The sequence below is a fragment of the Streptomyces sp. NPDC029169 genome, from assembly GCF_055563935.1.
On sequence record NZ_JBVHXA010000027.1, the window covers coordinates 1 to 44,838 of the forward strand.

The 44,838-nt window shown below is 71.7% G+C and carries 31 protein-coding genes and 1 rRNA gene; 17 read left to right on the forward strand and 15 right to left on the reverse strand.

What is annotated here, in order from left to right:
- A 5S ribosomal RNA gene (gene rrf / locus ACZ4VI_RS33465) occupies positions 1 to 66 on the forward strand; the annotation flags it as partial.
- Between the two features lie 102 nt (positions 67 to 168).
- Here rrf and ACZ4VI_RS33470 read toward each other — a convergent pair.
- Genes ACZ4VI_RS33470 through ACZ4VI_RS33490 form a run of 5 tightly spaced genes read right to left on the reverse strand, consistent with a single transcriptional unit; the run spans position 169 to position 5,597 of the window.
- Positions 169 to 1,479 carry a DUF58 domain-containing protein gene (locus ACZ4VI_RS33470; protein ID WP_468005490.1) on the reverse strand — a complete coding sequence of 437 codons (1,311 nt, stop codon included), beginning with the start codon at positions 1,477 to 1,479 and terminating at the stop codon, positions 169 to 171.
- Between the two features lie 12 nt (positions 1,480 to 1,491).
- Entirely contained in the window at positions 1,492 to 2,472 is a 981-nt protein-coding gene (locus ACZ4VI_RS33475) for an AAA family ATPase (RefSeq protein ID WP_468005492.1), read from the reverse strand.
- Positions 2,469 to 3,674 (reverse strand): DUF4350 domain-containing protein, encoded by a 1,206-nt coding sequence (locus ACZ4VI_RS33480; protein WP_468005494.1) that lies wholly within the window; start codon positions 3,672 to 3,674, stop codon positions 2,469 to 2,471. Before ACZ4VI_RS33480 ends, ACZ4VI_RS33475 begins: the two co-directional genes overlap by 4 nt.
- On the reverse strand, positions 3,671 to 4,360 hold the full coding sequence (locus ACZ4VI_RS33485; protein ID WP_468005496.1) for a DUF4129 domain-containing protein: 690 nt from the start codon (positions 4,358 to 4,360) through the stop codon (positions 3,671 to 3,673). The genes ACZ4VI_RS33480 and ACZ4VI_RS33485 overlap by 4 nt, the downstream gene beginning before the upstream one ends.
- Positions 4,361 to 4,364: 4 nt before the next feature.
- Positions 4,365 to 5,597, reverse strand: a complete 1,233-nt coding sequence (locus tag ACZ4VI_RS33490) for a DUF7847 domain-containing protein (protein ID WP_468005498.1) — start codon at positions 5,595 to 5,597, stop codon at positions 4,365 to 4,367.
- Between the two features lie 462 nt (positions 5,598 to 6,059).
- On the opposite strand from ACZ4VI_RS33490, the gene mtrA reads away from it, so the two are divergent.
- From mtrA to ACZ4VI_RS33520, 6 genes are all read left to right on the forward strand, one after another.
- Positions 6,060 to 6,737, forward strand: coding sequence for a two-component system response regulator MtrA (gene mtrA, locus ACZ4VI_RS33495; protein ID WP_028804982.1), 678 nt, complete (start codon positions 6,060 to 6,062; stop codon positions 6,735 to 6,737).
- Position 6,738: 1 nt separating this feature from the next.
- Entirely contained in the window at positions 6,739 to 8,769 is a 2,031-nt protein-coding gene (gene mtrB, locus ACZ4VI_RS33500) for an MtrAB system histidine kinase MtrB (RefSeq protein WP_468005500.1), read from the forward strand.
- 241 nt (positions 8,770 to 9,010) lie between these two features.
- The gene (locus tag ACZ4VI_RS33505; RefSeq protein WP_468005538.1) at positions 9,011 to 10,783 is read left to right on the forward strand and encodes an LpqB family beta-propeller domain-containing protein; all 1,773 of its coding nucleotides are present in this window, start codon (positions 9,011 to 9,013) and stop codon (positions 10,781 to 10,783) included.
- A 92-nt stretch (positions 10,784 to 10,875) separates the two neighbouring features.
- Positions 10,876 to 11,667, forward strand: coding sequence for a ComF family protein (locus tag ACZ4VI_RS33510; RefSeq protein ID WP_468005502.1), 792 nt, complete (start codon positions 10,876 to 10,878; stop codon positions 11,665 to 11,667).
- 294 nt (positions 11,668 to 11,961) lie between these two features.
- Positions 11,962 to 12,642 (forward strand): ribosome hibernation-promoting factor, HPF/YfiA family, encoded by a 681-nt coding sequence (gene hpf / locus ACZ4VI_RS33515; protein WP_468005504.1) that lies wholly within the window; start codon positions 11,962 to 11,964, stop codon positions 12,640 to 12,642.
- Between the two features lie 206 nt (positions 12,643 to 12,848).
- Complete coding sequence (locus tag ACZ4VI_RS33520; RefSeq protein WP_468005505.1) at positions 12,849 to 13,604, forward strand: response regulator; 756 nt, start codon at positions 12,849 to 12,851, stop codon at positions 13,602 to 13,604.
- A gap of 182 nt (positions 13,605 to 13,786) precedes the next feature.
- Here the strand turns inward: ACZ4VI_RS33520 and ACZ4VI_RS33525 are convergent, their stop codons facing one another.
- On the reverse strand, positions 13,787 to 14,950 hold the full coding sequence (locus ACZ4VI_RS33525; RefSeq protein ID WP_468005507.1) for a winged helix-turn-helix domain-containing protein: 1,164 nt from the start codon (positions 14,948 to 14,950) through the stop codon (positions 13,787 to 13,789).
- A 59-nt stretch (positions 14,951 to 15,009) separates the two neighbouring features.
- Positions 15,010 to 15,591, reverse strand: coding sequence for a GNAT family N-acetyltransferase (locus tag ACZ4VI_RS33530; RefSeq protein WP_468005509.1), 582 nt, complete (start codon positions 15,589 to 15,591; stop codon positions 15,010 to 15,012).
- 264 nt (positions 15,592 to 15,855) lie between these two features.
- Between ACZ4VI_RS33530 and secA the strand changes: the two genes are divergently transcribed.
- A complete protein-coding gene (gene secA / locus ACZ4VI_RS33535) occupies positions 15,856 to 18,654 on the forward strand; it encodes a preprotein translocase subunit SecA (RefSeq protein ID WP_468005511.1) in 2,799 nt (932 codons plus the stop codon).
- A 78-nt stretch (positions 18,655 to 18,732) separates the two neighbouring features.
- On the opposite strand, the gene ACZ4VI_RS33540 is transcribed toward secA, so the two are convergent.
- Positions 18,733 to 19,077: an Rv3235 family protein gene (locus tag ACZ4VI_RS33540; RefSeq protein ID WP_468005513.1), complete on the reverse strand. Its 345-nt coding sequence runs from the start codon at positions 19,075 to 19,077 to the stop codon at positions 18,733 to 18,735.
- A gap of 499 nt (positions 19,078 to 19,576) precedes the next feature.
- Here ACZ4VI_RS33540 and ACZ4VI_RS33545 point away from each other — a divergent pair, with 499 nt between their 5' ends.
- Together ACZ4VI_RS33545 and ACZ4VI_RS33550 are read left to right on the forward strand one after the other, a co-directional pair.
- Positions 19,577 to 20,083: a DUF6912 family protein gene (locus tag ACZ4VI_RS33545; RefSeq protein WP_468005515.1), complete on the forward strand. Its 507-nt coding sequence runs from the start codon at positions 19,577 to 19,579 to the stop codon at positions 20,081 to 20,083.
- 46 nt (positions 20,084 to 20,129) lie between these two features.
- Positions 20,130 to 20,789 (forward strand): HAD family hydrolase, encoded by a 660-nt coding sequence (locus ACZ4VI_RS33550; RefSeq protein WP_468005516.1) that lies wholly within the window; start codon positions 20,130 to 20,132, stop codon positions 20,787 to 20,789.
- Positions 20,790 to 21,071: 282 nt separating this feature from the next.
- Here the strand turns inward: ACZ4VI_RS33550 and ACZ4VI_RS33555 are convergent, their stop codons facing one another.
- Positions 21,072 to 21,626 (reverse strand): DJ-1/PfpI family protein, encoded by a 555-nt coding sequence (locus ACZ4VI_RS33555; RefSeq protein WP_468005518.1) that lies wholly within the window; start codon positions 21,624 to 21,626, stop codon positions 21,072 to 21,074.
- Positions 21,627 to 22,042: 416 nt separating this feature from the next.
- Between ACZ4VI_RS33555 and ACZ4VI_RS33560 the strand changes: the two genes are divergently transcribed.
- Positions 22,043 to 27,001, forward strand: coding sequence for an NAD-glutamate dehydrogenase (locus ACZ4VI_RS33560; RefSeq protein WP_468005520.1), 4,959 nt, complete (start codon positions 22,043 to 22,045; stop codon positions 26,999 to 27,001).
- A gap of 69 nt (positions 27,002 to 27,070) precedes the next feature.
- On the opposite strand, the gene ACZ4VI_RS33565 is transcribed toward ACZ4VI_RS33560, so the two are convergent.
- The 5 genes from ACZ4VI_RS33565 to ACZ4VI_RS33585 all read right to left on the reverse strand — a co-directional run bounded on the left by ACZ4VI_RS33565 (position 27,071) and on the right by ACZ4VI_RS33585 (position 36,389).
- Positions 27,071 to 28,462, reverse strand: a complete 1,392-nt coding sequence (locus ACZ4VI_RS33565) for a glycosyltransferase 87 family protein (RefSeq protein ID WP_468005521.1) — start codon at positions 28,460 to 28,462, stop codon at positions 27,071 to 27,073.
- A gap of 110 nt (positions 28,463 to 28,572) precedes the next feature.
- Positions 28,573 to 29,376 (reverse strand): carbohydrate ABC transporter permease, encoded by an 804-nt coding sequence (locus ACZ4VI_RS33570; protein WP_468005522.1) that lies wholly within the window; start codon positions 29,374 to 29,376, stop codon positions 28,573 to 28,575.
- A gap of 191 nt (positions 29,377 to 29,567) precedes the next feature.
- Entirely contained in the window at positions 29,568 to 30,905 is a 1,338-nt protein-coding gene (locus ACZ4VI_RS33575) for a carbohydrate ABC transporter permease (protein WP_468005524.1), read from the reverse strand.
- On the reverse strand, positions 30,880 to 32,244 hold the full coding sequence (locus ACZ4VI_RS33580) for an ABC transporter substrate-binding protein (RefSeq protein WP_468005526.1): 1,365 nt from the start codon (positions 32,242 to 32,244) through the stop codon (positions 30,880 to 30,882). The genes ACZ4VI_RS33575 and ACZ4VI_RS33580 overlap by 26 nt, the downstream gene beginning before the upstream one ends.
- Positions 32,245 to 32,411: 167 nt before the next feature.
- Positions 32,412 to 36,389 carry an FHA domain-containing protein gene (locus ACZ4VI_RS33585; protein WP_468005528.1) on the reverse strand — a complete coding sequence of 1,326 codons (3,978 nt, stop codon included), beginning with the start codon at positions 36,387 to 36,389 and terminating at the stop codon, positions 32,412 to 32,414.
- A 428-nt stretch (positions 36,390 to 36,817) separates the two neighbouring features.
- On the opposite strand from ACZ4VI_RS33585, the gene ACZ4VI_RS33590 reads away from it, so the two are divergent.
- From ACZ4VI_RS33590 to ACZ4VI_RS33605, 4 genes are all read left to right on the forward strand, one after another.
- On the forward strand, positions 36,818 to 38,455 hold the full coding sequence (locus ACZ4VI_RS33590; RefSeq protein ID WP_468005529.1) for a serine/threonine-protein kinase: 1,638 nt from the start codon (positions 36,818 to 36,820) through the stop codon (positions 38,453 to 38,455).
- A gap of 117 nt (positions 38,456 to 38,572) precedes the next feature.
- Entirely contained in the window at positions 38,573 to 39,811 is a 1,239-nt protein-coding gene (locus ACZ4VI_RS33595) for a serine/threonine-protein kinase (RefSeq protein WP_468005531.1), read from the forward strand.
- A 488-nt stretch (positions 39,812 to 40,299) separates the two neighbouring features.
- The gene (gene prfB / locus ACZ4VI_RS33600) at positions 40,300 to 41,406 is read left to right on the forward strand and encodes a peptide chain release factor 2 (RefSeq protein ID WP_468005533.1); all 1,107 of its coding nucleotides are present in this window, start codon (positions 40,300 to 40,302) and stop codon (positions 41,404 to 41,406) included.
- A gap of 415 nt (positions 41,407 to 41,821) precedes the next feature.
- The gene (locus ACZ4VI_RS33605; RefSeq protein ID WP_468005534.1) at positions 41,822 to 42,514 is read left to right on the forward strand and encodes an LPXTG cell wall anchor domain-containing protein; all 693 of its coding nucleotides are present in this window, start codon (positions 41,822 to 41,824) and stop codon (positions 42,512 to 42,514) included.
- A 118-nt stretch (positions 42,515 to 42,632) separates the two neighbouring features.
- Here the strand turns inward: ACZ4VI_RS33605 and ACZ4VI_RS33610 are convergent, their stop codons facing one another.
- Entirely contained in the window at positions 42,633 to 42,818 is a 186-nt protein-coding gene (locus ACZ4VI_RS33610; RefSeq protein ID WP_468005536.1) for a hypothetical protein, read from the reverse strand.
- 258 nt (positions 42,819 to 43,076) lie between these two features.
- On the opposite strand from ACZ4VI_RS33610, the gene ftsE reads away from it, so the two are divergent.
- Positions 43,077 to 43,766, forward strand: coding sequence for a cell division ATP-binding protein FtsE (gene ftsE, locus ACZ4VI_RS33615; RefSeq protein WP_137989051.1), 690 nt, complete (start codon positions 43,077 to 43,079; stop codon positions 43,764 to 43,766).
- 21 nt (positions 43,767 to 43,787) lie between these two features.
- Positions 43,788 to 44,705: a permease-like cell division protein FtsX gene (gene ftsX, locus ACZ4VI_RS33620; RefSeq protein ID WP_468005537.1), complete on the forward strand. Its 918-nt coding sequence runs from the start codon at positions 43,788 to 43,790 to the stop codon at positions 44,703 to 44,705.
- Positions 44,706 to 44,838: the final 133 nt, after the last annotated feature.

The following is a 44,838-nucleotide window of genomic DNA, read 5'->3' on the forward strand; positions in this document are numbered from 1 at the left end:
GCTAAGCCTTTCAGCGCCGATGGTACTGCAGGGGGGACCCTGTGGGAGAGTAGGACGCCGCCGAACAATCATTGTGGGAAAGCCCCGCACCATCTTGGTGCGGGGCTTTTCTGCGTTCAGGATCCATTTTCTAACCGTGTGGCTCCCTTGCGGGAGCCACACGCGTCTTCAGAGTCGCCCGGCCGCCTTGAGGGCCAGATAAGCGTCCGCGAGGGCGGGCGCGAGGTTCTCCGGGGTGGCGTCGACGACCGTGACGCCGTGGCGGCGGAGCTGGTCCGCGGTGCGGTGGCGCTGAGCCTGGGCCTGGGTGGCTGCAGCGGCTTCGTAGACGGCGTCGATCGTGCCGCGGCCGGCCGCCATGCGGTCGGTGTGCGGGTCGGCGACAGAGGCCACGAGCACCGTGTGGCGCTGCGTGAGCTGCGGGAGGACCGGGAGGAGGCCCTCCTCGATCGGGGCCGCGTCGAGGCTGGTGAGCAGAACGAGGAGCGAGCGGCGCGGGGCTCGGGCGAGGGCGGTGGCCGCGAGGGCGCGGGCGTCAGTCTCCACGAGTTCGGGCTCGATCGTGGCCAGGGCGTTCACCACGGCGGGCAGGACATCGCCGGCCGAGCGGCCCTGTACCTGGGCGCGGAGGCGGCGGTCGTAGGCCAGGAGGTCGACGCGGTCGCCGGCGCGGGAGGCGAGGGCCGTGAGGAGAAGAGCGGCGTCCATGGCAGCGTCGAGGCGGGGGACGTCTCCGACGCGGCCTGCAGAGGTTCGGCCGGTGTCGAGGACGATCAGGATGTGACGGTCTCGCTCGGGGCGCCAGGTGCGGACGGCGACGGTGGTCTGTCGTGCGGTGGCCCGCCAGTCGATGGAGCGGGTGTCGTCGCCCGGTACGTACTCGCGGAGGCTGTCGAACTCCGTGCCTTCGCCGCGGGTGAGGACGCTGGTGCGGCCGTCGAGCTCGCGGAGGCGGGCCAGTCGTGACGGCAGGTGCTTTCGGCTCGCGAACGGCGGGAGGACGCGGAGCGTCCACGGCACGGTGTGGTTGCCCTGCCGGGCGGCCAGGCCGAGGGGGCCGTAGGAACGGACGGTGACGCGTGCGGCCTGACGGTCGCCTCGGCGGGTGGGGAGCAGTGACGTGGTGATGCGTCGGCGTTCGCCTGCGGGGACGGTCAGCTTCTGCCGGGACGCGGTCTGTTCGGTGCCGGGGAGCCAGCTGCTGGGCGGCCAGGCGTCGCGGAGCTGGGCCCGGAGGCGGCGGCGGGAGCGGTTCGTGACCGTGAGCTGGACCTCCGCCCCGTCACCCAGTCGAACTGTTGTGTCACCACTTCGGGTGAACTGGAGCGTTCGCACTGGCGCGGCCATCGCGTAGTCGCACAGAATTGCGAGTGAGAGGGGCGCGTTCACCGCGAGCATCCCCGTCCAACTGGGGGCGAGGATGCCGACGGGGAGCGATCCGAGGGCGGCGAGCAGCGCGGTTCGTCCGGTGAGGGCCATGGGGCGCCGTTCTCAGCGGGGTACGGGGACGTGGGCGAGGATCGAGTTGATGACGGAGTCGGCGGTGACGCCCTCCATCTCGGCCTCGGGCCGCAGTTGGACGCGGTGGCGGAGAGTGGGGAGAGCCAGGGCCTTCACATCGTCCGGGGTGACATAGTCCCGGCCGGTGAGCCAGGCCCAGGCGCGGGCGGTGGAGAGCAGGGCGGTGGCGCCTCGGGGGGAGACCCCGAGGGTGAGCGAGGGGGATTCACGCGTGGCACGACAGATATCGACGACATAGCCGGCGATCTCGGGGGAGACCGAGGTCTTGGCGACGGCATCGCGGGCGGCCTCGAGTTCGGCGGGGCCGGCGACCGGGCGGACTCCGGCGGCCTGGAGGTCGCGGGGGTTGAAGCCGTTCGCATGCCGGGTCAGGACGTTGATCTCGTCCTCGCGGGAGGGCAGAGGGACCGTCAGTTTCAGCAGGAAGCGGTCGAGTTGGGCTTCGGGGAGGGGATAGGTGCCCTCGTATTCGACAGGGTTCTGGGTTGCCGCGACAAGGAACGGGTCGGGCAGTGGACGGGGGGTGCCGTCGACGGTGACCTGACGTTCCTCCATGGCCTCGAGGAGGGAGGACTGGGTCTTGGGGGGCGTGCGGTTGATCTCGTCGGCGAGCAGCAGGTTGGTGAAGACCGGACCGGGCTGGAAGGAGAACTCGGCGGTACGGGCGTCGTAGACCAGTGAGCCGGTGACGTCGCTCGGCATCAGATCGGGGGTGAACTGGACGCGCTTGGTGTCGAGTTCGAGCGTCGCGGCGAGCGCACGGACCAGCAGCGTCTTGGCGACGCCGGGGACTCCTTCGAGAAGGACGTGGCCTCGGCAGAGGAGTGCGACGACGAGTCCGGTGACGGCGGGGTCCTGGCCGACCACGGCCTTCCCGATCTCGGCGCGCAGGGCCTCCAGGGAGGCGCGGGCGTCCGAGGTCGTACGGGTCTCGGGGGTCGGGGCGCTCATGAGGTGCGTACCTCTCTTTCGAGGGCGTCGAGTTGGTCCGCCAGGCGGATGAGAGCGGCGTCGTCGGCGGGAGCCGGGCCGAAGAGAAGGTCCCTGGGGTCCGCGGCGGTCCCGGAGAGCCGGGCGGAGAGCGCGGGGAGCAGGGTCTCGGGGGAGTGGGCGTCCTGAGAGGCGACGCCGAGCAGAGGGGCGATCCGGGTGCGGGTCGCGGTGCGCAGGACGGAGGCGGCGCGGTCGCGCGCGTTGCCCTTGCGGTAGAGGCGGGCGCGGCCCTCGGTGGCTTCGGAGGCACGGATGGCGACCGGGAGGGGTTCGGTCACCAGCGGGCCGAGGCGGCGGCCCCGCCAGATGGCGGCGAGGAGGGCGGCGAGGGCGAGTTGGAGGGTCCCCCACAGCCAGCCCGAGGGGACGAGCGAGAGGAAGTCGTCGGTGGTGCTGTCCGGGGTCTCCCCCGGGGCGCCCTCGGTGACGGAACTGTCGGAGAGCGAAGGGAGGTACCAGACGAGATGAGGGCGGGAGCCGAGGAGTTGGAGGGCGAGCGAGGCGTTGCCCTGCTGGTCGAGACGCTCGTTGTAGAGGATGTCGGCGGAGCCGAGGAGGACGGTGTCGCCGCCACCGGAGGCCGGTGTGACGACCAGGGTGGGCTGTCCGTCGGCGGGGTAGCAGGTGTCCGCGCCGTCGAGGGCGGTGTAGCGCTCGCCGCCGATGTCGACGCGGCCGGCGCGGACGGCGGCGGGGAAGGAGCAGGCGGGTTCACGGTCCGTCACCGACGTGCTGGTGGCGGCGGTGACCCCGGGGGCCAGGGTGCCGAGCGAGGCGTGGCCGGCGCCGACGAGGAGGGTGCGGCCGCCGGAGGTGGCCATGGTCCGGTGCAGCGTGGACTGTTGAGAGACGGTCAGCAGATCCGGGGTGGTGACCAGGAGGGTGCTGTCGGCGCCGGTGGCGGTGGTGACCTCGTCGAGGGTCGTGACCACCTGGACGGCGACGCCCTGGGCCTTGAGGATCTCGGCGACGGCACGGCTGCCGTTGGGGTCGGCCGAGCGGGGGTCGAGGCGGCCGTGCTGGTCGGCGGAGCGCAGGGTCGCCAGGGCGACGCCGCCTATGACGATCAGGGCGAGGACGAGGAGCACCCCGCGGGCCCTGGTCCAGATCTGACGGGGCGCAAGCGAGGCCGAAGTGGGGCTGGTACGCGGACGGCTCATTCGGGAGCTCCCGCGGTGACGGTGTCGAAGGAGGGCCTGGTCCGCTCCAAGGACGTGTCCAGTTCCTCGATGCGACGGTACGCCGGCTCGTCGGCCGTACGGCCACCGTATGTGACGTCGTCGAAGGAGCGGGCCGCGGCCCGGAGTTCGTCGGTGTGCGAGGGCAGGGCGCGGGCCGCCTCGGCGGCGGCCTCGTCGGCGGTGCGGCCGGGGCGGGGGTCGAGCAGGGTGCGCTCCTCCAGGGAGCGGACGATCGCCCGCATCCGTTCCTGGACGGCCTGGTTCCAGTGGCCGGCGGCGGCGTGCCGGGCGGCCGCCGCCCGGTGCTCGTCGGCCGTGCGGGGGCCGTCCTCGAACAGGGAGTCACCGGTGGCGGGGGTGCGCCGCGGTGTGTCGAGCCGCCACCAGAGCGCGCCGACCAGGGCGAGCACGACCACGACGATCACGAGAAGTCCGAGCAGGCCGCCGGGGGTTGCTCCTGAGGCGGTGTCGAAGAGGCCGCCGACCCACTTCCAGAAGCGGTCGAGGGCGCGTTCGAGCAGGTTGGGGTCGTTCTCGTGGTACATCGGCTTGGACAGTTCCCGCTCCGCCGCCTCCCGTGCGGGGTCGCGGGGAATGTCCACCGGTACGTCGTCGGCGCCGCGTAGTGGCAGCCGCGCCGTGATCATGCCCCCCGTGTCGGTCACCCCGTCAGCCTTCGGTGGCCGGGTCGCCGGGAGCGGGGCCGTATCCGGGGACACCGGCGGCCCTGGCGAGTTCGAGGTCCAGGGCCTCGCGACGGATGCGCTGGTCGACGTAGAGGAGGACGGTCACACCGGCCGAGATCGGGTAGATGATCGCGTTGGTGATGACTCCGCCGATGCCGGTGATGATCAGGAACGACCAGCCGAACTCGGGGGTGGAGCCGGAGAGCAGGCCGCCGAAGCCGTCGCCGTCGACGGCGATCCCGATGAACGTGAACGGGATGGCGATGATCATCGCCACGAGGAGGAGCAGCAGCTGCGTCAGCAGCGTGATGCCGAAGATCCGCCACCAGGTGCCCTGGACCAGCTTGGCCGAGCGCTTCATCGACGCGAGGACGCCCTGCCGCTCCAGCATCAGGGCGGGGGAGGCCAGGCTGAAGCGGACCATCAGCCAGACGACGACCACCACGCCGCCCAGAGCGCCGAGGGCGATGAGCGCCGCGCCGGCCTCGGCACCCACGAGGATCCCGGGGAGCATGGCGACGAACATGATGGCCGCGCTCATCAGTGGCAGCAGCAAGGTCAGCCCGAGCAGCTGGAGCAGCCGGGGGCGGGCCTCCTGCCAGGCGGCACCGATCGAGACCGGGCGGCCGAGGACCGCGCGGCTGATCACCACCGTGAGCAGCGCGGCGCTCACCAGGGTGGCCATCAGGAGGATGAGGATCGCCGGGACCGAGGCGATGAGACTCGTCTGCACGGAGTCGCCGAGCTGGGCGATGGCCTCGTCCGGGGACGCGTCCGGGTTGATCTCGGGCTGCGTGGGGACGAGGTAGCGCTGGACGAGGATGTCGGCGACCTGGGCGATCACTGCGACGGTGACAGTGATCGTCAGGACGGTGCGCCAGTAGGTGCGCATCGTCGACACGGCGCCGTCGAGGATCTCGCCCATACCGAGGGGGCGCAGGGGGATCACACCGGGCTTGGCGGCCGGCGGCCTGCCCCAGTTCCCGTACTGCGGCGGGCCGCCCCAGCCCTGGCCGGGCTGGGGGCCGGACGCCTGGCCGGGGACGGGAGCCGGGGCGGTCGGCGGGGACCACTGTCCGGCGGGCGGCTGGTCCTTGGACCACTGCGGGGCGGAGCCGTTCGCGTCACCGGGCGTCGCGGGCCGGGGAACGCCGGAACCGTCCTGGCCGTCGGAGGGAGCAGATCCGGGCGAGGTCCAGCCCGGAGTGTCGTTCACGGTCGTCCACCTCGAGGAATGGTCGCGGGGCCGGCTCGGCGAGCCGGCGCGGTCTCAGTGGCCGATCCCCGGTGGGGGCGGCGGGCCGTGAGCCATCGTGCCACGAGGGACCCACCGGTGGGCGGGGGCCGGTATTACCTTTCCGGCCTTCTGCGGCGGAGGTCCGGGGGCAGATGGGGCGGATGCCTGATCAGTACGTACAAACCGCAGCGGCGGGGGTGTGGCGGCGGGTGGGTGTCCGATCCCCGCGAACTGGTGCGAGTCGCTCCATGGGCCAGGTGGGGGCGCTCGGGGTACGGTTCAAGGCGGCCGACGGGGGCCACGGGGGTGACATCCATGTCTGGCATCAACACCCACGGACAGGGGCGACCGGCGGTGGAGACGATCACGGACGTCGCCGCTGGTCAGTGAGGTATCTCACCAGCCGCCTTGAGACTGATACGGAAATGGGATGATGTCGATATGAAGGGACGCGTTCTTGTCGTCGACGACGACACCGCACTGGCCGAGATGCTCGGCATTGTGCTGCGGGGTGAAGGGTTCGAGCCGTCGTTCGTCGCGGACGGCGACAAGGCGCTCGCCGCATTCCGGGAGACCAAGCCGGACCTGGTACTGCTGGACCTGATGCTGCCCGGACGGGACGGCATCGAGGTGTGCCGGCTCATCAGGGCCGAGTCCGGGGTGCCCATCGTGATGCTGACCGCCAAGAGCGACACCGTCGACGTGGTGGTGGGTCTCGAGTCCGGGGCCGACGACTACATCGTCAAGCCGTTCAAGCCGAAGGAGCTCGTCGCCCGTATCCGGGCGCGGCTGCGGAGGTCCGAGGAGCCCGCGCCGGAGCAGCTCGCCATAGGCGATCTGGTCATCGACGTGGCCGGTCACTCGGTGAAGCGGGACGGGCAGTCCATCGCCCTGACGCCGCTCGAGTTCGACCTGCTCGTCGCGCTGGCCCGTAAGCCGTGGCAGGTGTTCACCCGTGAGGTCCTCCTCGAGCAGGTCTGGGGCTACCGGCACGCGGCCGACACCCGGCTGGTGAACGTGCACGTCCAGCGGCTGCGCTCGAAGGTCGAGAAGGATCCGGAGCGGCCGGAGATCGTGGTGACCGTCCGCGGTGTCGGCTACAAGGCGGGGCCGAGCTGACATGAGCGCAGGCAGTACTGCTCCGAAGCCCGGGGAGCCGGGGTTCCGGTCGGGGCGGGCTGCCGGACCGGGGCGGGGGGGCTCGCGATTCGGCCGTCTGCTCCAGGACGGGGCGCCGGGCGGATCAGCCCTCCGGCTGCTCGTGCGCTGGGTGCGCCGTCCGCTGCTCCCGGCCGTACGGCTGTGGCGGCGGAACATCCAGCTGCGGGTCGTCGCGGGCACGCTGCTGATGTCCCTCGGTGTGGTGCTGCTGCTCGGCCTGGTCGTCATCGGCCAGGTCCGCAACGGTCTCCTCGACGCCAAAGAGAAGGCCGCCCAGAGCCAGGCCGCCGGTGGTTTCTCCGCCGCCCAGGACAAGGCGGCGACCACGCCGTCCGGGCCGGGCGGGCAGGAGGGCGGCCGGGCCGGTTCCTCGCTCACCTGGCGCTCCACGCTGGTCGAGCAGCTCGCCAGTGGTGGCCAGAGCGCGTTCAACGTGGTCGCGCTGTCCCTGGAGGACTCGGACGGGCCCGCGAGCCGCGGCGCCCGTGCCTCCGGTGAGGTCGATCCGGACTCCAGCATTCCCACCGAGCTGCGGCACTCCGTAGCCCAGGGCGCGGGCACGTTCCAGACGTACACCCGGATCCACTACACCAACGGCAAGGAGTCCGAGCCCAGCCTTGTGGTCGGCAAGCGGCTCAACGATGCCGAGGGCACCCAGTACGAGCTGTACTACCTCTTCCCGCTGACGCAGGAGGAGGATTCGCTCACCCTGGTCAAGGGCACGCTGGCGACCGCCGGACTGTTCGTGGTCGTCCTGCTCGGCGCCATCGCCTGGCTCGTGGTGCGCCAGATCGTCACCCCCGTGCGGATGGCGGCTGGCGTCGCCGAGCGGCTGTCGGCCGGCCGTCTGCAGGAGCGGATGAAGGTCACCGGCGAGGACGACATCGCCCGGCTCGGTGAGGCCTTCAACAAGATGGCGCAGAACCTCCAGCTCAAGATCCAGCAGCTGGAGGAGCTCTCGCGGATGCAGCGGCGGTTCGTGTCGGACGTGTCGCACGAGCTGCGTACGCCGCTGACGACGGTACGGATGGCGGCCGACGTCATCCACGAGGCCCGTGTCGACTTCGACCCCGTCACCGCCCGCTCCGCCGAACTGCTCGGCGACCAGCTCGACCGATTCGAGTCGCTGCTCGCCGATCTGCTGGAGATCAGCCGCTTCGACGCGGGAGCGGCGGCCCTGGAGGCCGAGCCGATAGACCTGCGCCAGGTCGTACGACGGGTGATCGGCGGCGCCGAGCCGCTCGCCGAGCGCAAGGGCGGCCGGATCGTGGTCGTCGGCGACGAGCAGCCGGTCGTGGCCGAGGCGGACGCCCGCCGGGTCGAGCGGGTGCTGCGGAACCTGGTGGTCAACGCGGTCGAGCACGGCGAGGGCCGGGACGTGATCGTCAAGCTGGCCGCGGCCGGCGGGGCCGTCGCCGTCGCCGTGCGGGACTACGGGGTGGGCCTCAAGCCGGGCGAGGCGACCCGTGTCTTCAACCGCTTCTGGCGGGCCGACCCTGCACGCGCGCGTACCACCGGCGGGACGGGCCTGGGCCTGTCGATCGCGGTCGAGGACGCGCGGTTGCACGGCGGCTGGCTCCAGGCCTGGGGAGAGCCCGGCGGCGGCTCGCAGTTCCGGCTCACCCTGCCGCGCACCGCGGACGAGCCGCTGCGCGGATCCCCGATCCCGCTGGAGCCGGAGGACTCGCGGCGCAACCGCGAGCAGAGCCAGGCGCAGAGCCGGGCACGGATCCAGGCGCAGGGGCGCGGCGAGGGGCAGGCGCGGGAGAGCGGGCCGCGCCCGGTGTCGTTGCCGGTGCAGCCCGCGGGAGACCGTCCGGCCCTTCCCGTACCGCCGCGGCTGCCGCCCGTGCAGCGGGCCACGGTGGACCCGACGGCGCTGCCGGGCAGTGGCGCCCGGGTGGTCGCGCGGACGGCGGCCGAGGCGGACGGCAGTGAGGTGATGGCGTCGACGAACGCCGAGGGGGAGGACGGGACACGTGGGCGCTGACTTCCGAGGAGAGCGGAAGGCGGCCGACGGGCTTGGGGGGCGAGGGACTTCCCCGGTCCGACGGGAGGCACGGGAGACAGCGGAGAACGGCCGCGTCGACCAGGCCCGCGGCACGGGCGGCAGCGGGGAGCTGTCCGCCGCGCGCACGCCCGCGCGCCCGGCCGCCCGGTCGTCCGCCCGTACCGTGCGGTCGAGCGTGCTGCTGGCGTGCGGCGGGCTGCTGGTGGCCGGCTGCGCGACGATGCCCGACAGCGGGGACGTACGCCAGGTCAAGGCGTCCAACCCGGGCGACTCGCAGGTCCGTGTGTATGCCGTGCAGCCGCGGGAGAACGCGGAGCCGGACGAGATCGTCGACGGCTTCCTGGAGGCCATGACCAGTGACGATCCGGGTTTCGCGACGGCCAGGAAGTATCTGACGAAGGAGGCCGCGCGGAGCTGGAAGCCGGATCAGAGCATCACCGTGCTCACGACCGCGCCGGACCGCGAGCAGGCCGACCGGCGCGCCGATCCCGAGGGCCAGGGGCGGTCCTATCCGATCCACGGCCGGCAGATCGCGACCGTGGACGCCCGGCACGCCTACCAGCCGAGGAACCCTGCCGAGTACCGGGACTTCATCCACGTCGTGCAACAGCCCGCGGCGGACGGCAAGGGCAAGGAGTGGCGCATCGACCACCTTCCGCCCGGCCTGGTGCTCAGCGAGGCTGACTTCCAGCGCAACTACCGCTCCGTCAACACGTACTACTTCGCCTCCGGAGAGGACTGGGTCGTCGCCGACCCGGTCTACATCCGGCAGCGGCAGGACCCGGTGACCCGGATGGATCCGGTGACGCAGACCGTGAAGGCGCTGCTCGAGGGGCCGACGAACTGGCTGAAGCAGGCCGTCGATTCACGTTTCCCCTCCGGTACGCGGCTGAAGGAAGGTGTCACCACGCTCGCGACGGACGACCAGTCCACGCTGAAGGTGCCGCTCAACGCCAAGGCGGACCATGTGGGCGGGGAGGTGTGCCGGCGGATGGCGGCTCAGTTGTTGTTCACGCTCGGCGATCTGACGTCCGTACGGGTCGAGCAGGTGGAGCTGCAGCGGGGTTCCGACGGCGGACGGCTGTGTGTGCTGTCCAAGGCGCAGGCCGAGGAGTTCGCGCCGGTGCGCGACTCGGGCCGGGCGGAGAACCCGTTCTTCGTCGACGAGCACGGCACGCTGAAGACGCTGCCGATCGGCGGCAAGGAGGACGCGGAGGCGGACGCGACGCTGGGGCCCTTCGGCAAGGGCGCGACACCGCTGCGGTCGGTGGCGGTCGACCGCGACGAGAGCCGCGCGGCCGGGGTCGGCAAGGACGGCCGCGAGCTGCGCGTGTCGTCGATCCTCTCCGACCACGAGCTGCGCCCGGCGCTGCTGACGAGCACCGCGGCCCGGCCCGAGGACCGCTTGTCCGCACCGAGCTGGGACGGCCGGGGCGATCTGTGGGTCGCGGACCGCAACCCCGCGAAGCCGCGGCTGTGGATGATTCCGGACGGTGAGGGAGAGCCCGTGGAGGTACGGGCGCCCTGGCTGACGGACGGCGCGCGCGTCGAGTCGCTGCGGGTCTCGGCGGACGGCGTGCGGATGGCCCTGCTCCTGAAGGAGAAGGACGGCGGCACCACGCTGAAGATCGGGCGCGTGGAGCGTGAGGACGACGGGACGCGGCCGACGGTGTCGGTCGTGGACCTGCAGCCCGTGGCTCCGCGCATGGAGACGGTCACGGCCGTGTCCTGGGCCGGTCCGAGCAGGCTCGTCGTCGTCGGCAAGGAGGCCGGCGGGGTCCAGCAGGTGCGGTACATCCAGACGGACGGGGCGACCTCGGCGACCTCGGTGCTGCCCGGACTCAACGGGGTGACGGCGGTCGCCGCGCCGAACGACGACAAGGCCCCGGTGGTCGCCGACTCCGGCAACGACGGCATCGTGCGCCTGATGCCCGGCGCGAACTGGCAGCGGCTGGTCAAGATCGCGGGCTCCTCGCCGGTCTATCCGGGCTAGCGCCGTCCGGCTGTCCCGGCCCGGCCCCGCCCCCCGTTCACCCGTTTTCCACAGGGGTGGCCGGGTGGGTCCGGCGGGAGGACAGTGGAGCCATGCGGGGGTGGTGGCGCGAGATCGCCGGGCTGGTGCTGCCGGTCGCCTGCGGAGGCTGCGGCAGGCCTCGTTCGGAGCTGTGCCCGCGCTGCCGGGCGGAGCTGACGGACCACGGACCGCGCCGGGTGAGGCCCCTGCCCGAGCCGGCCGGACTGCCGATGGTGCATGCCGCGGCGCCGTATGCCGACGCCGTACGTTCCGTGCTCCTGGCCCACAAGGAACGCGGCGCGCTCTCCCTCGCCGGACCCCTCGGCTCCGCGCTCGCCGGCGCCGTGGAGGCGGCTGCCGGGCGCTGTGACGGCTCGGGGGCGGATTCCCTTCTCCTCGTACCGATGCCCTCCTCCCGGCGCTCGGTGCGGGCACGTGGCCACGATCCGACGAGGCGCATCGCGCTGGCCGCCGCGGGCCGGTTGCGCCGTCGGGGGCGGGCCGCACGGGTGATTCCGGTTCTGCGCCAGCGCCGTGCCGTCGCGGACCAGTCCGGGCTCGGCGCCCCCGGGCGGTTCGCCAACCTCGCCGGGGCGCTGGAGGTCGTGCCAGGCGGCAGCCGGCTCATCGAGCGCGGGCGGGTGGTGCTCGTGGACGATCTGATGACCACGGGCGCCTCGTTGGCGGAAGCGGCGCGGGCACTGAGTGCCGTACACCCGCCGTTCATTCCGGGATCGCCCGGAGGTGACAGGGAAAGCGGATTCGTACAGCAGGTGGCGGCGGTGGTGGCCTGTTCTCCGTCGTCGTTCGATATAAACCGGAACCGTCCGGGACGTTGCATCGTTGCAGGTGATGAGAGGTGAAAACACCCGTACGGAGGTATGTGGCTGCAGCGGGTGCCGACACCCGACCGAACGAGCTATGTTCGGTTGTGAGGAATGGCGAATGCTACGCCTCACCGAATGCACGGGTGCGCCGACAGGACAGGAGTTCAGGGCGAATTAACCTCAGGTTGGTGGGGTGGGGATCTTGCCGACTGGGGAGGAGGAGGTGAAAGTCGCCAAGTCCGAGGCTCCGGCATTCACCGGAGTCTGGTGCAAAGGGAGATGCTCAGCGGCCGAGGAGCCGGCCTGAGCGATCCGGGAACGGAGTTCTGCGTGGACATCGTCGTCAAGGGCCGCAAGACCGAGGTGCCCGAGCGGTTCCGCAAGCACGTGGCCGAGAAGCTGAAGCTGGAGAAGATCCAGAAGCTCGACGGCAAGGTGATCAGCCTCGACGTCGAGGTGTCCAAGGAGCACAACCCGCGGCAGGCCGACCGGTCCGACCGCGTGGAGATCACCGTCCATTCCCGAGGCCCGGTGATCCGGGCGGAAGCGGCAGCAGGCGACCCGTACGCAGCGCTCGACCTCGCCCACGGCAAGCTCGAGGCGCGACTGCGCAAGCAGCACGACAAGAGGTTCACGCGCCGTGGCAACGGCAGGCTGTCGGCGGCTGAGGTCGGTGCTGTGGTGCCGGGCGCCGCTCAGCTCAACGGAAGCGGCGAGCTGATCGGCGAGGAGGCCGCCGGAGTGCCCACCACGATGATGGGCACGATCGAAGTACAGGGCGAAGGCCCCCTGGTGGTCCGCGAGAAGACGCACACGGCCGCCCCCATGACCCTCGACCAGGCGCTCTACGAGATGGAGCTCGTCGGTCACGACTTCTATCTGTTCGTCGACTCCGACACGAAGCAGCCGAGTGTCGTCTACCGGCGACACGCGTACGACTACGGCGTCATCCACCTGGAGACCGACCCGCTCGCCGCGGGTGGCGGCGCCGGTGGTGCCCTCGGCGGCTGACCCGCAGCCGCAGCACCACGTCCCCATCGTCCGTCACGGTGCCCCTGGAGCGCCCCTTGCGCCCCCAGGGGCACCCCCGTGCGACCACGGGATCACCGCATCGTCGTCCGGGCATGAAATCATGGCGTGCACGCCAACCGGTGCTCCAAGAGCAGCGGTTGGAGGACCGAACACGAATTCAGGCCACGGCCTCAGGGGGAGGAACGATGGCGGACAGCTTCGGGCCGGTGCACAGCGGGCGGGAGTCCGATGGCGCGGCTATCCCCGAGGGATCGGATTCGGACAGCGGGGAGTCCCGCAAAGAGCCGATCCGGGTCCTTGTGGTGGACGACCATGCCCTGTTCCGCCGGGGCCTGGAGATCGTCCTCGCCCAGGAGGAGGACATCCAGGTCGTCGGAGAGGCGGGTGACGGGGCCGAGGCCGTCGACAAGGCCGCGGATCTGTTGCCCGACATCGTCCTGATGGATGTCCGGATGCCCAAACGTGGCGGTATCGAGGCCTGCACCTCCATCAAGGAGGTGGCCCCCAGCGCGAAGATCATCATGCTGACGATCAGCGACGAGGAGGCCGATCTGTACGACGCGATCAAGGCGGGCGCGACCGGATATCTCCTGAAGGAGATCTCCACGGACGAGGTCGCCACCGCGATTCGCGCGGTGGCCGACGGCCAGTCGCAGATCAGCCCCTCGATGGCGTCCAAGCTCCTCACCGAGTTCAAGTCGATGATCCAGCGGACGGACGAGCGCCGGCTGGTCCCGGCGCCCCGGCTGACCGACCGCGAGCTGGAGGTCCTCAAGCTCGTCGCGACCGGAATGAACAACCGGGACATCGCGAAGGAGCTGTTCATCTCCGAGAACACGGTGAAGAACCACGTCCGGAACATCCTGGAGAAGCTGCAGCTGCACTCCAGGATGGAGGCGGTCGTGTACGCGATGCGGGAGAAGATCCTCGAGATCAGGTGACGTCCTGCGCCCGGAGCACCCCCTGCTGGGGGTCCGGGGGTCGCCCCCCGGGGGATGCAGTCGCGATGCGAGAGAAGATCCTCGAGATCAGGTGACGTCCTGCGCCCGGAGCGCCCCCTGCTGGGGGTCCGGGGGTCGCCCCCCGGGGGATGCAGTCGCGATACGGGAGAAGATTCTCGAGATCAGGTGAGGGCGGCTGTCAAGGCTGCCGTGAGGTCCGGGCGGTTCGTGCGGTCGATGCGGACCGCGTCGCAGCCCACCCATTCGGCCGCCTCACGCAGCGCCTGGGCCATCGGGGCGACCGCCTTCGCGGAGTCCAGTGACACCTGGCGGGCCACCAGCGTGCGGCCCTCACGTGCCGGGTCGACCCGGCCCAGCAGCCTGCCGCCCGCGAGCAGCGGCATCGCGAAGTAGCCGTGCACGCGCTTCTGCTTCGGCACGTACGCCTCCAGGCGGTGCGTGAAGCCGAAGATCCGCTCCGTCCGCGGCCGCTCCCAGATCAGTGAGTCGAACGGCGACAGGAGCGTCGTACGGTGCCGGCCGCGCGGCTCGCTCGCCAGCGCCGCCGGATCCGCCCAGGCCGGCTTGGACCAGCCCGCCACCGTGACCGGGACCAGACCCGAGGCCTCCACCACCGCGTCGAACTGCTCGCTCTTCAGCCGGTGGTAGTCGGCGATGTCCGCGCGCGTGCCCACCCCCAGCGCCTCGCCGGCCTGCCGCACGAGCCGCCGAAGGCACTCGGTGTCGTCCAGTTCGTCGTGGAGCAGGGCGTCCGGGATCGCCCGCTCGGCCAGGTCGTAGACCCGCTTCCAGCCGCGCCGCTCGGTGCACACCACCTCGCCGTACATCAGCGCCCGCTCGACGGCGACCTTCGACTCGGACCAGTCCCACCACTCGCCCTTGTTCTTCGCACCGCCGAGCTCCGTCGCGGTCTGCGGGCCCTCGGCCCGCAGCTGCTTGATCACCAGGTCGTACGCGCCGTCCGGCAGCTGGTGGTTCCAGTGCGGGCGGGAGCGGTAGGCGCGGCGGCGGAAGGCGAAGAGCGGCCACTCCTCGACGGGCAGGATGCAGGCCGCGTGCGACCAGTACTCGAAGGCGTGAGTGTCGGTCCAGTACGCGTCCTCGACCTTCGTACGGCCCACGGCGCCGAGCCGGGCGTACGGGATCAGCTCGTGCGAGCGGGCCAGCACGGAGATCGTGTCGAGCTGCACCTGCCCCAGGTGCCGCAGGACGCCTCGCACGCCCGCGCGGCGGTCGGGCGCGCCCAGGAATCCCTGGGCGCGCAGGGCGATCCGGCGGGCTTCGTCCGCGGACAGTTCGACGACAGGCGGCAGGACAGTGGTCATGATCCGCACCCTAGAGGGCGGCACTGACACTCCGGCCCCGGGTTGCTCACACCGACTCCTCATGCCCCCGGCCGCGGAGCCGGCAGGTACGGCAACGGGCTCGGCAGTCCCAGGTCCGAGGGGAGCAGCGAGCCCACCCAGGTGTCCCGCAGGACGCCCTTGTTCGGCAGCCCGGCCCGCAGCACGCCCTCCATCCGGAAACCGGCCTTCTCGGCCGTCGCCCGCGAGCCCACGTTGCCGACCTCGGCCCGCCACTCCAGGCGCGTACAGGCCAGGTCCGTGAAGGCCCAGCGGGCCAGGGCCAGGACGGACTCGGTCATGTAGCCGCGGCCGCGGTGCTCCTTGGCCGTCCAGAAGCCGACCTCCCAGCCGCCGGAGCGCGGGTTGTGGAGCGCGGCGGCGGCGAGGATCGGGCCGCCTTCCCGGGGGCGTACGGCGAACGTGTACTCCGTGTCGTTCCGCCAGCCGTCCGGGACCACGCGGTTCAGGAAGAACTCGGCGTCCTGACGCCCGTAGGGCGAGGGCACCGTCGTCCAGCGCTGGATCTCGGGGTCCTGGCAGATGGTGTGGACCTCGTCGGCGTCCTCCGGCCCGAACGTGGCGAGGGTCAGACGTTCCGTGGTCAGTGTCTTCGGCTCCATGACGGCATTCTGGTGACCGGACCGGCCGGAAGCGAACAGTTTCAGGGGGTTCCGGAAGCGAACACTTTTCGGGCCCTGCGGCACCTTCGGCGCGTCTCGTGCGTTCTCATTCCGGGCAGCGGTGACGCTCCGGCCCTTCGGGCCTCCCGGCGCGGCGGCGGTCTCGCTTACGATGGCCGTTGCGGTGGGGACCACCTGCCGTGCCCGCGCCCGAGTCCATCACACGACCAGTGCCAGGCCCGACCGGCAAGGAGACCAGCCTCAGTGTCCGTCTTCAACAAGCTCATGCGTGCAGGCGAAGGCAAGATCCTGCGCAAACTGCACCGCATCGCGGACCAGGTCAACTCCATCGAAGAGGATTTCGTCAACCTCTCCGACGCCGAGTTGCGGGCTCTCACCGATGAGTACAAGCAGCGGTACGCCGACGGTGAGAGCCTCGACGACCTGCTCCCCGAAGCCTTCGCGACCGTCCGCGAGGCCGCCAAGCGCGTCCTCGGCCAGCGTCACTACGACGTCCAGATCATGGGCGGCGCCGCCCTCCACCTCGGCTATGTCGCCGAGATGAAGACCGGTGAGGGCAAGACCCTCGTCGGCACGCTCCCGGCGTATCTGAACGCGCTGTCCGGCAAGGGCGTGCACCTGATCACGGTGAACGACTACCTGGCCGAGCGCGACTCCGAGATGATGGGTCGCGTCCACAAGTTCCTGGGCCTGACCGTCGGCTGCATCCTCGCCAACATGACGCCCGCCCAGCGCCGTGAGCAGTACGCCTGCGACATCACGTACGGCACGAACAACGAGTTCGGCTTCGACTACCTGCGCGACAACATGGCGTGGTCCAAGGAGGAGCTCGTCCAGCGCGGTCACAACTACGCGTGTGTCGACGAGGTCGACTCCATCCTGGTCGACGAGGCCCGTACGCCGCTGATCATCTCCGGCCCGGCCGACCAGGCGACCAAGTGGTACGGCGACTTCGCCAAGCTGGTCACCCGCCTCACCAAGGGTGAGGCCGGAAACCCGCTCAAGGGCATCGAGGAGACCGGCGACTACGAGGTCGACGAGAAGAAGCGCACCGTCGGCATCCACGAGGCCGGCGTCGCCAAGGTCGAGGACTGGCTGGGCATCGACAACCTCTACGAGTCGGTGAACACCCCGCTCGTCGGGTACCTGAACAACGCCATCAAGGCCAAGGAACTGTTCAAGAAGGACAAGGACTACGTCGTCATGGACGGCGAAGTCATGATCGTCGACGAGCACACCGGCCGTATCCTCGCCGGCCGCCGCTACAACGAGGGCATGCACCAGGCGATCGAGGCGAAGGAAGGGGTGGACATCAAGGACGAGAACCAGACGCTCGCCACGATCACCCTGCAGAACTTCTTCCGCCTCTACGACAAGCTCTCCGGCATGACCGGTACGGCCATGACCGAGGCCGCCGAGTTCCACCAGATCTACAAGCTGGGCGTCGTCCCGATCCCGACGAACAGGCCGATGATCCGCAAGGACCAGTCGGACCTGATCTACCGGACCGAGGTCGCCAAGTTCGCCGCCGTCGTCGACGACATCGCGGAGAAGCACGAGAAGGGCCAGCCGATCCTCGTCGGTACGACGTCGGTCGAGAAGTCCGAGTACCTCTCGCAGCAGCTCTCCAAGCGCGGCATCCAGCACGAGGTGCTCAACGCCAAGCAGCACGACCGTGAGGCGACGATCGTCGCCCAGGCCGGCCGCAAGGGCGCCGTCACCGTCGCCACGAACATGGCCGGCCGAGGCACCGACATCAAGCTCGGCGGCAACCCGGACGACCTCGCCGAGGCGGAGCTGCGCCAGCAGGGCCTGGACCCGGTCGAGCACGTCGAGGAGTGGGCCGCGGCCCTCCCCGCCGCCCTGGAGCGCGCCGAGAAGGCCGTGAAGGCGGAGTTCGAGGAGGTCAAGGAGCTCGGCGGGCTGTACGTGCTGGGCACCGAGCGCCACGAGTCGCGCCGGATCGACAACCAGCTCCGCGGCCGTTCCGGCCGTCAGGGCGACCCGGGCGAGTCCCGCTTCTACCTCTCCCTCGGCGACGACCTGATGCGCCTGTTCAAGGCCCAGATGGTCGAGCGCGTCATGGCCATGGCCAACGTGCCGGACGACGTGCCGATCGAGAACAAGATGGTCACGCGCGCGATCGCCTCCGCGCAGTCGCAGGTCGAGACCCAGAACTTCGAGACGCGTAAGAACGTCCTGAAGTACGACGAGGTGCTCAACCGGCAGCGCGAGGTCATCTACGGCGAGCGCCGCCGCGTCCTGGAGGGCGAGGACCTGCACGAGCAGATCCGGCACTTCATGGACGACACGATCGACGACTACATCCGCCAGGAGACCGCCGAGGGCTTCGCGGAGGAGTGGGACCTCGACCGGCTCTGGAACGCGTTCAAGCAGCTCTACCCGGTGAAGGTCACCGTGGAGGAGCTGGAGGACGCGGCCGGCGACCGTGCGGGCATCACGGCCGAGTTCATCGCCGAGTCCGTCAAGGACGACATCCACGAGCAGTACGACGCCCGTGAGAAGTCGCTCGGCTCGGACATCATGCGTGAGCTGGAGCGCCGCGTGGTCCTCTCGGTGCTCGACCGCAAGTGGCGCGAGCACCTCTACGAGATGGACTACCTGCAGGAGGGCATCGGCCTGCGGGCGATGGCGCAGAAGGACCCGCTGGTCGAGTACCAGCGCGAGGGCTTCGACATGTTCACCGCGATGATGGAGGGCATCAAGGAGGAGTCCGTCGGCTACCTGTTCAACCTGGAGGTCCAGGTCGAGCAGCAGGTCGAGGAGGTCCCGGTGCCTTCGCTCACCAAGGAGGAGGCCGTGCCGGCGCCCGCCGGGCGTCCGGAGATCCGCGCCAAGGGTCTTGAGGCCCCGCAGCGTCCGGACCGGCTGCACTTCACCGCGCCGAAGGTGGACGGCGAGGGCAGCATCGTCGAGGGCGACTTCGTGAGCGAGGACGCCTCGGCCGGCGGTGACGGCCTGACGCGGGCCGAGCGTCGCAAGGCGCAGAAGACCAGCGGCGGGCGTCGCCGCAAGAAGTAACCCCCGGTGGGGGAGGAGGGGCCGGACACCTGGTGAGGTGGTCGGCCCCTTCGTCGTGGGTGGGCGGTGAGGGGTGTCTCATGGGCGGGCTTGCGCGGGCACGCGCGCGTGGAGGCCGTCCAGCTCTACGGCGGCGCAGCGCCAGCGGCCGTCGGCGCCCTGCTCCAGGCGGAAGGCCATGGCCCTGACGCGCTCGCCCGTGGCGATGGTCGCGAAGGCCTCCATGGCGCCCTGGCTCCGCTGGACGTAACAGCTGCGGAGGACAGGGCGGATGGCATGCCCCTCGAAGGGAGCCATGGGGGCGAGCTGGACCAGCTGCTCGTACGCCTCGCCCACGGTCTGGCCCAGCATCCAGTGAACGGGGCGGCTGCCGCTCAGGACGAGCAGGAGACGCTCGGCGAAGTGGGCATGGGTGGGCAGCATCCGCGGCGCCGTACGGACGCGGGAGGAGGTTGCGGGGCGCGTGCCCGCAGAGCCGCGGGGCCCGGTGCCGGCGGGGCCGCGAGGAGCGGAGCGGGGACGGGGGGTACGGGGGCGCGTGGTCGAGGCGGCCGGATCCGGGCGGGTGTGTGTGGGGGACGTGGGGGTGGTGGTCGCGTGGGTGTCGGTCGCTGTCGGCGCGATCGTCGTGGTGGTGCTGTCCATGGGGGTCCCCGCTTCCGTATGCGCCCGGCGGTCTACCGGGCGGTAACTTCTGTTGGGGATCTTGTACGGGCGGGCCTCGCGGGCTCGCAAGGCGGAGTGGACGCCCGGGCGGCCGTTCGGCCGGTTCACCTATCAGAGTGACGGGGCGGCCTTACGGGTCTGCCGGCGCGGGGCGCGGGGATGCCTCGGGTGGACCGACGAGACGGCGGCCTGAGGACCCCGAAGGGGGACTCCGCACGTATCCTGAGGGCGTTTCCGACTACGAAAGCGGCCAGCCATGCGCGTGTACGTCCCCCTGACCCTCCCCGGTCTCGCACAGGCGCACAAGGCGGGCGAACTGGGCCCCGGCCCGCTGACCGCCTACGCCGTCACCCCCGCCCTGCGCGAGTGGTACGTCTCGGACGACATCGAGGAGCTCGAGTACGCGGCGCTCAGCCGCGCCGCGGCCGCTTCGCTGCGCCAGCTCGCCGGGGACCCCTCGGCCGCGCGGCGCCGGATCGTCGTCGCCGTCGACGTGCCGGACAAGGATGCGGTCGTCGACCCCGACCGGGGGCTCGACGTCGGGTCGCTGGGCGAGGTCCGTATCGCCGAGGCCGTACCGCTGTCCAAGGCCGCGGCCGTTCACGCCGACGCGGACGACGCGGAGGCGGACGTCTCGGCGGCGGCGGACGCGCTGGGCGCGGCGGACCTGGGCGATGACGACGCGCAGTTCGTCGTCGACGGCGCCGAGGACCACGAGCTGCTCTGGTACGGGGTGCAGGAGATTCCCGGGCTGCTGGGCTGAGCTTTCTCGTCCGGGCTGTCGGTGGGTGCAGGTACCGTGGCTTCTCATGGGGAAGCACGGTAAGCACCTGGTCTGGGACTGGAACGGCACGCTGCTCGACGACATCGAGGCGGTCATCGGGGCGACGAACGCGGCGTTCGCCGAGCTGGGCCTTGAGCCGATCACGCTCGCGCGGTACCGCGAGCTGTACACGGTGCCCGTGCCGAAGTTCTACGAACGGCTGATGGGGCGGCTGCCCACGGACGCCGAGTGGGTGCTGATGGACGGCGCCTTCCACCGGCACTACTGGCAGCGGGCCGACGGGTGTGGGCTGACGGCCGGGGCGGCGGAGCTGCTGGCCGCGCGGCAGGAGTCGGGGTTCACGCAGTCGCTGCTCTCGCTGGCGCCGCACGCGGAGCTGATACCGCTGGTGCGGAGGCACGGGATCGAGGAGCGGTTCGTCCGGGTGGACGGGCGGGTCGGGTCCTCGACGGACGGGAAGTCCGCGCACATGGTCCGTCATCTGAAGGCGCTGGTGGGCGTTCCGGCCGATCGGGTGGTCGTCATCGGGGACGCGGCGGACGACGCGCGGGCGGCGGCGCATGTGGGGGCGCGGGCGGTTCTGTACACGGGCGGGTCGCACAGTCGGCGGTCGTTGCAGGCGGCGGGGGTGCCGGTGGTGGACTCGCTGGCGGAGGCGGTGGCTGTCGCGGAGGAGCTGGCGTAGGGGGCGGTGCGGGGCCGGTCCCGGCCGGTGGGTGTGCGCCCGGCCTCTGGCCGGGCTGGGGTTCCCACCCGCACCGCCCGTGCGACTGAGATGTCGACTGCGGGTCGACCCGCTGGTGGCTGAGCGCCGTCGGCAGCTGCGGCTGCGGCGCCGCGCGCCGCCCGCCGCGCGCCGCCCGCCGGCGGCTGCGGCTCCCGCTGCGCGGCCGGCAGCCGCCGACCCGCGACGTCGGTCCCGCCCCGCGTCAGCCCTTCGTCTCGCCGGCAGCCCCGCGCCCCGCCGTCAGACCGTCCCGCGTAGCACCTTCAGGAATTCGCGCATCCAGGTCGGGTGGTCCGGCCAGGCCCTGGAGGAGACCAGGGTGCCGTCGACCACCGCCTCCGTGTCCTGGAAGGTCGCGCCTGCCGCCTGCATGTCGAGTTCCAGGGCGGGGTACGACGTGACCCTGCGGCCCTCCAGGCTGCCGATCGCCGCCGTCAGGAGGGGGCCGTGGCAGATCTGGGCCACCGGCTTGTCCGCGTCGAAGAAGGACTTCAGGATCTTGCGGAGCTCCGGGTCGTTGCGGAGGTACTCCGGCGCCCGGCCGCCCGGGATCACCACGGCCACGTAGTCGCCCGGATCCACCTCCGAGAACGCCAGGTCCGCGGGCCAGGTGTAGCCCGGCTTCTCGGTGTACGTGTCGTAGCCCGGCTCGAAGTCGTGGACGACGAAGCGGAGCTGCTTGCGGGCGGGGGCCGCGATGTGGACCTCGTACCCCTCCTCCAGGAGGCGCTGGTACGGGTACATCACCTCCAGCGACTCCGCCGCGTCCCCGGTCACGATCAAGATCTTTGCCATGTCGACTCCCCGAGCCCGGATGGTCGTGCCCCCGCGGTCCACGTTGCCCGCGACGGCCCGCTTTGCCAAGAGGACATGTGTCGCTGTCCATAACGTCAAACTTCCACCCCCTCTTTTGTACACATACGGACCATGACGACACGGGGGGCGGGAGCGATAGGCTTTTCCCGTGATCAGCGCGATACGCCGAGGGGGCAGCGAAGCCCCCGGCTCTCGCCCGGTCCGCTACCGCGGCCGGGCCGACATGGCGTTCGCTGATCCCTTCCGTCCGGGCCCCGCGCCGACAATGGCCGATATCGGCTCGGACACCTCTCATCCCGGCATAACGTCGACCTCGACCGGTAACACCGCGTCGTGGCGTTGTGCCATTTCTTCCACAGACGTCACGCAACGGCGCGCGACAGGAGCCAGAGGACATGCAGACCAAGCTGGACGAAGCCAAGGCCGAGCTGCTCACGCGGGCCGCCCGGGTAGCTGAGACCGGCCCGGTCGGGGGGCAACTTCCGACGGGGCCCGAGGACGGGAAGCGCCCGGACGGGGACACCGTGCTCGACTACCTCCAGCGCTACTACCTGCACACCGCGCCCGAGGACATCGCGGACCGCGACCCCGAGGACGTCTTCGGCGCCGCTCTCTCGCACTACCGGCTCGCGGAGAACCGCCCCCAGGGCACCGCGAACGTCCGCGTCCACACCCCGACGGTCGAGGAGAACGGCTGGACCTGCAGCCACTCCGTCGTCGAGGTCGTCACCGACGACATGCCCTTCCTCGTCGACTCCGTGACGAACGAGCTCTCGCGCCAGGGCCGCGGCATCCACGTCGTGATCCACCCGCAGGTCCTCGTCCGCCGTGACCTGACCGGCAAGCTCATCGAGGTCCTGACCACCGAGCCCGAGGGCGACCTGCCCCACGACGCGCTCATCGAGTCCTGGATCCACGTCGAGATCGACCGCGAGACCGACCGCGCCGACCTCAAGCAGATCACCACCGACCTGCTCCGCGTCCTGTCCGACGTCCGCGAGACGGTCGAGGACTGGGAGAAGATGCGCGACGCCGCGCTGCGCATCGCCGACGGCCTGCCGGACGAGCCCACCGCCGACGATCTGCGGCCGACCGAGGTCGAAGAGGCCCGCGAGCTGCTGCGCTGGCTCGCCGCCGACCACTTCACCTTCCTCGGCTACCGCGAGTACGAGCTGGTCAACGGGGACGCGCTGGCCGCCGTCCCGGGTACCGGCCTCGGCATCCTGCGCTCCGACCCGCAGCACAGCGGCGACGACGACCACCACGCCCACCCCGTCTCGCCGTCCTTCAGCCGCCTGCCCGCCGACGCCCGCGCCAAGGCGCGCGAGCACAAGCTGCTGATCCTGACGAAGGCGAACAGCCGGGCGACCGTGCACCGGCCCTCGTACCTCGACTACGTGGGCGTGAAGAAGTTCGACGAGCAGGGCAACGTCATCGGGGAGCGGCGGTTCCTGGGGCTGTTCTCGTCCGCCGCGTACACCGAGTCCGTCCGTCGCGTTCCGGTCGTCAGCCGCAAGGTCCAGGAGGTCCTGGACGGCGCCGGCTTCTCGCCGAACAGCCACGACGGGCGCGACCTGCTCCAGATCCTGGAGACGTACCCGCGCGACGAGCTCTTCCAGACCCCGCCCGACGAGCTGCGCGAGATCGTCACCAGCGTCCTCTACCTCCAGGAACGGCGCCGGCTGCGGCTCTACCTGCGCCAGGAGGAGTACGGCCGCTTCTACTCGGCCCTCGTCTACCTGCCGCGCGACCGCTTCAACACCACCGTGCGCGAGCGGTTGACGGACATCCTGAAGGAAGAGCTCGACGGTACGAGCGTCGACTTCACGCTCATGAGCACCGAGTCGGTGCTCACCCGGCTGCACTTCGTCGTGCGCGTCGCCCCCGGCACCGAGCTGACCCACCTCACCGACGCCGACAAGGAGCGCATCGAGGCCCGGCTCGTCGAGGCCGCCCGCTCCTGGGCCGACGGCTTCGCCGAGGCCCTCAACGCCGAGCTCGGCGAGGAGCGCGCCGCCGCGCTGCTGCGCAAGTACGGCAACGCCTTCCCCGAGGGCTACAAGGCCGACCACTCGCCGCGCGCGGCCGTGGCCGACCTGGTCCACCTGGAGCAGCTGAGCCACAGCGGCAAGGAGTTCGCGCTCTCGCTGTACGAGCCGGTCGGCGCCGCCCCCGGCGAGCGTCGCTTCAAGATCTACAAGGCAGGCGCTCAGATCTCCCTCTCCGCCGTGCTCCCGGTGCTCAACCGGCTCGGCGTCGAGGTCATCGACGAGCGTCCGTACGAGCTGCGCTGCGCCGACCGCACGCACGCCTGGGTCTACGACTTCGGTCTGCGGATGCCCTCCCCGACGACCAACGGCCAGTCATTCTCCGACGACGCCCGTGAGCGGTTCCAGGAGGCGTTCGCCGCGACCTGGACCGGCGAGGCCGAGAACGACGGCTTCAACGCGCTGGTGCTCTCCGCCGGGCTGACCTGGCGCCAGGCCATGGTGCTGCGCGCCTACGCGAAGTACCTGCGCCAGGCCGGTTCGACGTTCAGCCAGGACTACATGGAGGACACCCTCCGCAACAACGTCCACACCACCCGGCTGCTCGTCTCGCTCTTCGAGGCCCGGATGTCCCCGGAGCGCCAGCGCGCCGGCATCGAGCTGATCGAGGCCCTCCTCGAGGAGCTGGACGCCGCCCTCGACCAGGTCGCGAGCCTGGACGAGGACCGCATCCTGCGCTCCTTCCTCACCGTCATCAAGGCCACCCTGCGGACGAACTTCTTCCAGCAGAACGGCGACGGCGGGCCGCACTCGTACGTCTCGATGAAGTTCGACCCGCAGGCCATCCCCGACCTCCCCGCGCCTCGCCCGGCGTACGAGATCTGGGTGTACTCGCCGCGTGTCGAGGGCGTCCACCTGCGCTTCGGCAAGGTCGCCCGAGGCGGTCTGCGCTGGTCCGACCGCCGTGAGGACTTCCGTACCGAGATCCTCGGCCTGGTCAAGGCGCAGATGGTGAAGAACACCGTCATCGTGCCCGTCGGCGCCAAGGGCGGCTTCGTCGCCAAGCAGCTCCCGGACCCGTCCCTGGACCGTGACGCCTGGCTGGCCGAGGGCATCGCGAGCTACCGGACCTTCATCTCCGCGCTCCTCGACATCACCGACAACCTGGTCGCGGGCGAGGTCGTCCCGCCGACCGACGTGGTCCGCCACGACGAGGACGACACCTACCTCGTCGTCGCCGCCGACAAGGGCACCGCGACCTTCTCCGACATCGCCAACGAGGTCGCCGTCTCCTACGGCTTCTGGCTCGGCGACGCCTTCGCCTCGGGCGGCTCGGCCGGCTACGACCACAAGGGCATGGGCATCACCGCCCGCGGCGCCTGGGAGTCCGTCAAGCGGCACTTCCGCGAGCTGGGCCACGACACCCAGACCCAGGACTTCACGGTCGTCGGCGTCGGCGACATGTCCGGCGACGTCTTCGGCAACGGCATGCTGCTGAGTGAGCACATCCGGCTCGTCGCGGCCTTCGACCACCGGCACATCTTCATCGACCCGAACCCGGACGCGGCCGTCTCGTACGCCGAGCGGCGCCGCCTCTTCGAGCTGCCCCGCAGCTCCTGGGCCGACTACAAGACGGAGCTGCTGTCCGCGGGCGGCGGCATCCACCCCCGCAGCGCCAAGTCGATCCCGGTCAACGCGCAGATGCGCGCGGCCCTCGGCATCGAGGCCGGCATCACCAAGATGACCCCGGCCGAGCTGATGCAGACGATCCTGCACGCGCCCGTCGACCTGCTGTGGAACGGCGGCATCGGTACGTACGTCAAGTCGGCCGCCGAGTCGCACGCCGACGTCGGCGACAAGGCGAACGACGCCATCCGCGTCAACGGCGAGGACCTGCGGGTCAAGGTCGTCGGCGAGGGCGGCAACCTCGGTCTGACCCAGCTCGGCCGCATCGAGTTCGCCCGCAAGGGCGGCCCCGCCGGCGAGGGCGGCAAGGTCAACACCGACGCCATCGACAACAGCGCCGGCGTGGACACCTCCGACCACGAGGTCAACATCAAGATCCTGCTCAACGGGCTCGTCGTCGAGGGCGACATGACCGTCAAGCAGCGCAACAAGATCCTCGCCGAGATGACCGACGAGGTCGGCGGGCTCGTGCTGCGCAACAACTACGCGCAGAACGTGGCCCTGGCCAACGCGGTCGCCCAGTCGCCGTCGCTGCTCCACGCCCACCAGCGCTTCATGCGCCGGCTGGGCCGCGACGGACTCCTGGACCGTTCGCTGGAGTTCCTGCCCAACGACCGGCAGATCCGCGAGCTGCTCAACACCGGCAAGGGCCTGAGCCAGCCGGAGCTCGCCGTCCTCCTCGCGTACACCAAGATCACGGTGGCCGACAGCCTGATCCACACGGAGCTGCCGGACGACCCGTACCTGCGCGGTCTGCTCCACGCGTACTTCCCGACGCAGCTGCGCGAGAAGTTCGCCGAGGCGGTCGACAGCCACCCGCTGCGCCGCGAGATCATCACCACGGTCCTGGTCAACGACACCGTCAACACCGGTGGCTCGACCTTCCTGCACCGCCTCCGCGAGGAGACCGGCGCGTCGGTCGAGGAGATCGTCCGCGCGCAGACCGCCGCCCGCGCCATCTTCCGGCTGGGCGAGGTCTGGGACGCCGTCGAGGCGCTCGACAACCAGGTCCCGGCCGACGTCCAGACCCGGATGCGGCTGCACTCCCGCCGGCTGGTCGAGCGCGGTACGCGCTGGCTGCTCGGCAACCGTGCGCAGCCGCTCCAGCTCGCCGAGACGATCGAGTTCTTCGGCGCGCGCGTGGAGGAGGTCTGGGGCGAGCTGCCGCAGCTGCTGCGCGGCGCGGACCTGGAGTGGTACGAGTCGATCCTGGAGGAGCTGACCGGGCTCGGCGTGCCGGAGGAGCTCGCCCTGCGGGTCGCCGGCTTCTCCTCCGCCTTCCCGACGCTCGACATCGTCGCGATCGCGGACCGCACGGCCAAGGACCCGATGGCGGTCGCCGAGGTCTACTACGACCTGGCCGACCGGCTGCGGATCACCCAGCTCATGGACCGCATCATCGAACTGCCGCGCGCCGACCGGTGGCAGTCGATGGCCCGCGCCTCCATCCGCGAGGACCTGTTCGCCGCGCACGCCGCCCTCACGGCGGACGTGCTGTCGGCGGGCAACGGGACCTCGACGCCGGAGGAGCGCTTCAAGGCCTGGGAGCAGAGGAACTCGGCGATCCTCGGCCGGGCGCGCACCACCCTTGAGGAGATCCAGGGCTCGGAGACCTTCGACCTGGCGAACCTGTCGGTGGCGATGCGGACGATGCGGCAGCTGCTGCGTTCGCACGGCTAGTCGGTACGTGTTCGTGTGAAGGGGCCTCGCCGGTTCGTCCGGTGGGGCCCCTTCGGCTATGCCTGTCGTCTATGCCTGTGTCGTCGAGGTCCACAGGCGGCGGGCCGCCAGCAGCGCCGCCACGAGCAGCAGCCCGTTGCGGACCACCATGACCGTCACGCCCATCCAGGTGCCAGCCACCACCTCGTCGTAGAGGACGGGGTACGCGAGCGAGCTCAGCCCGGCCGCCGGCAGGAGCAGCAGCGCCACCGGACGCATCACCGTCCGGCGCGAGGTCAGACAGACGGCGGTGAGGCCGAGCAGCCAGATCAGGTACTGCGGGCTGATCACCCGGCTGGTGACGGTGAAGAGCAGGACGGCGGCGAGCGCCGCGTCCAGCGGGGTCGCCTCGGTCCAGGTGCGCGCCCGCAGCCGCCAGACCAGCAGCCAGACGAAGGCGAGGGTGGTCAGGAGCAGTGCAAGCCGGCCCACGCTGGAGACGTACGGGCCGACGTACTCGAAGGCGCCGTAGCGGTACTCGACCGTGCCCGGCCAACCTCCGGCGGCTCGGGCGAGCCCGAGCGCGGTGCCGCCGAGCGACTCGATCTGGATGCCCCTGCTGCCCTGCTGCCACAGGAAGCCGAGCGAGTGGGAGAAGCAGAGCGCGAGGGTCGCGAGGAGGGCGGCGGCCGTGGCGGCGGCGGAGATCCAGGCATCGCGGGTGGTACGGCCCCGGGGCGTGCCGATCAGGGTGAGCACCGGCCACACCTTGACCATCGCGCCGAGCCCGGCGAGCACGCCGCCGAGGACGCCGCCGAGCCGGTGCGCGGCGGCCGGGCGGGCCGTCAGCGCGAGGAGGGCGAGCACGGCGAGGGCGGTGACCTGGACGTCGTACCGGGCGAGGGGGATGTGCAGGAGCAGGGGGAGTCCGCAGACCCAGACCCAGGCGCCGTGCGTGACGCGGCTGCTGTCGGCGCGGGCGAGGGCCAGCGCGACGGCGGCGTCCGCGAGGAGGGTGAGGGTGACGAAGGCCTGGAAGTACGTGAGCCAGGGCAGCAGCCCGGGGCCCATGATCACCAGCCCGGCGCCCGGCGGGTACTGCCAGGTGACGTCGTCCACGGGGAAGGCGCCGTGGGCGAACTGCCGGTACCAGAGCTGGTAGAGGACGTACACCTCGCGGCCGACCCCGCCGACGCCCAGGGTGTCGCGCAGCAGGAGCAGCAGCATGCCGGCGCGGGTGAGGGTCCAGACCACGGTGAGCGCGAGGGCGGGGCCGCGGCCGACCGAGACGAAGGTGGCCGAGGTGAAGGTGTCCGAATCGAAGGGGGAGCCGGTGAGAGCGGGGGGTGCGGGTGCGCACGTGGACGTACCGCCCGGAGCCGGTTCCGGTGGCGCGCAGGCGGGGGCGGGGCCCGGCGTGGGGTGCGGGCCGGGGCCCGGCTCGGGTGGGGGCGGCGGGGTGCGGTTGCGATGCGTCGTCATCGAAACCGCACTCTATTGCGGTTTGGGCGGTTTCAAGATGTTTTGTCAGCCCTTCTTGGTGAACGCCTCGTACGCCGCCACCACCTCCTCCGCGGGCTCGGCAGGCGCGGCTACTTCACCGCGCCCGCCATCACCCCCGAGACGAACTGCCGCTGGAACGCGAAGAAGACCGCCAGCGGGATCACCATCGACAGGAACGCGCCCGGCGCGAGTACGTCGATGTTGTTCCCGAACTGCCGCACCTGCTGCTGCAGCGCGACCGTGATCGGCGGGGACTCGGAGTCCGCGAAGATCAGCGCGATCAGCATGTCGTTCCATACCCACAGGAACTGGAAGATGCCGAGCGAGGCGATCGCCGGACCGCCGAGCGGCATCACGACCCGGGTGAAGAGCCGGATCTCGCCCGCCCCGTCGAGGCGTGCCGCCTCCAGGAGCTCCTTGGGGATCTCCGCGAAGAAGTTCCTCAGCAGGAAGATCGCGAACGGCAGCCCGAACGCGGTGTGGAAGAGGACGACCCCGAACGTCGTCTCGAAGACGCCGATCGCGCCGAAGAGCTTCGAGACGGGCACCAGCGCGACCTGCACCGGGACCACGAGCAGCCCGACGACCACCAGGAACCACCAGTCGCGGCCGGGGAAGTCCAGCCAGGCGAAGGCGTACCCGGCGAGCGAGCCGATGACCAGGACCAGGAGCGTGGCCGGGACGGTGATCAGGACGGTGGAGAGGAGGGAGCGGGTGATCGTCTCGTTGGAGAGGAGCGCCGCGTAGTTCTCGGCCGTGAGCTGGGCGGGGGTGGTGAAGACGTGCCACCAGCCGCTCTCGCTGATGTCAGAGGGGCCGCGGAGCGAGGAGAGCAGCAGCCCGATCGTCGGCAACAGCCAGAAGAGTCCGACGAGGACGAGGAAGACCCGCATCGCGCCGCCCGCGGCCCGGGCGGCCAGTCGGGAGCCGAGCGGAGGGACCGGTCGCGCTGCCGGTCGGGAGCCGAGCCCGGTGGACGGTCGTGCGGCCGGTTGTGCTGAAGGGCGAGCGGCCGGTCCTGAGTCGCGCCCCGTTGCCGGTCGCGAGCCGGGCCGAGGGTTCACGTCGCCTTCGTTCGATGCCGTCACCTGCGGGCCTCCCTTCGCATCCGGCGGATGTTGAACGCCATCACCGGGATCACCAGCAGGAGCAGCAGGACGGCGATGGCGGAGCCGATCCCGAGGTCCGCGTCCGTGCCGAAGGACGAGCGGTACAGCTGGAGCGCGAGCACGTTCGCGTCGTCCTGTGCCGAGCCCGGCGCGATGATGAAGACCAGGTCGAAGATCTTCAGCACGTTGATCATCAGCGTCACGAGGACGACCGCGAGGACCGGCGCGAGGAGCGGGACGGTGATCCGGCGGAAGACCTGCCACTCGTTCGCCCCGTCGACGCGCGCGGCCTCCATCAGCTCCCGCGGCACGCTCGCGAGACCGGCCGCGATCAGGACCATCGCGAACCCGGCCCACATCCACACGTAACTGCCGATGACCGCCGGGGTGACGAGCGAGGGGCCGAGCCACTCCACCCCGTTGTACTGCTCGCGGAAGTTGCTCGCCGGCAGCCGCAGCAGGGCGCCGTCGGCGGAGGCCGGGAGGGTGAACGAGCCGTCGGCCGCCGCCCGTGTCGTGGCCACCACCGTCCCGTCCTTCACCGCCTCGATCCGCAGCCCCTTGAGGCCGAGCTCCTTCGGGTCGACGGCGTTCTGCTTCCCGCCGCCGCCCTTGGTGAAGTCCAGCCAGGCGGTGCCGGTGACACGGCCGGCCTCCGGCGGCGGTTCGTGCGCCGGCCGGGCGTCCTTCGGCATCTGCGCCGGCGCGACACCGATCAGCGGCAGCCGCGCCGGCTCTCCCGCACGGACCGGACTCTTCGTGACGTACGCGCCGCCGCCCGCCTCCTCGATCGGATGCACCGGCAGCGGGCGGGCCCGGGGGAAGCCGGAGGACTCGGCGAAGGTGTCGTGGACGCCCACCCAGACCGCGTTGGCGACACCGCGGTCCGGATCCTGCTCGTACACCAGCCGGAAGATGATTCCGGCCGCCAGCATCGAGATCGCCATGGGCATGAAGACGATCAGCTTGAACGCCGTGCCCCAGCGCACCCGTTCGGTGAGCACCGCGAAGATCAGGCCGAGGGCGGTCGCGACGGCCGGGGCGACGACCGCCCAGATCGCGTTGTTCCGTACGGCGGTGAGGATCGTGTCGTCCGTGAAGAGGGCGACGTAGTTGTCGAGCCCGGCGAAGGAGTCCCCGGACTTGTCGAAGAACGAGCGCTGGACGGAGTACCCGATGGGGTAGACGACGAGCGCGCCGAGCAGGACCAGGGCGGGGAGGAGGAACCCCGCCGCGATCGTCCTGCGCGTGCCGGTGACTCGGGAAGGGCCCACGGTCGCCACGGCGTCAGCTCTTGTACGCCTTGGCCGCATCGGCCTCCAGGCGCGCCTGGGTCCCCGCGATGTCCTTCGGGTTCTTCAGGAAGTCCTGCAGCGCCTTCCACTCGCCCTTGCCGGGCGTGCCGCCGAACGACTGCGGCATCTGGTCCGACATGTCGAAGCGGAAGTCGTCCCCGGACTCCAGGAGCGCCTTGGCGATCTCGCGCTGGACGTCGTTCGGGTACGCCGTCAGGTTCATGTTCTTGTTGGGGGAGAGGAAGCCGCCCGCGCCCGCCCAGATCGCGGCCGCGTCCGGGGAGGCGAGGAAGGTCAGCAGGGCCTGGGCGCCCTTGGTGTCCTTCAGGGCCACGGCCGCGTCGCCCGCGGTGACGACCGGGGAGGCCGCACCCACCGCCGGGAACGGGAAGACCTTCGCGTCCGTACCGATCTTCGCGCTGGTCTGTCCGATGTTGACGGCGGCGAAGTCGCCCTCGAAGACCATCGCGCCCTTCGGCTGGTCGCCGCCCGTGAAGGTCTGGGTGACCGAGAGGGGGAACTCGGTCTGCAACGCGCCGTCCGCGCCGCCCGCGATCAGCGTCGGCTTGCCGAACAGCTCGGCGAGGGTGGTGAGCGCCTGGGTGACGGACGCGTCGGTCCACTTGATCTCGTGCTTGGCGAGCTGGTCGTACTTCGCCGGGCCCGACTGGGAGAGATAGATGTTCTCGAACCAGTCCGTCAGCGTCCAACCGTCCGCGCCGCCGACGGAGACCGGGGTGACGCCGGAGGCCGAGATCGTCTCGGCGGTGGTCAGGAAGTCCTTCCAGGTCTTGGGCTCGGTGGCGCCCGCGTTCTCGAAGGCGGCGCTGTTGTACCAGATCAGCGACTTGTTGGCGGCCTTGAAGTACACGCCGTACTGGGTGCCGTCCACGGCGCCGAGGTCCCGCCAGCCCTGGGAGTAGTTCTTCGCGAGCTGCGCCTCGGTCTCGGGGCCGACCGGTTTCAGCCACTTCTGGGCGGCGGCCTGCTGGATCGCGCCGACCTGGGGGAGCATCGCGACGTCGGGCGGGGAGCCGCCGGCGATCTTCGTGCCGAGGAAGTTCACGATCGGGTCCTGGGCGGGCACGAAGGTGACGGTGGCGCCGGTGCGCTTCTCGAACTCCTTCAGGACCTTGGTGAAGTTCTCCTGCTCCGGGCCGGTCCAGACGGCGGCGACCTCGACCTTCTCGCCCTTGAGGGAGGGCAGGGTCAATGAGCCCGTGGATGCCGCCGGCGGACCTGGTTGCGTCCCGTCCTTGCCACCGTCGCCGCAGCCGGCGAGGGCCAGTCCGAGGGTGAGTGCGGTGACCGTGGCGACGGTCTGTGCGGCCCTGCGTGTACGAAGAGTTGTACGCATTTCTGCCCCGTCTCTCCTGTGCGCGGTGCGTGTCCCGTGCGCTCAGGTCTACGCCGGGGGCCGGGGCCCCGCAATACCGCCTTCCGTGCCACGTGGGGTCAAGTGGGGGATCGTAATGGGCTCGTGACGTGGTGTCAGGCGGAGGTCAGGCGGGGGTCAGGTGCGGGTCAGGCGCGGGTCGCGGGGCTGAGGGGCGAGATCGGGGTGGCGTCGAGGGAGCGGGCGGCACGGTCGAGGGCGCTGGCGAGGAGAGCCAGGTCGGTCGGGCCGTTGCCCAGTTCGCGGACGGGTCTGCGGGTGGGCGGGTCGCCCATCCGCTCCCACTCCAGCGGGACGACGGTCGGGCGGAGCGTCGCCGTGCGCGGGATGCGGCCGGTGACCCGACCGGCCTGGAACGGGGTCACCCGGCCGTCCGGGTGACCGAGCCGTCCCCGGCCGGGCGCGGGGTCGTCGGGACCGGCCGCGACGGGGGCCGCGTCGAGCACGATCCGCAGCCGGGCGCCGTGGGCCAGCTCGGTGTCGGCCGTACGGTCCGGGCGCGCCGATGTCGCGACCAGGTGCACGCCGAGCCGCGCACCGCCGCGCGCCACGGCTTCCAGGGCCCGTACGACGGACCCGGCGGCGGGCCGCCCGGGCGAACCGAGCGCGGGCGCGACGAGCGCGTCGAAGTCGTCGACCAGCACGACGAGGCGGGGCAGCGCGGCGGCCTCGTCGCCCGCCTCCGCCCGCACCGGACGCGCCTCCGGCTCCCCAGCGTGCCGCGGCACCCGCCCGGACACCCGGTCCCCGAGATCCCCGTCGCCGCCCGCCCTGAGAACACGCCCGCTGGGCCGGTCGCCGAGATTCCCGTCGGCCGGGCGGGGCAGCCGATCGCTGGGCCGGTCGCCGAGATCCCCGTCGCCCTGGCGCGGCAGCCGATCGCCGAGATCGTCGGCACCGGTGCGGACGGTCCGCCCGCTGGGGAGGTACGTGAGGTCATCGGCGCCGGGGCGGGGGGTTCGGCCGCTGGGTTGGTCGGTGAGGGTTCCGTCGCCGGTGCGGTGCGTGCGGCCGCTCGGGAGGTATGTGAGGTCGTCGGCGCCGGGGTTTAGGCCAGTGGTGTCGCCGCCGGTCCTTCCGTTGCCGGTGCGGGGTGTCCGTCCGCTCGGGCGGTACGTGAGGTCGTCGGCGCCGGGGCGGGGGGTTCGGCCGCTCGGGCGGGGGTCGAGGTCGTCGGCGCCGGTGGCGTCCGGTCGGTAGGGCGTGCGGGCGCCGGGGCCGTACGGGAGGGCGTCCGTGCCCGGGCGGTCGCCGACCGGGCCGTCGCCCGTGCGCAGGGTGCGGCCGCTCGGGCGGCTCGTGGGTTCGCCCGTCCGGGCCTCCGGGATCCGGGCGCCCGGGGGCATGCTCTCCGCCGCGCTCGGCGGGCGCTGGCCGATCATGCGCGCCGCGGCCTGGCGGTCCGCGAAGTGCCCGTCGCCCAGGATCTCCGCCCTGCGCTTCAGCTCCGCGCCCAGCGCCTGGGCGAACTCCCGCATCCGTACCGGGTCGCACGCCACCAGGCGCTCGGTCACGTGCGGCAGCTCCGTACACGCCGCGAGGCCCTCGCCGCGCTCACCGCCCGCCCCGTCCACGAGCAGCAGGCCCAGCCGGTCCGGGCGGCCACCGGCCGCGAGCGACGCGGCGATCGAGCGCAGCAGCTCCGTCCGCCCACTGCCCGCGGGCCCCTCGATCAGCAGATGCGGGCCCTCCTCCGTCAGGTCGACGGACACCGGCCCGCGCGGCCCGGCGCCCAGGACCGCCGTCCCGTCGCCCGCCGCGGCCCACCGGGCCATCAGCGAGGCCGGCGTGGCCCGCGCCAGGCCGAGTTCGTCCAGCAGCCGGGCGGACCGGGGCAGCGCCGTCGCGGCCGTCCGCCCCCCGTGCGCGGCGGGGGCGTCCGTACGCAGCGGCGCGACCGCCCGCCCGAAACGCTCCGCCCAGGCGACCGACACCGCGTCCACCACGCCGACGGTCCCGTGGCCCGCGGCCCGGCCCCCCGCCGTACGCAGCAGCCGCAGCGCCGTCGCCACGTCGCCGCTCAGCAGGGCGACCGCCCCGCACTCGCGGAAGGCGAGCGAGGCCGCGCACGCGCTCTCATAGGTCGCGGCGACCGGGGAGGTCGGCGACGCGGCCGGCGCCTCGGCCAGGCAGAGCAGGTGGATTCCGGCGGCCGCCCCCGCCCCGGCGAGCCGCGCGGTGGTCTCGCGCAGCGCCGCCGTTCCGGGGTCGCCGTCCACGATCACGACCGTGACGGGTCCTTCGTACCGCGCCGCGGCCTCGGCGACGGCCGCGCGGTCGGCGCTCGGCCAGCCGGGTCCGAGCGGCCCGTCGTCGAGCCGCCGGGTCAGCTCCGCCGTACGGGCATGGGCCTGATCGCGGTCGTACGCGAGGAGCAGGCGGCAGTCCTGGCCGTGGGCCGGTCGGAGATGCGGCAGCCAGCCGAGCCAGCCCCAGGCCCGGCGCCGCTCCTCCAGGGAACGGCTCCGGTCCGCGCTGATCAGCACGATCTCCAGGTCGGAGGGGGAGTGCAGGGCGGCGAGCTGGGCCACGACGGAGCGGGCGACACCGGCCAGCCGGTCGCCGGGGCCGGCGAGCCCGAGGGAACCGGCCTCGCGCAGCCCGACGGTGACGGGCACGCCGGACAACTCGGCCCGGTCGGTCGTGCCGAGCCGGACGACGAGGGCCTCGGGGTGGTCGGGTCCGCGCTCCCAGAGCCGGGGGCCCGGGCCGAGCGCGGTGAGCAGCACGGCCGCCGGGTCGGGCCAGGTCTCGGCGCTCGGCGTCGCAGGACCGGCGCCGCGGTCCCCGCCGTGGCGGCCACCGGTGTCCGTACCGACGCCGGCGCCCGGGGCCGGCAGGTCCTCCCTGGCACCGGCGAACCGCCGGGCCCACGCTCCTATCCCGCGCTTGCCGCGCGGGGAAGCCGCCGGGCGGCCGGTCTGCCGGGTCCTGCTGTGCGCCTCGCCCGCGCCCTCGCCGTCGCCGTCCGCGAACTCCTCGGCACGCGCGTGCGTGGGCAAGCCACCGTGGGTCGCGTCCTGCCCACCGTGGCCGTGCGCGTCGTGCGCGCCGTGCCCGCTGTACGGGCTGGCGCCGTCCAGGGCACCTGTACCCGTCCCGTACTGGCCGGACCCCCAGCCGGAGCCCGTGCCTGTGCCGGACCCGGATCCCGAGCCCGTCCCGTACGGGCCGGAGCCCGAGTCGGCACCCGTCCCGTACCGGCCGGAGGCCGTGCCTGTGCCTGTGCCCGTGCCGGACCCGAATCCCGAGCCGAATCCGGACCCCGCGCCCGTCCCGTACCCGCCGTACCCGGAGCCCGAGCCGACGCCCGTCCCCGTCCCGTACCGGCCGGAGTCGGAGCCAGTGCCCGAGTCGGATCCCGAGTCGGATCCCGAGCCGACCCCGGACCCGTACCCCGACCCGACCCCCGACCCCGACCCCCCACCGGACCCGTGCGCGTCCACCCCACCCCTCCCGCGCTCCACCCGCAGGTGGCCCTCGCCGTCCGGGGTTGTCGGGAGTGTGTCCGTGCCGTGGTCGTCCGGGCCCGTCAGGCGGAGGGCGGACTCGCCGAGGCGCAGCAGTGCACCGGGCTGCAGCCGGACGGGGCGGGCGCCGACCGGGGCGCCGTCCAGCGTCGTTCCGTTCGTGGAGCCGAGATCCGCGACCGTGACCCGGCCGTCGTCCCCGACCGTCACCGTGCAGTGCACCCGGGAGACGTCCGGGTCGTCGAGCGGAACGTCCGCGTCCAGGGAGCGGCCGACCCTGATCGGGCCACGGTGCAGCAGGTGCACACCGCCCGCGTCGGGCCCCGCGACCACGTGCAGCCGGGCCGCGGCGCTCTCGTCCGGCCGGTCGTCCTCGCCGGGGACCTGGAGCGTGAGCACCGCGCCGTCGACCAGCGGGGGCTCACCGAGCGAGCAGCGCCGCGCGTCGAGCCGCTCCCGGCCCGCGTAGAGCACGGTCGAACCGGACAAGGACGTGTCGGGGCCGGAGACGGCCGCGGCCAGACCGGAGGCCACGGCGGCCAGCGCCGTCCCCGCCGGAGCGGTGACGAGCACGTCGCACGCGCGGCCCGCGCCGTGCCCGGCGTGCGGCGCGAGGACGGTCAGCCTGATCTGCATCGCCGTCAGCGGTCCCTTCTGCGCGTGGTGCCCGGCAGGGGAATCGCCCGGTGCCTCCCCCCACCCGGCACGGACACGGTCCGGTACAGGTCGGCACGGCGCGGGGGCTCCCGACCCTCGACGCGCGTGCTGTGTGCATCCTCGCACCTACCGCTGACAACCCGCCCGCGGGTCGCCTCCAAGTGATCTTGAATGGTCGGCTGTGGACGTAAAAGTGCCTGGTTGAGAACGCCTTCCGACCTCCGCGGCAACCACCGGGACGACAGGAGCGTCTTGTTTTCGGACAAGTCCGGCGCCGGAATCAGCCGTCCTGTGGTCGACCGTCGACCCGTTCGGCGGCACTAAAGTGGGTCGGACACCCGGACGGGTCACAACGGATGACAGGGACCCGGGAACCCCAGGACCACGATCAGCAGGGAGCGCGTGACGTGCGGCCAATCGGCAGCAAGTACCTGCTCGAGGAGCCGCTCGGCCGCGGCGCCACGGGCACCGTCTGGCGAGCCCGCCTGGGGGTCCCCCCAGGAGGAACTCCTAGGGGGAGAGAGGAGGGCGGCGAATACGAGACCGTGGCGATCAAGGTCCTCAAGGAGGAGCTGGCCAACGACGCGGACATCGTGATGCGCTTCCTGCGCGAGCGGTCCGTGCTGCTCCGGCTCACCCACCCGAACATCGTGCGCACCCGCGACCTGGTCGTCGAGGGTGATGTCCTGGCCCTGGTCATGGACCTCGTCGAGGGCCCGGACCTGCACCGCTACATCCGCGAGAACGGCCCGCTCACCCCGGTCGCCGCCGCGCTCCTCACCGCCCAGATCGCCGACGCGCTCGCCGCCAGCCACGCCGACGGCGTCGTCCACCGCGACCTCAAGCCCGCCAACGTCCTGCTCGCCGAGCAGGGCGGCCAGATGCACCCGATGCTCACGGACTTCGGCATCGCGCGCCTCGCCGACTCCCCGGGCCTGACCCGTACGCACGAGTTCGTCGGCACGCCCGCGTACATCGCCCCGGAGTCCGCCGAGGGCCGCCCGCAGACCTCCGCCGTCGACATCTACGGCGCGGGCATCCTGCTCTACGAGCTGGTCACCGGCCGTCCCCCGTTCGCCGGCGGCACGGCCCTCGAAGTGCTCCACCGTCATCTCAGCGAGGAGCCGCGACGCCCCTCGACCGTGCCCGGCCCGCTGTGGACGGTCATAGAGCGCTGCCTCAGCAAGAACCCGGACCACCGGCCCAGCGCCGAGAACCTGGCCCGTGGGCTGCGTACGGTCGCCGCCGGCATCGGCGTGCACTCCACGCCCGTCCAGATCGAGGCCGCCGACGGCGTCGGCGCGCTGCTCGCCCCCGACCCGGCGCCCGCTCCGGTCCCGGAGACGCCCGGCGCCGCCGACCCTACCCAGGTGCTGCGCGGCAATGTCTCGCAGTACGACCCCGCCGCGCCGACGAGCTTCATGCCGACCAGCGGCCCGGTGGGCGCCGACCCGACCGCTGTCATGCCTCCCGTACCGCCGCAGCCCCCGCAGGAGGACCCGCACCCCTGGCAGACGCAGCTGCGCGCCGCGCGCGACCGCAACGAGCAGACGCAGGTGCAGTACCTGGACCCGAGCCAGGACCCCCTGCGCCGCCGTCCGCAGCGCCAGCCGCAGCCTCCGCAGGCTCCGCAGCACCAGCCTCAGCAGTACGGTCAGCAGCCCCAGCCGTACCAGCAGCAGCCTCCGCCGTACCAGCAGCAGCCCCAGCAGTACGCTCCTCAGCCCCCGCAGCAGCAGTACGCGCCCCCGCAGCAACCGGCTCCCCAGCCGCCCGCCCCGCGTGAACCGCGTCCTCCGCGTCAGCGCGGCGCAAACCCGATGCGGATCCCGGGCCTCGGCTGCCTGAAGGGCTGCCTCTTCACGATCGTGCTGTTCTTCGTCGCCGGCTGGCTCATCTGGGAGCTGACCCCGCTCCAGGACTGGGTGGCCCAGGGCAAGGGCTACTGGGAGGCCATCGGCGACGGGATCACGTCCTTCACCGACTGGGTCTCGGAGCTGACGGGCTCGGAGAGTGGTACTACTACCGGCGGTACGGGGCAGTAATACGCGGTAGTACTGCCGATTTATCGACTTCCGAGGGGTGATTTCCCCTCGGAAGTGACGACCGGCGGCCTCGGACGCGTAACTTTGACGCGTCCGCCAGCCGCTGAGGGAGCAGTCTTGGCACGGAATATCGGCAGCCGCTACACGGCCCACCAGATCCTCGGTCGGGGCAGCGCCGGCACGGTGTGGCTCGGCGAGGGCCCCGAGGGCCCCGTCGCCATCAAGCTGCTGCGCGAGGACCTGGCCTCGGACCAGGAGCTCGTCGGCCGCTTCGTCCAGGAGCGCACCGCCCTCCTCGGGCTCGACCACCCCCGGGTGGTCTCCGTCCGCGACCTCGTCGTCGACGGCAACGACCTGGCGCTCGTCATGGACCTGGTCCGCGGCACCGATCTGCGCACCCGCCTCGACCGCGAGCGCCGGCTCGCCCCCGAGGCGGCCGTCGCGATCATCGCCGACGTCGCCGACGGGCTCGCCGCCGCGCACCGCGCCGGGGTCGTCCACCGGGACGTCAAGCCCGAGAACATCCTGCTCGACATGGAGGGCCCGCTCGGCCCCGGCGGCGCCCACCCGGCGCTCCTCACCGACTTCGGCGTCGCCAAGCTCATCGACACGCCGGGCCGCACCAAGGCGACGCGGATCATCGGTACGCCGGACTACCTCGCCCCGGAGATCGTCGAGGGCCTGCCGCCGCGCGCCGCCGTCGACATCTACGCCCTCGCGACCGTCCTGTACGAGCTCCTGGCCGGTTTCACGCCCTTCGGCGGCGGCCACCCGGGCGCCGTGCTGCGCCGCCATGTCACCGAGACGGTCGTTCCGCTGCCGGGCATCCCCGAGGAGCTGTGGCAGCTGATCGTCCAGTGCCTGGCCAAGGCCCCGGCGTCGCGGCTGCGCGCCGCCGAGCTGGCCAGCCGGCTACGGGAGTGCCTGCCGCTGCTCGCAGGGCTGCCCCCGCTGGACGTGGACGAGCCCGACGACGCGGAGCAGCCGGCGCAGGAACCGCGCGAGGAGGACCCGTACCCGACGGGCGCCGGAGGAGCCGCCCCGCGCCGGGCCGCTGTCCCCCTGGTCCCCGGCGCCTCCCCCGACTCCAACCGGGACACCCACACCTCCATGCGCGTCCCCGCCCCCGACGAGCTCGCGGGCGGCCCGCTGGGCACCGCCCGCGCCCCACGCCCGTCCGGCGCCCGGCGCCCCGGCTCGGCCCGCCACAAGGCGGAGACGGTCCGCAAGCGCCGTATCACCCTCTCGATCGCGGCGCTCCTCGTCGCGGGCGCGCTGGGCGTGGGCGGCTACCTGGCAGCCGCCGACGACACCGACGTACCGCCACAGGACTCGAAGACGTCGCCCCAGCCGTAGGGCCGGGGCTGGGGCGGGCGCCCGGCGCGGCCTCCCGGGGACCTCGGCGAGAGGCGTCCCAGGCCTCCCGGGCACCTCGGCGGGGGTGTCCAGGACCTCCCGGGGACCTCGGCGGTCCAGCGGCCGTGCGCCGGCGGGCCTCGCCGGGGCCTCGGCGGACCAGCGGCCGTGCGCCCCCGGCACTTCGGCGGGAGGTGTCCAGGACCTCCCCGGCACCTCGGCGAGAGGTGTCCAGGGCCTCCCGGGGCCTCGGCGGACCAGGGGGCGTGCGCCGACGGGCCTCGCGGGGACCTTGGTGGACCTCGGTGGGACCTCGCCGGGGCCTCGCCCGTACCTCGCCCGGATCTCGCCGCACCTCGCCGGGGCCTCGCCCGCACCTCGCCCGGGCCTCGCCGGCACCTCGCCGGGACCTCGCCCGCACCTCGCCGGGGCCTCCGTGGGAGGTCTGCGAGGGTCGGGCATTCGTGGTGAGCCGTTACGCTGGACGCGTGGCAGTCGTCGATGTATCCGAAGAGCTGAAGTCCCTCTCCTCGACCATGGGGTCGATCGAGGCCGTCCTGGACCTCGAAAAGCTGAGGGCCGACATCGCCGTGCTCGAAGAGCAGGCCGCGGCCCCGTCCCTCTGGGACGACCCGGAGGCGGCGCAGAAGATCACCAGCAAGCTTTCGCACCTCCAGGCCGAGGTCCGCAAGGCCGAGGCCCTGCGCGGCCGGATCGACGACCTCGGGGTGCTCTTCGAGCTCGCCGAGGAGATGGACGACCCGGACACCCGCGCCGAGGCGGAGACCGAGCTCGTCTCCGTGCGCAAGGCGCTGGACGAGATGGAAGTCCGTACGCTCCTCTCCGGCGAGTACGACGAGCGCGAGGCGCTGGTCAACATCCGCGCCGAGGCGGGTGGCGTCGACGCCGCCGACTTCGCGGAGCAGCTCCAGCGCATGTACCTGCGCTGGGCCGAGCGGCACGGCTACGGCACGGAGATCTACGAGACCTCGTACGCGGAAGAGGCCGGCATCAAGTCGACCACGTTCGTGGTCAAGGCGCCGTACGCCTACGGCACGCTCTCCGTCGAGCAGGGCACGCACCGTCTGGTCCGTATCTCCCCCTTCGACAACCAGGGCCGCCGTCAGACGTCCTTCGCGGGCGTCGAGATCCTGCCGGTCGTCGAGTCGTCCGACCACGTCGAGATCGACGAGTCCGAGCTGCGCGTGGACGTCTACCGCGCGTCGGGCCCGGGCGGCCAGGGCGTCAACACGACCGACTCGGCGGTGCGCATCACGCACCTCCCGACCGGCATCGTGGTCTCCTGCCAGAACGAGCGCTCCCAGATCCAGAACAAGGCGAGCGCCATGAACGTCCTCCAGGCCAAGCTCCTCGAGCGCCAGCGCCAGGAGGAGCGCGCCAAGATGGACGCCCTGAAGGGCGACGGCGGCAGCTCGTGGGGCAACCAGATGCGCTCGTACGTCCTGCACCCGTACCAGATGGTCAAGGACCTCCGTACGGACTTCGAGGTCGGCAACCCGCAGGCGGTCCTGGACGGCGAGATCGACGGCTTCCTGGAGGCGGGCATCCGCTGGCGCAAGCAGGGGGAGAAGTAGCCTCCCAGGTTTTCCACTTCACGGCGCCGGGCCCTCGCACGCACGCGGGGGCCTGGCGCCGTTCTCGTTCGGGCTGACGTATCCAATGACGGATGGCCGCCCAAGGATTCGCGGGCGCAAGCAGGCGGTCGGCGTTTCTGACGCTTTGTCGACAAGGGAACTGCCGCCGGGGGAGCGGAAGTTCCGCGTTTACGTCACAGTTGCATCCCCGCATGGCGGGCAACTGGTGATCTTTCGGGCATCGCACGCGCAACGACCTTGACGCGTATGCGGAAACTCGGAAGGGTGGCACGCGGCATGCGTATCTCTGGGGCGCGTGTGAACGGGGGCGGGTCCACGTATGACGACCGCTCCCGGTGTCCAGGCCCCCGAACGCTGCTCCATGACGAGTTGAGCTACTGGGGGTAGCAAGCACATGACGAAGAAGACGCGGGTCCGCGTTGCCCGTATAGCGGCCGGCGCGGTGATCGCCGCCGGTGCGTCGCTGACGGCGGCGGGTGCGGCTCAGGCCGTGGGTGTGGAGATCGGCCTCACCGCCGAGATCACGGTGGACGACCCTCCTTGCGAGATCGACCCGGCAGGGTGCACCCCGGAGGACCCGAACCCGGAGGACCCGAAGCCCGAGGACCCCAAGCCGGAGGACCCGAAGCCGGAGGACCCGAAGCCGGAGGACCCGAAGCCGGAGGACCCGAAGCCCGAGGACCCGAAGCCGGAGGACCCGAAGCCGGAGGACCCCAAGCCCGAGGACCCGAAGCCGGAGGACCCCAAGCCCGAGGACCCCAAGCCGGAGGACCCGAAGCCCGAGGACCCCAAGCCGGAGGACCCGAAGCCCGAGACCCCCGCGCCGACCGCGCCGGGTGACGACTCCACCGACGACACCGGCACCTGCACCGTCGACGTCGACGGCGCCGAGTGCGTCAGCAACAACCCCGACACCGACAACGCCGGCTCGCAGCCCGTCGAGCAGGGCAAGGCCAAGGAGGAGCTGGCCGAGACCGGCGCCGCCGAGACCTCGTTCCTGATCATCGGCGCCGCCACCATGATCGCCGGTGGCATCGGCTTCCGGATGCTCCCGCGTCTGGTCGGCGGCGGGCGTGCCGCCGTCTGAGGTTCCTGAAGCATGACGAAGAGGGCCGGGGAGACAATCCCCGGCCCTCTCTCGTGTCAGGCTCGGACGGCGCGGACGGGCTCGTATGCGGAGCCCTGGAGGAGGCCCTGCGGAAGCCCTACGCGGTCTGCAGCGCCGCGAGCAGCGCCACCATCGCCACCAGGGCGATCACCAGCGCCAGCACCATCGCCGGGGTCAGACCCGTCGACGGGCCCAGGCGCGCCCGGTTCGCGCGGCAGACGGGGCAGCGGCCCTCCGCGACAGGGGCCGCGCAGTTGGCGCACACCAGTCGGTCATACGTCATGCGCTCTCCTCCTCCCGCACAGGGGTCCACACGGGTTTCACACCAAGGACAACGCCCGGTGACACCCGAGCGTTCCCCCTACCACTGTGCCAGCTCCGACGCGTTTCGGCGCGCCCCGTCGGATTACACCCGGATCGCAACCGTTCCGCCCCGAAGGGCGAAAAGGATAAAGCGCGCAAGCCGGGACCGCGACTGCGCAGCCCATCCCCGGTCGCGTAAGGTCGCGCACACCTACTCCCGGCCGACCGTGGTGCATCCGTGATCCGATTCGACAACGTCTCCAAGTCCTATCCGAAGCAGAACCGCCCCGCGCTCCGGGATGTGTCCCTGGAGATCGAGAAGGGGGAGTTCGTCTTCCTCGTCGGTTCCTCCGGCTCCGGAAAGTCGACTTTCCTCCGGCTGATCCTGCGCGAGGAGCGCTGCAGCCAAGGCCAGGTGCATGTCCTCGGCAAGGACCTCGCCCGGCTGTCCAACTGGAAGGTGCCCCACATGCGGCGCCAGCTCGGAACCGTCTTCCAGGACTTCCGGCTGCTGCCCAACAAGACCGTGGCCGAGAATGTGGCCTTCGCCCAGGAGGTCATCGGCAAGCCCCGCGGCGAGATCCGCAAGGCCGTGCCCCAGGTCCTCGACCTCGTCGGCCTCGGCGGCAAGGAGGACCGGATGCCCGGCGAGCTCTCCGGTGGTGAGCAGCAGCGCGTCGCCATCGCCCGGGCCTTCGTCAACCGGCCCATGCTGCTGATCGCCGACGAGCCCACCGGCAACCTCGACCCGCAGACCTCCGTCGGCATCATGAAGCTGCTCGACCGCATCAACAGGACAGGGACCACCGTCGTCATGGCGACCCACGACCAGAACATCGTCGACCAGATGCGCAAGCGCGTCATCGAGCTCGAAAAGGGCCGCCTCGTCCGCGACCAGGCGCGCGGCGTCTACGGATACCAGCACTGAGCAGGTAGGGGACAGAACACCATGCGCGCTCAGTTCGTGCTCTCGGAGATCGGCGTCGGTCTCCGTCGCAACCTCACGATGACCTTCGCCGTCATCGTCTCCGTGGCTCTCTCGCTCGCCCTCTTCGGCGGCGCTCTGCTCATGCGTGAGCAGGTCTCGACGATGAAGGACTTCTGGTACGACAAGGTCAACGTCTCCATCTTCCTCTGCAACAAGAACGACGCGGCCACCTCTCCCAAGTGCGCCAAGGGTGCGGTGACCGCGCAGCAGAAGGAACAGATCCAGGCCGATCTGAAGAAGATGGACATCGTCGAGTCCGTGCACCATGAGTCGACCGACGAGGCCTACAAGCACTACAAGGAGCAGTACAGCGACACCGCCATCGCCTCGGTCATCACGCCCGACCAGATGCAGGAGTCGTTCCGGGTCAAGCTGGACGACCCGGAGAAGTACAAGGTCGTCGCCACCGCCTTCGCCGGGCGTGACGGGGTGGAGTCCGTCCAGGACCAACGCGGCATCCTGCAGAACCTCTTCGACCTGATGAACGGCATGAACATCGCCGCCCTCGGCATCATGGGGCTGATGCTGGTCATCGCGCTGATGCTGATCGTCAACACGGTGCGCGTCTCCGCCTTCAGCCGACGGCGCGAGACCGGCATCATGCGGCTGGTCGGCGCGTCCAGCTTCTACATCCAGATGCCCTTCATCATGGAGGCCGCCTTCGCCGGTCTCCTCGGCGGCGCCGTCGCCTGCATCATGCTTCTGGTCGGCCGGTACTTCCTCATCGACCACGGCATCGCGCTCGCCGACAAGATGCAGCTCGTCAACTTCATCGGCTGGGACGCCGTCCTCGCCAAGCTGCCGCTCGTCCTCGCCATCGGCCTGCTGATGCCGGCCCTTGCGGCCTTCGTGGCGCTGCGCAAGTACCTCAAGGTGTGAGAAGAGACCCCTGAGTGCAGCGGGGGGGGGGGGGGGGGGGGGGGGGGGGGGGGGGTGGGGGGCGGGGGGGGGGGGGGGGGAGGAGGGGAGCAGCACCGCCGGGGCGGCTTCGAGGGAGGTGCACGTGACCCTG

Excerpts from the sequence above, each read along its gene's own strand:
- ACZ4VI_RS33610 (WP_468005536.1), bottom strand. The coding sequence starts at position 42,818 with ATGACGTATGACCGACTGGTGTGCGCCAACTGCGCGGCCCCTGTCGCG.
- ACZ4VI_RS33560 (WP_468005520.1), top strand. The coding sequence starts at position 22,043 with ATGCAGACCAAGCTGGACGAAGCCAAGGCCGAGCTGCTCACGCGGGCC.
- ACZ4VI_RS33550 (WP_468005516.1), top strand. The coding sequence starts at position 20,130 with ATGGGGAAGCACGGTAAGCACCTGGTCTGGGACTGGAACGGCACGCTG.
- ACZ4VI_RS33540 (WP_468005513.1), bottom strand. The coding sequence starts at position 19,077 with ATGCTGCCCACCCATGCCCACTTCGCCGAGCGTCTCCTGCTCGTCCTG.
- ACZ4VI_RS33530 (WP_468005509.1), bottom strand. The coding sequence starts at position 15,591 with ATGGAGCCGAAGACACTGACCACGGAACGTCTGACCCTCGCCACGTTC.
- ACZ4VI_RS33570 (WP_468005522.1), bottom strand. The coding sequence starts at position 29,376 with ATGCGGGTCTTCCTCGTCCTCGTCGGACTCTTCTGGCTGTTGCCGACG.
- ACZ4VI_RS33580 (WP_468005526.1), bottom strand. The coding sequence starts at position 32,244 with ATGCGTACAACTCTTCGTACACGCAGGGCCGCACAGACCGTCGCCACG.
- ACZ4VI_RS33475 (WP_468005492.1), bottom strand. The coding sequence starts at position 2,472 with ATGAGCGCCCCGACCCCCGAGACCCGTACGACCTCGGACGCCCGCGCC.
- ACZ4VI_RS33555 (WP_468005518.1), bottom strand. The coding sequence starts at position 21,626 with ATGGCAAAGATCTTGATCGTGACCGGGGACGCGGCGGAGTCGCTGGAG.
- ACZ4VI_RS33505 (WP_468005538.1), top strand. The coding sequence starts at position 9,011 with ATGCCCGACAGCGGGGACGTACGCCAGGTCAAGGCGTCCAACCCGGGC.
- ACZ4VI_RS33470 (WP_468005490.1), bottom strand. The coding sequence starts at position 1,479 with ATGGCCCTCACCGGACGAACCGCGCTGCTCGCCGCCCTCGGATCGCTC.
- ACZ4VI_RS33565 (WP_468005521.1), bottom strand. The coding sequence starts at position 28,462 with ATGACGACGCATCGCAACCGCACCCCGCCGCCCCCACCCGAGCCGGGC.
- ACZ4VI_RS33520 (WP_468005505.1), top strand. The coding sequence starts at position 12,849 with ATGGCGGACAGCTTCGGGCCGGTGCACAGCGGGCGGGAGTCCGATGGC.
- ACZ4VI_RS33510 (WP_468005502.1), top strand. The coding sequence starts at position 10,876 with ATGCGGGGGTGGTGGCGCGAGATCGCCGGGCTGGTGCTGCCGGTCGCC.
- ACZ4VI_RS33525 (WP_468005507.1), bottom strand. The coding sequence starts at position 14,950 with ATGACCACTGTCCTGCCGCCTGTCGTCGAACTGTCCGCGGACGAAGCC.
- mtrB (WP_468005500.1), top strand. The coding sequence starts at position 6,739 with ATGAGCGCAGGCAGTACTGCTCCGAAGCCCGGGGAGCCGGGGTTCCGG.
- ftsX (WP_468005537.1), top strand. The coding sequence starts at position 43,788 with ATGCGCGCTCAGTTCGTGCTCTCGGAGATCGGCGTCGGTCTCCGTCGC.
- ACZ4VI_RS33605 (WP_468005534.1), top strand. The coding sequence starts at position 41,822 with ATGACGAAGAAGACGCGGGTCCGCGTTGCCCGTATAGCGGCCGGCGCG.
- ACZ4VI_RS33585 (WP_468005528.1), bottom strand. The coding sequence starts at position 36,389 with ATGCAGATCAGGCTGACCGTCCTCGCGCCGCACGCCGGGCACGGCGCG.
- ACZ4VI_RS33545 (WP_468005515.1), top strand. The coding sequence starts at position 19,577 with ATGCGCGTGTACGTCCCCCTGACCCTCCCCGGTCTCGCACAGGCGCAC.
- mtrA (WP_028804982.1), top strand. The coding sequence starts at position 6,060 with ATGAAGGGACGCGTTCTTGTCGTCGACGACGACACCGCACTGGCCGAG.
- ACZ4VI_RS33480 (WP_468005494.1), bottom strand. The coding sequence starts at position 3,674 with ATGAGCCGTCCGCGTACCAGCCCCACTTCGGCCTCGCTTGCGCCCCGT.
- ACZ4VI_RS33575 (WP_468005524.1), bottom strand. The coding sequence starts at position 30,905 with ATGCGGCCAAGGCGTACAAGAGCTGACGCCGTGGCGACCGTGGGCCCT.